Raw genomic sequence first — 56,469 nt, 5'->3', positions numbered from 1 at the left:
ATAATGACGGCGCCAATGCCCGCTCCTTCACTCCGGACGGCTTCTACCGCACCGGCGACATGGTGAAGCGGACGCCCGAGGGCTATCTCGTGGTGCAGGGCCGCGCCAGCGACCACATCAACCGCGCCGGCGAGAAGATCTCCGCCGAGGAGATCGAGGATCACCTGCTGGCGCATCCGAGCGTGTTCGATGCAGCCGTGGTGTCGCTGCCGGACGAGTTCCTCGGCGAGCGCAGCTGCGCCTTCGTCATCGCGCAGGGTGACAAGCCGAAGGCGGCGGCGCTGAAGGCGTTCATGCGCACGCGCGGGCTGGCCGACTTCAAGGTACCCGACCAGATCGTCTTCGTGCCGGCCTTCGAGACCACGGCGGTGGGCAAGGTCAGCCGCAAGGAACTGCGTGCCGCGCTGCGCCGGCAGTTCCTCGCCGAACAATCGGCCGTGTCGCCGGGAGAATGACTATGTCCGACAAACCCGGATTGCCGCGTATCGCCTCTTATGCGCTGCCGACGCCGGCCGAGCTGCCGGCCTCGCGGGCGCCGTGGATGCTCGCCCGCGAGCGGGCCGCGCTGCTCATCCACGACATGCAGGGCTATTTCGTCGCCGCCTTCGCCGCCGGCGAGGCACCGATCGCACCGGCCATCGCCAACATCGCCGCGTTGGCCGCCGCCGCCCGCGCCGCCGGGGTGCCGGTATTCTACACGGCGCAGGACGGCAACCAGGACCGGCGCGACCGCGGCCTGCAGGCCGATCTCTGGGGGCCGGGCATGAGTTCGGCGCCGGAACACCAGAAGGTCATCGCCGAGCTCACGCCCGGGCCGGACGACTTCGTACTGGTGAAGCACCGCTACAGTGCCTTCCAGCGCTCCAACCTGGAGACGCTGATGCGGGTGCGCGGCCGCGACCAGCTGATCGTCACCGGCATCTATGCCCATATCGGCTGCCAGCTCACCACCGCCGAGGCGTTCATGCGCGACATCGAGCCGTTCTTCGTCGCCGATGCGCTCGCCGATTTCTCGCGGGCGAAGCACGATGCGGCACTCGCCTATGTCGCGTCGACCTGCGGTGTCGTTGCTCCTGCCGCCGCGCTGATGGAGACGCTGCGATGATCGATCCTACAGAGATCCGCCGCCTCGCCGAGCCGCGCGAGTCGCTGACCATGGACGGCATGCGCCGCGACATCGCCGCGATGCTGCACGAGGACCCGTCCGAGATCGGCGAGGCCGACAGCCTGCTCGACCTCGGGCTCGATTCCATGCGGGCGATGAATCTCGTGCTGGGCTGGAGCGAGGGCGGTCTCGACCTCGAATTCTCCGAATTCGCCGAAGACCCGACGCTTGCCGGCTGGTGGACGATCGTCGCCCGGCAGCAGGCGCAGCGCGGCTGAACGCGATGGCCGTGTCGCCCGATAGTTCCGGCTGGCCGCTGACCGAGGCGCAGAGCGGCCTGTGGTACGCCCAGCGGCTCGATCCCGCCAATCCGCTGTTCAATACCGGCCAATACATCGAGCTCGTCGGCGCGCTCGATCTCGACGCCTTTCGGTCCGCCGTCACGACAGCGGTGGAGGAGGCCGAGGCGCTGGCGCTGCGCGTGGTCGATGCCGCCGAGGGACCCCGCCAGTTGCTGGAACCGTCGCGGCGGCCCCGGCTGGAGGTCGTCGACGTGTCCGGCGCAGCCGATCCGCTCGCCGCCGCCGAAGCCGACATCGCCCGCGACATGGCGACGCCGATCGATCCGACGCGAGACCCGCTCGCCGCCGAGCGGCTGTTCATGCTCGGGCCGCAGCGTTTCGTCTGGCAGCAGCGCATCCATCACCTCGCCATCGACGGCTACGGCATGATCCTGCTCACCCAGCGGGCGGCCGATCTCTATAATGCGCGCCGGCGCGGGACCACGGCCGGCCCGGCATTGCCGGGGCTCGATGTCGTGCTGGCCGAGGATGCCGCCTATCGCGGCTCGGACAAGCGCCAGGCCGATGCCGCCTATTGGCGCGAAACCTTCGCCGGCCAGCCGGAGGTCGTGAGCCTGGCGGCCGGCGCGCCGGTGAGCGCCTTCGGTTTCCATCGTCGGGCGGTGGAGATCGATGCCGCGACCATCGCCCGCCTGCATGGTCTGGCGCGGGAAAGCTCCATTCCCTGGCCGGACCTGCTCACCGCTTTCTGCGCCGCCTATGTGCAGCGCCACACCGGCACGCCGGAAGTGGTGCTCGGCGTGCCGCATATGGGCCGGCTCGGCAGCAAGGCGGCGCGGGTGCCGGCGATGCTGATGAACGTGCTGCCGCTCAGGGTGGCGCAGCAGCCGGGCGTCACGCGGGCGGATTTCCTCGCCTCGGTGGCGCGCAGCCTGATGAAGGCCCGCCGTCACGGCCGCTACCGCAGCGAGCAATTGCGCCGCGATCTCAAGCTGATCGGCCGCCAGCGACGCCTGCACGGACCGCTGGTCAATGTGCTGCCTTTCGATGAGACACCACGCTTCGAGGGGCTCCATGCCCGGCTTGAAGTGCTGAGCGCCGGGCCGGTGGATGACATCACCTTTACCTTCCGGGCCCATGGTGCCGGGGGGCTGCGGCTGGAGATCGATGCCAATCCCGATCTCTATTCCGCCGACGAGGCGCTCGCTCATGCGCGCCGGCTCGACGCTTTCATCGCCGGGGCGCTCGCCGCCGAGCGGCTCGACGAGGTGCCGACCGCCACGCCGGAGGAAGCGCGCCGTCATCTGGTGGAGATGAACGCCACCGCGCACGAGGTACCGGATGTCACACTCACGGCGCTAGTCGAGGCGGCGATGCGGCGTACGCCGGACGCGCCGGCGGTGCGCTTCGAGGGCGTCGAGCTCAGCTATGCCGAGCTTGAGCGGCGCAGTGCCGCGCTGGCCGGCGCCCTGACGGATGCTGGTGCCGGTCCGGACTCCCTCGTCGCGGTGGCGCTGCCGCGTTCGCTGGAACTGATCGTGGCGCTGGTGGCGGTGCTGCGGGCCGGCGCCGCCTATCTGCCGCTCGATCTCGCCCACCCCGACGAACGGCTTGCCCGCATCCTCGGCTCGGCCAAGCCGCGCGTGGTCCTCGCGCGCGAGGCCGATGCCGGCCGGCTGCGGCCATATGCGACGGTGCTTGTCCCCGAGGCGTGGCCGACCGAAATCGGCGCCGCGCCGCTGCGTGTGCCGGTGCCCGACGACGCGGCCTATGTGATCTACACCTCCGGCTCCACCGGCGAGCCGAAAGGCGTCGTGGTCGGGCATCGGGCCATCGTCAACCGCCTCGAATGGATGCGCGAGCACTACGGCATCGGGCCGGGCGAGCGTATCGTGCAGAAGACGCCGGCCACCTTCGATGTCTCGGTCTGGGAGTTCTTTCTTCCGCTGATCGCCGGGGCGGTGCTGGTGGTGGCGCCGCCCGAGGCGCATCGCGATCCGCTGGCGCTGGCGCGGCTGTTCCGCGCCGAGAAGGTGACGACCGCGCATTTCGTGCCGTCCATGCTCGCGGCCTTCCTCGCCGAGCCGATGGCTCGCGGCCTCGAACTGCGCCAGGTCTTCTGTTCCGGCGAAGAACTGCCGGCGGATCTGCGCGACCGCTTCCACCGCACGCTGAGCGCGGAGCTGCACAATCTCTATGGGCCGACCGAGGCGGCGGTCGATGTCAGCTACTGGCCGGCCGGGCCGGACGACCGCGCGCGGCCGGTGCCGATCGGCTTCCCGGTGTGGAACACCCGGCTCTATGTGCTCGACGAGGCGATGCGCCCGCAGCCGCCGGGCGTGCCGGGTCATCTGTTCCTCGCCGGCGTGCAGCTGGCGCATGGCTATCTCGGCCGGCCGGACCTCACCGCCGAGCGCTTCCTCGCCGATCCCTTCGTGCCCGGCGAGCGCATGTACCGCTCGGGCGATCTTGCCTATTACCGGCCGGACGGCGCGGTGGTGTTTCTCGGCCGGTCCGATCATCAGATCAAGATCCGCGGCCTGCGCGTCGAGCTCGGCGAGATCGAGGCGGCGATCATGCAGAGCGGGCTGGCCCGGCAATGCGCCGTCGTCGCCAGCCGCGATGCCGCCGGTACGCAGCGCATCGTCGCCTATGTGGTGGGCGTCGAGGATGTCGCGGTGCTGCGCGAGCGGCTGCCGGCGCGGCTGCCGGACTATATGGTGCCTTCCGCGCTGGTGGCGCTTGACGCGCTGCCGGTGACGGCGAACGGCAAGCTCGACCGTGCGGCCCTGCCGGCACCGGAATTCTCCGGCAGCGGCGGGCGTCCGCCGGAGACGCCCAGCGAGAAACGGGTGGCGGCGCTGTTCCGCGAGGTGCTGGGACTGGATGACGAGCCTGCCGCCGAGGACGATTTTTTCACGCTCGGCGGCGATTCCCTGCAGGCGGTGGCCTTGCTGCTGCGCCTGCGTGAAGCGGCGGGGCGCGATCCGGGCCTCGCGGCGCTGTTCGCCGCCCCGAGCGTTGCCGGCCTTGCGGGGGCCTTGGACGAACAGGGTGCGCGGGCCGATTTCGGCCTTGAGCCGCTGGTCCGCCTGACCGAGGGCGATCCGGCCTTGCCGCCGCTGTTCGCTATCCACCCGGCCGGCGGTCTGTCCTGGTGCTATGGCGGCCTCGCGCGGGCGCTGGCACCGCGGCGGAGCGTCTACGGGCTTCAGGCACCGGCCCTGTCGCCGGACAAACCGCTGCCGCCGAACCTCGAGACGCTCGCCGCCGACTATGCCCGGCGCATCCGGGCGTTGCGGTCGACAGGCCCCTATCATCTGCTCGGCTGGTCGGTCGGCGGCATCCTCGCGCAGGCGGTGGCGGTGGAGCTGCGCCGGCAGGGCGCCGAGGTCGGCGTCGTCGCGCTGCTCGACGCCTATCCGAGCGATTGCTGGCGCGCCGAGCCGGAGCCGGCACCCGATGCGGCGCTGAAGGCTCTACTGGCGATCGCCGGCCACGATCCCGACCGGCTGCCCGGGCTCGCGCTCAGCCGAGCCTCGGTGGTCGCCTTCCTGCGCGCCTCCGACAGTCCGCTCGGCACGCTGTCCGACACCGCCCTCGACGGGGTGGTGCGGGTGGTGGCCGGCAACAACCGGCTGGTGCGCGGGCATCACCATGCTCGCTACGACGGCCCGCTCACCTTCTTCCGCGCGGCGCTGGACCATGAAGGGCGCGACCTCACGCCGGCGAAATGGGCGGCCTATGCCGACCATATCGACGTCGTCGACATAGCGAGCCTGCACGCGCATCTCACCGGCCGCGAGGCAACCATGACCATCGCGCCGGCCCTCGGCGCCGCGCTGGAAGCCTGCGAACAATCAAGGAAAACATCATGCGCGACAATGGCCTGCGCGGACGCATCGCCCTCGTCACCGGAGCGGGCGGAGGCATAGGCCGGGCGGTGGTCCGGCTGCTGGTCGAGGAAGGCGCACGCGTCGTCGCCACCGACCATACGGCCGCGCTGCTGGCGCCGATCGCCGAGGAGTTCGGTGGCGCCGTGCGGACGGAGATCCTCGACATCCGCTCCACCGAGGCGGTGGAGGCGGTGGTGGCGCGCATCGAAGCGGAGGAGGGGCCGATCGATCTCGGCGCCAGCGTCGCCGGGGTGCTGTCCTGGCAGACGGTGGTGGATACCGACGACGCCGAATGGGACCGGGTGTTCGACATCAACAGCAAGGGAGTGTTCCGCCTCGGCCGGGCGCTCGCCCGCCGCATGCAGCCGCGCCGGCGCGGCGCGCTGGTGACGGTCGCTTCCAACGCCGCCGGGGTGCCGCGTCACGCCATGGCCGCCTATGCGGCCTCCAAGGCGGCGGCGGCGATGTTCACCCGCTGCCTCGGCATCGAGCTCGCCCCGCACGGCATTCGCTGCAACATCGTGGCGCCCGGCTCGACGCTGACGCCGATGCAGACCGGCATGTGGGCGGACGACAATGGCGCGGCGCAAGTCATTGCCGGCGCACCGGAAGTCTTCAAGGCCGGCATCCCGCTCGGCAAGCTGGCGACTCCGGAGGACGTGGCGGAGGCGGTGGTTTTCCTGCTCTCCGCCCGTGCCGGACACATCACCATGAGCGACCTCTATGTCGATGGTGGCGCGACGCTGCGGGCGTGAGGCTCAGCCGGCCGACGCCGGGTCGCCCTTCACGGCGTCGACCATCACCTGCACGAAGCCGTGCGAGCAGCGCTCGACCCGCGCCTCGACGCCGTAGACGCTGGCCAGCATCGCCGGGGTGATCGCCTGCGCCGGCGTGCCATCGGCAATGATATGTCCTTGAGATAGAACGATAATCCGGTCGCACCAGCGGGCGGCCAGCGCGATGTCGTGCAGCACCACCACAACGATGATGCCGCGCTCGCGCGCCACTTCGCCGACGAGCTTCATCACGGTGAGCTGGTGGCGGATGTCGAGGGCGCTGGTGGGCTCGTCGAGCAGCAGCACTCTCGGCTCGCGCACCAGGCACTGGGCGAGAGCGGCGAGCTGGCGCTGGCCGCCGGACAGTTCGTCGAGGCCGCGCATGGCGAGGTCGGCGATGCCGAGACGGCGCAGGACATCGAGTGATTCCCGTTTCGGATCAATGTCTTGTGTGAGTGCGGACGATTGCAGCGCGCTCAGCGTCGCCTCGAAGACCGAGAGCGCGACGCGCGGCGGCAGCGTCTGCGGCATGTAGGAGACCTCGCGCGCATAGCTGGCCGGATCGAGGCCGGACAGCTCGCGGCCGTCGAGGCGGATCGAGCCGCGCGCCGGAATCAGCCCTGCCAGCGACCGCAGCAGGGTGGTCTTGCCGGCGGCGTTCGGCCCGACCAGTGCGGTGACCGATGAGGCCGAAATCCCGTCCAAGTCCAGCTTGTCGATGATCCGGCGGGCGCCGTAGCCGACTGACAGGCCGGCAATGTCCAGTCCCGATGCCGCACTCATCCCAGATTGCCCCGACGGGAGAGGATGAGGGTCACGAAGAAGGGTATCCCGATAAGAGAAGTGATGATGCCGACCGGCAGCAGCGTGCCGGGCACGATGAGCTTGCTGCCGACCGAGGCGAGCGACATCAGCCCGGCGCCGGTCAGCACGCTCGCCGGCAGGTAGAAGCGGTGATCCTCGCCGACCAGCAGCCGGGCGATGTGCGGCGCCACCAGCCCGATGAAGCCGATGGTGCCGACAAAGGCGACGCTGGTGCCGGTGAGCACGCTGACCCGCAGCAGCGAGGCGAAGCGCAGCCGGCCGAGCGCGATGCCGAAGCTGCGCGCCCGATCCTCGCCGAGACGTAGCGCGGTCATCTGCCAGCTGTCCCGCAGCGCGAGTGGCACCAGTACCGCCAGCACGGCGGCGAGCACGCCGAGCTTGGCCCAGGTGGCGCGGGCGAGCGAGCCCATCGACCAGAATACCAGCTGCTGCAGGGCTTCCTGGCTGGCGACGAACTGCACCAGCGCCACCAGCGCGTTGAAGGTGAACACCATGGCGATGCCGAACAGCACCAGGGTTTCCACCCCGGTGCCGCGCAGCCGGGCCAGCGCCTGCAGCAGCAGCACCGAGCCGAAGGCGAACAGGAAGGCGAACAGCGGCAGGTTCCAGTTGCCGGGCAGGCCGGGGATGGCGAGGCCGAGCACGATGGACAAAGCGGCGCCGAAGGAGGCGGCCGAGGAGACGCCGAGCGTGAAGGGGCTGGCCAGCGGGTTGTTGAGGATGGTCTGCATCTCCGCCCCGGCGAGCGCCAGCGCGGCGCCGACCAGCACCGCCATCAGCGCCGCCGGCAGGCGTACCTCCCAGACGATGACCCGGATGCCGGGCTCGGCGGCGGCGGGATCGAGGAGGGTACGCAGCACCGCGCCGATCGACAGGCCGGAAGGGCCGGTGGCGATGTCCACCAGCATGCCGGCCGCCATGATGGCGAGCAGGCCGGCGAGGATGGCGAGCCGCCGGCGCTGGCGGCGGGCATAGGCATCGATCGGATCGGCGGCAATGAGATGGGGAGTGCGGGCGGCACCGGCCGGCAGGTCGGGAACGCTCTGGCCTAGCGGTGCCTGCGGCGACAATCCGGTCATCTCCGTCCCACTCGGCCTCGTTTGCGCGGCGTGTCGCAGACTTATCCGTCGCGTGGCCCGGCGAGCGGGGCTCTCGCGGTGGCACGCAGGGTTCAATGCCCGAGCCGTCCGTACCGGTCAAGTTTCTGATGTCGCTCAATAATTTAGAATCGTTTCAGTCTGTGGGGCGGCCGCTTGCATTGTCCGGCGAGTGGTTTAGATGCCGGGAGGAAATGGCAGGGGCGCGCGAGGCGGATGGAACCGGGCATCGTCATCGAGGGCAGCTGCTGGTTCGACCTCGCGCCGCGCGGCGGCGGGGCGCCCTATCGCATCTTCCTGGCGCTGCCGAAGGGGCCGGCGCCGCCGGCGGGCTTCCCGGTGCTGTATCTGCTCGACGCCAATGCCAGCTTCGCGACGCTGGTGGAGGCGCAGCGGCGCGGCGGCGAGCGCCCGGCCGGCACCGGCATCGGCCCGACGGTGCTGGTGGGCATCGGCCATGCGGCCGGCGGGCTCTATGATCGCGCGCGCCGGACCTTCGACTACACCGCCGGGCCGGGCCGCGAGATGCTCGCCGCCGCCGATGGGCGGGCGCCGGATACCCGGATGACCGGTGGGCGCGATGCCTTCCTCGCCTTCCTGCGCGACGAGCTGAAGCCGGCGGTGGCCGCGCGCGCGCCGGTGGATGGCGGGCGGCAGGTGCTGGTCGGCCACTCGCTGGCCGGCGGCTTCGTGCTCGACGTGTTCGGCCGCGACAGCGCGGCCTTCGCCGCCTATGTGGCGATCAGCCCGTCGATCTGGTGGGACGAGGCGCGGCTCACCGACGGCCTGTCGCATATCGATGGGGCGCCGCGGCTCTCCGTCATTGTCGGCGAGTGGGAGCAGGAACTGGCGCCCTGGCTGCGGGAGCGCCCCGGCGCGGCGGAGATCGCCGAGCGGCGGGCCCGCCGGGCGATGGTCGACCGGGCGGAGGCCTTCGCCATGCGGGCACGGGCGGCGCTGGGCGGACGCGGCGCCGCGCGCTTCGAGCGCCTCGCCGGCGAGGACCATGCCTCGGTGGTGGCGCCGGCGCTGACGCGGGCGTTGCGCTTCGCGCTGGCCGATGCCGATGGGTAAGGTGGCTCGCGCCACGGCGTGTTCGCCAAACTGTGATCGCCGCAGATGCCGTGTCGCCGTCGGTGCGCTGGAATTGCACGGGTTTCTGGTCGCGAAGGCGATTTCCCGGCGGCCAAAACGGCTTTAAGGAAGGCTCGCTTGTTCGCGGAGCCCGAGATGCCGAATCCCGATATGTCCAGCCTCGATGCCCCCGCTTCCTCCCGCCGCCCGCTGGCGCTCGCCCCGCTGATCATCGCGGCCGGCGCGGCGGCGACGCTCGCCGGCGCCTGGTTCTTCCAGCTGGTGATCGGGCTGGCGCCGTGCCCGCTCTGCCTGGAGCAGCGGCTGCCCTATTACGCCGCCGTGCCGCTGGGGCTGGCGGTGGCACTGGTGGCGCGGCAGGGGCATGCCGGGTTGGCGCGGTTCGGGCTGGCGCTGCTCGGCCTATTGATGCTGGTCGGCTTCGGGCTGGCGCTCTATCACGCCGGCGTCGAATGGCACTGGTGGCAGGGACCGACCGCCTGCTCGGGAGCCGCCCCGGCGGCGGGCTCGGCCAACCTGCTGCAGGACCTCCAGCAGGCGCGGGTGGTGCGCTGCGACGAGGCGCCGTGGCGCTTCCTCGGCCTGTCGCTCGCCGGCTGGAACGTGCTGATCGCCGCGACGCTGACGCTGGTGGCGGTGTGGGGCGTGCGCCGGCGCTGAGGGTGGGAGCGGCGAAGGCCGCTCGCCCCATCCCTCTCGTCGATCGGGAGAGGGAGCCTGTCGCGCAGGAGCGGCTGGCCTACGGGTCGAGCTCGGTATCCCAGTAGAGATAGTCGACCCAGCTCTCATGCAGGTAGTTGGGCGGGAAGTGCCGGCCGTTCTGGTGCAGGTCGAACACCGCCGGCTGGAACGGCTTCTGCCGCGGCAGCATCTTCGCCTCCGCCGGCATCAGGCTGCCCTTGCGCAGATTGCAGGGCGAGCAGGCGGCGACGACGTTCTCCCAGGTCGTCAGTCCACCGCGCGAGCGCGGGATGACGTGGTCGAAGGTGAGGTCGTCGCGCGAGTCGCAGTACTGGCAGGTGAAGCGGTCGCGCAGGAACACGTTGAAGCGGGTGAAAGCCGGCTGGCGCGCCGGGCGGATGAAGCTCTTGAGCGAGACGACGCTCGGCAGCCGCATCTGGAACTGGGCGCTGGAGACCTGCCGCTCGTAATATTCGACGATGTTCACCCGGTCGAGGAACACCGCCTTGATGGCGTCCTGCCATGACCAGACCGAGAGCGGGTAATAGCTCAACGGGCGGTAATCCGCGTTGAGCACGAGGGCCGGCCAGGCACCTGGGGACAAAGTCGCCGTCAAGCACTTGCTCCCTTACCGGAGCGACTCACGACGGCTGGGCGCCGTGGGACGCACGGCGATACTCTATATGTAGCGTGTCAGTCTTGTGAAGCACCGCGATGCGGCATCGCCTTCACGAATGCAGCCAGAGGGCCCGCCGCGCCGGCTCAGCCGAGCGATGGCAGGCGCTCGGCGAGGAAGGCGCCGCCGAGCAGCAGGCCCTCGCTATCGATGCCGTGGCCGAGCCCGCGCGCCAGATGCCCGCGCACCGGCACGCCGGCCGCCTTCAGGCTGGCGAGCGAGCGCGGCAGCGCCTGCGGCGGGATCACCTCGTCGGCGTCGCCATGGATGAGTAGCACCGGCGGGTGGCTGGCGATCACGGGGCCGGCGATCTCGCCCGCGCGGCCTTCCGGCGTCACATGCAGGCCGGAATAGCCGAGGATGCCGGCGAGCGGCTGCGGCCGGGCGAGGCCGACCTGCAGCGCCATCATCGTGCCCTGGCTGAAGCCGACCAGCGCGAGGCGGGACGGCGGCAGGCCGTGGCGGGCGAGCTCGGCGTCGAGGAAGCCGTCGAGCGCGGCATGGGCGGCCTGCACGCCGGCCCAGCGCTCGCGGTCGTTGCGCTCGACATAGGCGAACCATTGCCGGCCGACCGGGGCGATGCCGAGCGGCTCCGGCGCGTGCGGCGACACGAAGGCGGTGCGCGGCAGCTTCTCGCCCCACAATTCGCCGAGGTCGATCAGGTCGCGGCCATCGGCGCCGTAGCCGTGCAGCAGCACCACCAGCGAATCGGGCGCGCCGCCGGAGCGGGGGGCGAGGCGCGGGCCGTCGAGGAGCGGGGTCGCGAAGGGAGTGACCATGGCGGGGCTCAGTTGGTGTCGTCGCTGCCGTCGCTGGCATTGCCGGCGACCTTGGGGCTGGGGCTGTGGTTGAGCAGCGTGTCGATGCGGGTGCGCTCGCCGGAGAAATCGGCGAGGATCCTGCCGTCGAGCGCGCGGCCGCGCGGCAGGCGCACGCGCATCGGATCGACGAAGCGGCCGTTCACCAGCACCTCGTAATGCAGATGCGGGCCGGTGGAGAGACCGGAGGAGCCGAGATAGCCGATCAGCTGGCCCTGGCGCACCCGCACGCCCTCGCGGATGCCCTTGGCGAAGCCGGACTGGTGCGAATAGGTGGTCACATAACCGTTGGCGTGCTGGATCTCGGTATGGCGGCCATAGCCCGAGCTCCAGCCGGCCTTCCGGATGATGCCGTTGCCGGCGGCGTAGATCGGCGTGCCGACCCGGTCGGCCCAGTCGACGCCGGAATGCATGCGAGAGAAGCCGAGGATCGGGTGGCGGCGCATGCCGAAGCCGGAGCGCAGCGTGCCGCCGGCGATCGGCTTGCGGACCAGGAACTTCTTCGCGCTCTTGCCGGTCTCGTCATAGAAGTCGAGCAGGTTGTCGTCGGGGGTCTGGTAGCGGTAGTAGCGCCGCTCCTCGCCGCCGATGGTGAGCCCGGCATAGAGCACGCCGGCGGTCCCGCCGCCTTCCTCGGGATCGAACAGCACCTCGAAGCTGTCGCCCGAGCGCACCCGGCGCTGGAAGTCGACGTCGAAGGAATAGATGCGGATCAGGTTTTCGATGACCGGGCGCGGCACGTCGTGGCGCAGCGCGGTCTCCCAGATGCTCTCATAGAGGGTGATGCCGCCGCGCCCGCCGCCATCCTCGTCGGAATCGTCGGAGGGGAGGTCGGCGACCTCGACGTCGTTGGGCTCCTCCACCGGCAGGAAGGTGCCCATGTCGGACAGCGCGATGGTGCCCTCGTGGCCCTGGTCGCTGAACACCCCGACGCGCAGCGGCACCGTGGCGCCGCCCGACGGGTCGAGCAGCACCCGCAGCCGCAGGCCGGGGGTGAGCTGGCCGCGCAGTTCCGGGGTGGCGAAGGCCGCCGCCGCCGCCTTGGCGGACACCTCGGCGACGCCGAGATCCTTGAGGATGGAGGCGATGCTGTCGCCCTTCTTGGTGACGACGGCGCGCTCGGTCCATTCATTGCCGCCGGACGCCTCGCCGGACGCCTTGCCGAAGGCGCTCATATTGTCCGGGGCATTGGCGAGCGCGGTCGGATCGGCCGGGACGTTGGCGGGCGCGTAGCCGAGGGCGCCGCCGCCGAAGCTCGCCAGCGCCGGCATCGTCGCCTCGGCGAGCGGCATGCTGAACTCGGCGGTCTCGCGCACCTTCATCAGCACGTCTTCCATCGACAGCTCGGCCGCGAACTTGGTGGAAGGCGGCAGGCTGCCGAGGTCGCGCATCGTCAAAGTGAGCTCGCCGGTGGGCTCGGCCTGCGGCGTGTCGTCGTCCTGGTCGTCGGAAGAAGTGTCGGCGATCAGCTTGGCCGGGTTGAAGCGCGGCACGTCGGCCGATACCGAGGTGACCGACTGGGCGAGATTGGTGTTCACCCGCGTCACCGCGCGCACCTTGATCACCTCGCGGTCGCCGTCGCGGGTGGTGGTGGACAGGCGCAGCGTCTGGCGGGCGTTGAAGCTCTCGCTGATGATCGACATGCGGTCGCCCTTGCGGGCGACGTTGGACGGGCGCTCGCCGGCGGCCAGTGCGCCGCGCAGGGCGGAGCGCACCGTCTCGGGCGACTGGGCGAAGCGATAGACCTCGTTGTCGAGCGCGGCATAGACCGCGCCGCCCATCAGCGCAGCGCCGCAAATGCCGGTGAGCAGGGTGGCCATCAGCCAGCGTATGGAGATACGGCGGCGGTTGATCGGCTCCTCGGTGTCGCCGTCAACGCCCAGCGGAGGCTCGTCGCCGAGATCGAACGCCGCGCCGCGCCAGCGCCGCAGGCCGTTTGGTCCGAGCCGCGTCTCCAACAGATCCTATCCCCGTGTTCGCGGCGCTCCCTGGGCCGCCACTCAGAAATTCCGCGTCCGCTGGCCCGGACGTCGATGTCTCGTTGCCGCCGGATCGGCGGCGGGCCGGACGATGCCGCCCCGGCCGCGCAACGTCAACCCGACGCGACACTTAACCCGCGATGATGCCTCGACCCGAGGCGATGGCCCGAGGCGATTCTCGCCGACGCGTCAGCGTCGTGCAGGATGTAAATCGCCGTCTCGCGGCGAAACCAAGGCGAGGGGCCGCTTTCCTGCGCTCATTATGCGCCGGCGGGGCATTCCGTGCCGGCGTTCACGCCGTGCTGGAGGGTCATTCGGCGCTGGCGGCCTTGCGGCGCAGCGGCGAGGCCATCGGCAGCGGCACGCTGGCGAGCGTGGCGGCGGCAGGGGTGCTTGAGGCGGAGGTGCCCGAGGTGGGCTTGCCGGCCGCAGGCTTGCCGGGGCGCAGCGGCATCGGCTCGGCGGCGGCGAGGCGGCTGCCCGCCACGCCATTGACGGTGACGAGCACGCCGGCATCCGGCAGCGCTTCCGGCTGGGCCGGCGTGCCGTAGCGCTTGAAGAAGGCCCAGATCTCGTTCGGCGCGTCGAGGCCGCTGCGGCGCGGCCCGAGCAGCAGCGCGGCGAAGGCGTCGCCGGCATCGACCGACTGGGCGGGCGGCTGGTGGCCGCCGTCGATCTCGTAATAGGCGACCGTCGCGCCGCCGGCGCAGCTGTCGTAACGGACGATGCGGGCGCTCGGCAGCTGGCTGGCCTGCGAGGAGGCGCAGCGGTCGATGCGGGCGAACAGCTCGGCGCTGTCGCGGGCCGACATCAGCCGGGCGCCGGGTGTCGGGCGGCCGAACATCGGCACGATGGGATCGTAGGTGCCGTTCATCATCAGGATCGGCACCGGCTTCGACGGCCGGCAGGTTTCCGCATAGCCGACCGGCACCGTCATCATCATGGTGGCGAAGGCGGCAAAGGCGTCGGCATGCCGGCAGGCGACGAAGGCGGTGAGGAAGCCGCCATTGGAGAAGCCCATCAGATAGGCGCGGCCGGGATCGGCCAGCCCCTGGGCGACGAGCTCGTCGCGTACCGCCAGCACGAAGCCGGCATCGTCGCGGGCGTCGAGGATCGGCAGGAAGCCGGCGACCGAGGAGCGGCCGTCGTTCCAGATCAGGTTGATGCCCTTGGGATAGGCGACGACGAAGCCTTCGCGGTCGGCCACCGCGTCAAGATCGAGATAGCGCTGCATGATACCGGCCGGCTGCAACGCGCCGTGCAGCGCGATGACCAGCGGGCGCGGGCCGGGCGGCAGATTCTTCGGAACATGCAGGATGTAATCGCGCGTCGTGCCCTGGAACGCGATGGAACGCTGCTGCGCCTGCGCAGTCGCGAACGGCCCCAGCAGAGCCGGCGCCAGCAGCAGGGCCATGACGGCAACACAAAATCGGCCAAGTCCCGACAGTCGGGCAAAACACGCACGCCGCATGCCGGTCCTCGCTCACGCCACCATTCGGCGGTCATTGACGCCGCCATTCCGTCAATTAGATGGCAAAGATGGTTAATGGTCCATGACCGGCGCGATTGCCTCCTGACAAGAGCGTCCGGCATCGCTAGGTTGCCCTTGCTGCGACGCACCCAAAAACCTATAGACGTCGCCTTTGGAATGATTGCGAACTGCTATCGTTTCCGCTACGCACTCCGCATAGACTGAAGGACCTCGCAATGTCCGATATGCACGGCGCTGCCCGGCGGCCGCTTTCGCCGCATCTCCAGATTTACCGGCCGATGCTCACGATGATGATGTCCATCGTGCACCGAATTACCGGCGTGGCTCTCTATTTCGGCACCTTCCTGTTGGTCGTGTGGCTGGTGGCGGCGGCAAGCTCCCCCAGCACCTTTGCGACGGTGAACGCCGTCTATGGCAGCTGGATCGGCCTTGTCGTGCTGTTCGGCTTCAGCTGGGCGATGCTGCACCACATGCTGGGCGGCCTGCGCCATTTCATCTGGGACACCGGCCGCGGCTTCGGCCCCGAGGCGCGCGAACTGCTCGCCAAGCTGACCGTCGGCGGCTCGATCGCGCTGACCGTGCTGCTCTGGGTCGTCATCTTCGTGGTGAAGGGCTGAACTCATGAGCGGATCTTCCGAATTCCCGGGCTCCTCGCTGCGCACGGTGCGCCGCCGCGTCGCCGGCCTCGGCGCCGCGCATTCCGGCACCCATCATTTCTGGCTGCAGCGCGTGACCGCGCTCGCCAACGTGCCGCTGACCCTCGCGTTTCTCGCCGTGCTGGTCTGCGTCGCCGGCGAGCCTCCCGAGCGGGTGCTGGCCACCATCGGCCAGCCGATCGTGGCGATCATCCTCCTCCTCGCCATCGTCTCCATCACCACCCACATGCGGGCGGGCATGCAGGTGGTGATCGAGGACTATGTCCATAACGAGGGCGCCAAGGTGCTCGCTCTGGTCGGCAACACCTTCTTCTGCGCTGCCATGGGCTGCGCCGGGGTGTTCGCGATCCTCAAGATCAGCTTCGGAGGCTAGCTCCCATGGCCGAGACCCATTCCGCCAACGGTTCTGCCGCCAACGGTTCCGCCGACCCGAAGGCGGCCTATCTGAACGGCGCCTATCCGATCATCGACCACACCTATGACGTGGTGGTGGTGGGCGCCGGCGGCGCCGGCCTTCGCGCGGTGGTCGGCTGCTCGGAAGCCGGGCTGCGCACCGCCTGCGTCACCAAGGTGTTCCCGACCCGCTCGCACACCGTGGCGGCGCAGGGCGGCATCGCCGCCTCGCTCGGCAATATGGGCGTCGACGACTGGCGCTACCACATGTACGACACCGTGAAGGGGTCGGACTGGCTGGGCGACCAGGACGCCATCGAATATCTGGTGCGCCACGCGCCGGCTGCCGTCTACGAGCTGGAGCACTGGGGCGTGCCGTTCTCGCGCACCGAGGCCGGCAAGATCTACCAGCGCCCGTTCGGCGGCATGACCATCGACTACGGCAAGACCCCGGCGCAACGCACCTGCGCCGCCGCCGACCGTACCGGCCACGCCATCCTGCACACGCTGTACGGCGCGGCGCTGAAGCACTCGGCCGAGTTCTTCATCGAGTATTTCGCCCTCGACCTGATCATGGACGAGGACGGCCGCTGCCGCGGCATCGTCGCGCTGAAGATGGACGACGGCACCATCCACCGCTTCCGGGCGCAGACGGTGATCCTCGCCACCGGCGGCTATGGCCGCGCCTATTTCTCGGCGACCTCCGCCCATACCTGCACCGGCGACGGCAACGCCATGGTGCTGCGCGCCGGCCTGCCTCTGCAGGACATGGAGTTCGTGCAGTTCCACCCGACCGGCATCTACGGCTCGGGCTGCCTGATCACCGAGGGCGCGCGCGGCGAGGGCGGCTACCTCACCAATTCCGAGGGTGAGCGCTTCATGGAGCGCTACGCGCCTTCCGCCAAGGACCTCGCCTCGCGCGACGTCGTCTCGCGCTCCATGACCATGGAGATCCGCGAGGGCCGCGGCGTCGGCAAGAACAAGGACCACATCTTCCTGCACCTCGACCATCTCGACCCGGCGATCCTGCATGAGCGCCTGCCGGGCATCTCCGAGAGCGCGAAGATCTTCGCCGGTGTCGACGTGACCAAGGAGCCGATCCCGGTGCTGCCGACCGTCCATTACAACATGGGCGGCATCCCGACGAACTTCCACGGCGAGGTCGTCACCAAGAAGGACGGCAATCCGGACCATGTGGTGCCCGGCCTGATGGCGGTAGGCGAATGCGCCTGCGTGTCGATCCACGGCGCCAACCGGCTCGGCTCCAACTCGCTGACCGATCTCGTGGTGTTCGGCCGCGCCGCCGCGCTGCGCTGCGCCGAGCTGCTCACCCCCGGCGACAAGCAGCGCGAGCTGCCGGCCAACTCGGCCGAGCTCGCCCTGTCGCGGCTCGACCATTTCCGCAACGCTTCCGGCTCGACGCCGACCGCCGATCTGCGCCTTTCCATGCAGAAGGTGATGCAGAACAACTGCGCGGTCTACCGCACCGGCGAGGTGCTTCAGGAAGGCCGCAAGCTGATCGCCGACGTGTTCGCCGGCACCGACGACATCGAGGTCACCGACCGCTCGCTGGTGTGGAATTCCGATCTCATCGAGACGCTGGAATATGACAACCTGATCTGCCTCGCCTCGGTGACGATGGAAGGCGCGGCGGCGCGTACCGAGAGCCGCGGCGCCCATGCCCGCGAGGATTTCCCTGATCGCGACGACGCCAAGTGGATGAAGCACACGCTGGCCTTCGTCGATTTCGACACCCGCGCGGTGCGGCTCGACGACCGTCCGGTGCACACCTACACCATGTCGAACGACATCCAGTACATCGAGCCGCGCAAGCGGGTCTACTGAGCCAGCCTGCGGCAGCGGCCGCGCGAGATTACCGACAGGCCTGCGGCATCGGCCGCGGGAAAGGGATGAAGGCCAGATGGTCCAGCTCACGCTTCCGAAGAACTCGCAGCTCGTTCCCGGCACGGTGTGGCCGAAGCCGGAGGGCACCAACCGGCTGACCGAGTACCGCATCTATCGCTGGAACCCGGATGACGGCAAGAATCCGCATGTCGACACCTATTATGTCGACCGCGACGATTGCGGGCCGATGGTTCTCGACGGCCTCATCTACATCAAGAACAAGATCGACCCGACGCTGACCTTCCGCCGCTCCTGCCGCGAAGGCATCTGCGGCTCCTGCGCGATGAATATCGACGGCACCAACACGCTGGCCTGCCTGAAGAGCATGGACGACGTGACGGCGAAGTCGGTCAACATCTACCCGCTGCCGCACATGCCGGTGGTGAAGGACTTGGTGCCGGACCTCACCCAGTTCTACGCCCAGCACGCCTCGGTGGAGCCGTGGCTGCACACCAAGACCCCGGCGCCGGAGAAGGAATGGCCGCAGGGCCGCCAGGATCGCGAGAAGCTCGACGGGCTCTATGAGTGCATCCTGTGCGCCTGCTGCTCGACCTCCTGCCCGAGCTACTGGTGGAACGGCGACCGCTATCTCGGCCCGGCGGCGCTGCTGCAGGCCTATCGCTGGCTGATCGACAGTCGCGACGAGGCGACCGGCGAGCGGCTCGACGACCTCGAGGATCCGTTCCGGCTCTATCGCTGCCACACCATCATGAACTGCGCCAAGGCCTGCCCGAAGGGGCTGAACCCGGCCAAGGCGATCGCCGAGATCAAGAAGATGATGGTGGCCCGCCAGTTCTGACGGCGGCCTTCCTTCTCTTTTGAAACCTCGATATGGCCGGGCTCGTCCCGGCCATATGCGTTTGGGGGTCGGCCACTCATAGATCTCTCGCCTGCTGCCTCGCGGATGGCGTAGACAGGAGCGATGCCCCGCCCCGATCCCCGCCCCGTCTTCCGCTTCGCGCCGAGCCCGAATGGCCTGCTGCATCTCGGCCATGCGCGTTCGGCGCTGCTGAATGCCGAGATGGCGCGCGCGACGGGCGGGCGGCTGCTGCTGCGCATCGAGGATATCGACGCCACGCGCTGCCGGCCGGACTACGAGGCGGCGATCTACGAGGATCTCGCCTGGCTCGGGCTCGACTGGGAGCGGCCGGTGCGCCGGCAGTCCGAGCATATGGACGCCTACCGCGCCGCGCTGGCGCGGCTGGAGGCGATGGGCCTCATCTATGCCAGCTTCGAGAGCCGCGCCGACATTCGCCGCGCGGTCGCTGCCCGGCCGGGCTGGCCGAGCGACCCGGACGGAGCGCCGCTGTTTCCGTTTTCCCGCGCGGTGATGGACGAGGCGGAGCGAGGCGAGCGGCAGGCGGCGGGAGAGCCTTATGCGCTGCGGCTCGATATGGCGCGGGCAGTGGCGCTGGCGGGAGGCGGTCTCATCTGGCGCGAGGAGGGCGAGGCGGCGCCGGTGCCGGCCGACCCGGCGGCGTGGGGCGACGTCGTCATCGCCCGCAAGGAGACGCCGACCAGCTATCACCTCTCGGTGGTGGTCGACGACGCCATACAGGACGTCACCCATGTGGTGCGCGGCGCCGACCTGAGGGCGGCGACCTCGGTGCATCGCCTGCTGCAACGACTGTTGGAATTGTCCGAGCCGCTCTACCGCCACCATTCGCTGGTGCTCGATGGCGAGGGGCGCAAGCTCTCCAAGTCGATTGGCTCGGAAAGCCTGCGCGAGCTGCGCGCGCGCGGGATGAGCGCCGCCGAGGCGCGGCGGATGGCGCTCGGCTAAGATTCGGCGTGTCCCGCTGCGTCAAGCCGATGTCATCGGCGGCGGCTATGCCTTCGCCGTCACCCGCCGGGGAAGGGAAACCGTCCATGCTGCGTCCGATGTCGATCCGCCTGCCACTTGCCGCACTCGCGCTCTCGCTTTTTGTCGCGCCGCTGGCGGCGCAGGAAGTTAGCCGGCTCGCCGAAGTCGGCCCGCGCCCGTTCCATCTCGTCGACACGATGAAGGACGGCCCGCTGAAGGATCAGCTGGCGCAGTGCAAGGGGCCGTTCACCACCAAGAATTTCTCGATCTCGCATCGCGGCGCGCCGCTGCAGTTCCCCGAGCATACCCGCGAGGGCTATCTCGCCGCCGCACAGATGGGCGCCGGCGTCATCGAATGCGACGTCGCCTTCACCAAGGACCGCCAGCTGGTGTGCCGCCACGCCCAGTGCGACCTGCACACCACCACGGACATCCTCGCGCGGCCCGAGCTCGCCTCGAAGTGCTCGCAGGGCTTCCAGCCGGCCGACCCGGCGACCGGCCGCAAGGCAAGCGCCAAATGCTGCACCAGCGACCTGACGCTCGCCGAGTTCAAGTCGCTGAAGCCGAAGATGGACGCCGGCAACCCCGCCGCCACCACGGTGGCCGACTACATGAATTCCACGCCGCGCTGGCGCACCGACCTCTATGTCGACCGCGCGACGCTGATGTCGCACAAGGAATATGTCGAGCTGGTCAAGGCGCTCGGCCTGAAGTTCACCCCGGAGCTGAAGGCGCCGGAAGTGACGATGCCGTTCGAGGGCAGCTACACCCAGGCGAACTACGCCCAGCAGCTGATCGACGAGTACAAGGCGGCCGGCGTCGATCCGAAGGACGTCTATGCCCAGTCCTTCCAGCTCGACGACGTGCTGTACTGGCTGAAGAACGCCCCGGAATTCGGCGCGCAGGCGGTGTATCTCGACGGCCGTGACGAGACCGACACCGGCTTCGACAACATGAAGGCGGAGAGCTGGAAGCCCTCCATGCAGGAACTCGCCGACAAGGGGGTGAAGATCCTCGCCCCGCCGCTGTGGATGCTGGTGACGGCCAAGGACGGCAAGATCGTGCCTTCGCTCTACGCCGAGGAGGCCAAGAAGGCCGGGCTCGGGCTGATCTCCTGGTCGCTGGAGCGCTCCGGCCCGCTGAAGGATGGCGGCGGCTACTATTACCAGTCGATCAAGTCGGTGACCGACCGCGACGGCGACACGCTCGCCCTGCTCGACGTGCTCGCCCGCGACATCGGCGTGATCGGCGTGTTCTCCGACTGGCCGGCGACCACCACCTTCTATGCCAACTGCATGAAGCTGAACTGATCCGCAGCTGAACTGATCCGCAGCTGAACTGATTTCGCCGATCACCGCCCCCGCCGCACGGCGTCCGATCCGCCGGCGGCGGCCCTAAGGCCGGTTTCGAGGCGCTGGCCGACCGCTAGCCGACGCCGAGGATGAGGAACCACACCGAGACGGTGAACAGGCTGAGCGCGGTCGATAGCGACACCGCGCTCGCCGAGGCGGTGACGCCGACGCGGTAGCGCTGCGCCAGCAGATAGGCGTTGATGCCCGAGGGCATCGCCGCGAACACCACCGCGACATCGGCCCAGACCTTCGGCATGGGCAGCACCTGCACCAGCCCGAACACCAGCGCCGGATGCACGACGAGCTTCAGCGTGGTCATCACCACCGCCGGGGCGATGTCGCCGCGGATCGGGTAGCGGTGCAAGGCGAGGCCGAGCGAGACCAGCGCGCAGGGCGAGGCGGACGCGGCCAGCATGTCGATGGTCTGCTTCAGGAGGCCGCCCGGCGCGTAGCCGATCACCTTGGCGATGCCGCCGGCATAGATGCCGAGCAGGATCGGGTTGAAGGCCAGCTGGCGGCCAAGCTTCTTCAGTCCGGCGAGCGAGAGGCCGGAGGCGGCCCCTTCGGTGAGCACGGTCGCCACTACCATCATCACAGGCAGGTGGATGGCGATGAGCAGGAACAGCGGCACCGCGCCTTCCGGCCCGAAGGCGGTGAGGATGAGCGGCACGCCGACGAAGACCGTGTTGGCCTGGCCGGAGGTGAAGCCCTGGATCACCGCCTCGGTATGATCGCGGCCAAACAGTTTTCGCGCCGCGAGCATGCCGAGGGCGAACACCGTGAAGGCGCCGGTGAAATAGGCGATCCAGTAGCCCCAGGGCTGGCCCTCGGCCGGCAATTGCGCCTCGGCCAGCGTCTTGAAGATCAGCACCGGCACGGCCAGCCCGAACACATATTCGGACAGGCCCTCCGCCGCCTTCTCGCGCAGGAGGCCGCCCCGGCTGGCGACATAGCCGAGGCCGATCAGACCGAACACCGGCGCCACGAGGAAGGCGATGCCGCCCAGCTGGGCGCCGAGCTGTGCAAGCATGGATGCCTCAGGCCGCCGCTTCCGAGGAAGCGGGCGAGGAGGCGGGGGCGACGGCGGTGGAGACGAGGTGCGAGGAGCGCACCGGTACCATCACGTCGATGCGCGACCACAGCCGCTCGGCGACCTCGACCGGCGCGGTAAAGGCGATCTCCGCCCGCATCGCGCCGAGATTGGCCATGTCGATGACGCCGTCGACCGGGCCGTCCAGGCGCACCCGGGTGGGCTGCACGTCGTGCACGGCGAAGGGCTCGAGCAGGCGGAGCATGAGATTGGGATGGGCATCGGCCTCGACCACGAGGCGATGACGGAGAAGGGCGTAGGACATGGGAGCGAATCCGCGAATGACGAGAAAGGAGCTGGCGAGCGTCGGAACTCCCGGCCGATTGTATCGGCCCTCAGAGTTCAGGTGCCCCGGCCGATGAAATCGGCAGACAGGGTCAGGTATCCCGGCCGATAAAATCGGCCGGGCGACGAATTCGCCGTCCCGCGCGGATGCGCTCTCTCGTCACCAGGGTCGTCATGGTGGTGAAGCTAGGCGCCCGCCCTGCGCGCGTCAATATGACAAAGGTGGGGCGGGGGGCTGCGCGGGGTGCAGAGGCCGTGCGAATCAGGGAGCCGGGGCCGGGGAGAGCAGCTGGTAGCCGACGGGATCGTCCGGGCAGAGGCCGGCGCCGCATTCCAGCACGGTGGAGACGCCGTTGCCGAGCGTGAGCGCGGCCATCAGCACCAAGGCGGCGAGGGGGAGGGCACCGAGCGGGCCGTTCCCCGGTTCGGGCGCCTCGAACTGCCGGTCGAACAGCAGCAGCACGGCGCAGCCGGCGATGATGGCGACATAGAGCACCAGCGCCCAGGAATAGAAGTGCAGGCCGAGCAGCGCCTCGCCATAGGAGCCGGTGCCGGGCACGATGTGCAGCAGCACCTGCCGCACCGAGACGAGGGCGCCGGCCATCGCCGAGAGGATGGCGACGGCATAGTGGCTCGGCCGCGCGCCGAATCGCAGGTTCAGCGCGAGGCCGAGGCCGACGCCGCAGAAACCGACCCGCTGCAGGATGCAGAGCGGGCAGGGCAGTTCATGGCCGACGATCTGGTCGAAGAAGGCGACGAGCAGCACCAGCGCCACGGCGAGGAGGCCGAGCGCGTTGAGCAGTCGCGAGCGGGCGGGCGAAAGCAGGGCAGGGGCGGGGCTCATGGGCGGGGTTCCCTCGGCGCCTACAATGCGATGTTCAGAGCGTCGGTGGCGTGCAGGCGGAACAGCAGCGCCAGCAGCGTCATCGACAGCGCCCAGACCAGCATGGCCGCACCCCGGCGCCCGGCAAGGATGAGCGCCAAGCCGGCGAACAGGCCGAAAAACGGCAGGCTCATCATCGGCGGAGCGTCCTTGCGGCGCGGGAACGGGATGGCGGCGGGACCGGACGGGAACCGCGCATTCTGAACAGGAAATACCGCCCTTGTCACGACGCGCCGCGGCGGAATCCGCCCGGCCGCAGGACACCAGTCAGAGCGGCCGGTGAGGGGAAGCAGGCTGGGGAAGTTGGTCAAAGGCGGCCGGCCGACGAAAATCGATCAGAGGAAGCCGGTCAGAGGAAGCTCTGCGGGTCGATGTCGATCTCCACCTTCACATTGCCGCGCGGGCGCGGCGCCTTCGCCATCCAGTCGCGCAGATAGGCCGAGAGGTCGAAGGCGCGGGGCGAGCGCGCCAGCAGCCGCAGCCGGTGACGCCCGCGCAGCAGCGCGATCGGCGCTTCCGCCGGGCCGAGGATGCGCACGCCCTCGACGAGGGGTGCCGAGGCGGCGAGTGCCTGGGCGTGGCGCTGTGCCTCGTGCTGCTCGTTCGCCGAGACGACGAGGCCGCAGAAGCGGGCGAAGGGCGGCAGGTGCGCTTCCTCGCGCACCGCGATCTCGCGGTCGTAGAAGGCGGCGCGGTCGCCGGCGATCAGCGCCTGCATCACCGGGTGCTCCGGCATGAAGGTCTGCAGGAAGGCGCGGCCTTCGAGCTTGTGGCGGCCGGCGCGGCCGGCGACCTGGTGCAGCAGCTGGAAGGTGCGCTCGGCGGCGCGCGGATCGCCATGCCCCAGCCCGACATCGGCGTCGACCACGCCGACCAAAGCGAGGCCGGGGAAATTGTGCCCCTTCGCCACCAGCTGGGTGCCGACGACGACGTCGACCTCGCCGTCCTCGATCGCCTTCAGCTCGGCGCGCAGCCGCTCGACGCCGCCGGCGAGGTCGGAGGACAGCACCTGCACGCGCGCCGCCGGCATCAGCGCCTGGATTTCCTCATGCAGCCGCTCGACGCCCGGCCCGCAGGGGATGAGGGTGTTGGGCTCGTGGCAGGAAGGGCAGGCCTCCGGCACCGGGGTGGCATAGCCGCATTGATGGCATTCGAGCCGGCGGCGGAAGCGGTGCTCGACCAGCCAGGAGGAGCAGGACGGGCAGCGTATGCGGTGGCCGCAGGTGCGGCACAAGGTGAGCGGGGCATAGCCGCGCCGGTTGAGGAACAGCAGCGCCTGCCCGCCTGCCTCCACGGTACGGGTGATGTCCTCGACGAGGCGCGGGGCGATCCAGCGCCCCTTGGGCGGCCCCTCGCGGCGCATGTCGATGGGCTCCAGCCGGGGCACCTTGGTGCCGGCGAAGCGCTCGGGCAGCGCGAGGCGCAGATAGCGGCCGCGCCGCGCGTTCACTTCGGTCTCGATGGAGGGCGTCGCCGAGGCCAGCACCACCGGCGCGCCGGCGAGGCGGGCGCGCACCACCGCCATGTCGCGGGCGTGGTAATGAACGCCGTCCTCCTGCTTGTAGGCGGCGTCGTGCTCCTCGTCGACGATGACGAGGCCGAGATCGCGGTAGGGCAGGAACAGCGCCGAGCGAGCGCCGGCCACCACCGCGACCTCGCCGGAGGCGACGCCGGCAAACACCCGGCCGCGGCGCTTGCTGCCGACCGCCGAATGCCACTGCGCCGGGACGACGCCGAAGCGCTTGGCGAACCGGTCGAGAAAGGCCTGGGTGAGAGCGATTTCCGGCATCAGGATCAGCACCTGCCGGCCGTCGCGGATCGCCTGCGCCACGCCTTCGAAATAAGTCTCGGTCTTGCCCGATCCGGTGACGCCGTCGAGCAGGTGGACGCGAAACTCATGTGCCGCCACCGCCTCGCGCAGCACATCCGCCGCCGCCTTCTGGCCGGGCAGAAGCTCGGGCACCGCGTGGTCGGGGTCCGGCGGCTCGGCGGCAGGCTCGGGCGGCAGGGTGACGGTCTCCAGCACCCCCTCGTCGATCAGCCCGTCCACCACCGAGGGCGACACGCCGGCCTCGCGGGCGGCCTCGCTCTTCGGTCGCAGGAAGCCGTCGGCCAGCGCCTCGATGACCTTCTCGCGCGCGCCGGTGCGGCGCTCCGGGCGTTTATCGGTGAGGCGCACGCCGACCCGCTCGCGCTGCGGGCCGGCGGCCTCGTCATGGCGCAAGGCGAGGCGCAGCACCATGCCGGGCGGCGAGACGGTGTATTCCGCCATCCAGTCGATGAAGGCGATCATCTGTGCCGACAGCGGTGGGGCGGCATATTTGCGGATCACCGGCTTCAGCTTGCCCGGATCGACCGGTTTTTGCGGCGCGGCGGGATCGCGCGGCCAGACGCAGCCGAGAATATTGCGGGTGCCGAGCGGCACCACCACCACGTCGCCGGGGGCGAGCTCCATGCCCTCCGGCACGCGATAGGAATAGGCGGCGCCGATGGCCACCGGCAGCAGCACATCGACGGTCTCGGGCGCGGCCGCCTCGGCGAAGGGGAGAATCGGAGCTTTCATTAAGCTCAGATATGGCAGGATGAGCGCGGAACAGAAGGGGAAACGCGCAGATGGCGATGAGCGACGTCCAGAAGGCGGAGCGGGCGGAGATCGCGCTCCTCGCCGGCGCCACGCCGGACGTGGCGGCGGCATTGAAGGCCTGGCTGGCGCGGCTCGGCCATGAGCGGCGGCTCTCGGCCAAGACGCGCGAGGCCTATGCGCGCGACATGACCGGCTTCCTGCAGCATCTGGCACGGCATCTCGGCGCGACGCCCGACCTCGCCGCCTTCTCCGAGCTCGCCCCGCGCGATGTGCGGGCGGTGATCGCCGCCAAGCGGGCGGAAGGCATCGAGCCGCGCACCCAGATGCGCTTCCTCGCCGCCGCCCGCTCCTTCGGCCGGCATCTCGAACGCGAGGGGCTGGGCAAGGTGGGGGCGCTGACCGCGGTACGGGCGCCGAGTATCCCGCGTACCCTGCCGCGGCCGGTCTCGGTGGCCGATGCGAAGAAGCTCGCCGATCCGGATATCCGTGCCGGCGAGGCGCGCGAGGGCTGGGTGCTGATGCGCGACGCGGCGGTGCTCGCGCTGCTCTACGGCTCCGGCCTGCGCATCTCCGAGGCGCTGGGGCTGAAGCGGCGCGATATGCCGGCGCCGGGGACCGGCGACCACATCACCGTGACCGGCAAGGGCGGCAAGACCCGCATGGTGCCGGTGCTGCCGCATGTGCTGAAGGCCATCGACGCCTATGCGGCGGCCTGTCCGTTCGCGCTGGAACTCGGCGGGCCGCTGTTCGTCGGCGAGAAGGGTGGGCCGCTGTCGCCGCGCATCGTACAGCGGGTGGTGGAGCAGTTGCGCGGGGCGCTCGGCCTGCCGGACAGCGCGACGCCGCACGCGCTGCGCCATTCCTTCGCGACGCATCTTCTGGCGCGCGGCGGCGATCTGCGCTCGATCCAGGAACTGCTCGGCCACGCCTCGCTGTCCACCACGCAGATCTACGCCGCCGTCGACGCCTCGGCGCTGATGGCGAGCTGGCGGGCGGCGCATCCCCGGGCGCGGCTTGCCGACAGCAAGGAAGGCTAGAACAATCCCGGTGAGTTCCAGTTCAGCGGGATTACTATAAGCCTTTGTAACAACGCTTCTTCTTCACGCGTACCGGTCCCCGCTTCGCTCGAAAATGACCTGGCGGGCAAGGAGGGTTCGACATGACGCTGACGGTGCAGCCGATCCTGCCGATGATCGACCACATGTCGGTCGGGGTGAGCGACCTCGCCCGCTCGGTGGCGTTCTACGACGCGGTGCTGGCGCCGCTCGGCTATGTGCGGGTGCGCCACTACGATGCCTCGCAGGACCCGAATGGCGGCGCCGCCTGCTGGGGCCGGCCAGGGGAGGCGCCCTCGCCCGTCGGGCTGCCGGGGGCGGCGGCGTTCTGGATCCAGCGCCGCGCCGGTGTCGTGACGGCGCAGCCGGGCTGCCATTTCTGCTTCCTGGCGCCGGATCGCGACGCGGTGCGCGCCTTTCACGCCGCCGGGCTGACCCATGGCGGCGCCGATTTCGGCGCGCCGGGGCTGCGCGCGCATTATGGCGAAGGGTACTACGCCGCCTTCCTCACCGACCCCGATGGCTGGCGGATCGAAGCGGTGACCTACACGGCTGCGTGAGACCGGGCGGATTTGCCTGACTTTCGGTCACATGGCACCGGCGGCGCGCTTTTCATCACCTTCCGCATCGGTAAGACTGGGGCGTCCACACCAGAGGAGACCTGACATGAAGAAGATCGTGACGGCCCTGTGTGCGCTTTCCCTCACCGTGGCCGCCTCCGGGGTTGCGCTTGCCGACTGCTCGCCGGGCCATGCCTCGGCGCCGAAGCCGACCCAGACGCAGGGTACCTGAGACAACGATACCTGACCTCGGTAGCTGAGCTCGGGCACCTGAACTCGGGCACCTGGCCTGCGACGGTCCCCGCCAAAACGGAACGGCCCGGAGAGATGCTCTCCGGGCCGTTCTCGTTTCAGATGCGAGGCAGATCCTCACATGCCGTCCGCGCCGAGGCGCGGTCTCACATGTGGATGGCGCGCTTCTCCACCGCCATCGCCGCTTCCTTCACCGCCTCGGAGCGGGTGGGGTGGGCATGGCAGGTGCGGGCGAGATCCTCGGACGAACCGCCGAACTCCATCAGCACCGCGCATTCGTGGATCATCTCGCCGGCCTCGACACCGATGATGTGGGCGCCCAGCACCTTGTCGGTGGCGGCGTCGGCGAGGATCTTCACGAAGCCCTCGGTCTGGTCGTTGGCCTTGGCGCGGCCATTGGCGAGGAAGGGGAACTTGCCGACCTTGTAGTCGATGCCGGCCGCCTTCAGCTCCTCCTCGGTCTTGCCGACCGCGGCGACTTCCGGGGTGGTGTAGACCACGCCCGGAATGACGTCGTAATTCACATGCCCGGCCTGGCCGGCCAGCAGCTCGGCGATGGCGACGCCCTCGTCCTCCGCCTTGTGGGCCAGCATCGGGCCGGCAATGGCGTCGCCGATGGCGAAGATACCGGGCACGCTGGTGCGGAAATAATGGTCGGTGACCACGCGGCCGCGCTTGTCCTTCTCGACGCCGAGCGCCTCGAGGCCGAGGCCCTCGGTGTAGGCGACGCGGCCGATGGCGACCAGCACCACATCGGCTTCCAGGCTCTGCGCCTCGCCGCCGGCGGCCGGCTCGATGGAGACCTTCAGCGTCGCGCCGGAGGTGTCGACGCCGGTGACCTTGGCGCCGAGCTTGAAGCCGACGCCCTGCTTCTCAAGGATGCGCTGGAACGACTTGGCGACCTCGCCATCCATGCCGGGCAGGATGCGGTCGAGGAACTCGACCACGGTCACCTCGGCGCCGAGGCGGCGCCACACCGAGCCAAGCTCCAGCCCGATGACGCCGGCGCCGACCACGATCAGCTTGCCGGGCACCTTGTCGAGCGCGATGGCGCCGGTGGAGGAGACGATGCGCTGCTCGTCGATCTCGATGCCCGGCAGCTTGGCGACGTCCGAACCGGTGGCGATGACGATCGCCTTCGATTCCAGCGTCTGCTGGCCGCCATCGGCGAGGGCGACGTCGACCTTGCCGGGCGCCGGGATGCTGGCGGTGCCGTGATAGGTGTCGATCTTGTTCTTCTTCATCAGGAAGGCGACACCCTTGGTGTTGCCATCCACCGCCTTGTCCTTGAAGCCGAGCAGCGCCGGCAGGTCGAGCTTCGGCTTGTCGACCACGATGCCCATATTGGCGAAGGAGTGGCCGGCTTCCTCGAACAGCTCGGAGGCGTGCAGCAGCGCCTTGGAGGGGATGCAGCCGACATTCAGGCAGGTGCCGCCGAAGGTGGCGCGCTTCTCCACCACCGCGACCTTGAGGCCGAGCTGCGAGGCGCGGATGGCGCAGACATAGCCGCCCGGGCCGGTGCCGATGACGATCAGGTCGTAGGACATGGAGGTTTCCTTGAATGCCGAAAGTGATCAGCCGGCGCGTTGGGCGGCGAGACGCAGGCCGAGCAGCACGAAGGTCGCCCCGGTCACCCGGTTGAACCAGCGGCCGCACGCCGAAAAGCGCGCCCGCACGGCGGGATTGGTGAAGAACAGCGTGACGCCGACGAACCAGGCGATCAGCGCGCCCGCCATGCCGATACCATAGAGGAATGTGATCGCCGCCGGGATCTCGTGGCTGACCATCGCCGAGAACAGCGACAGGAAGAACAGCACCGGCTTCGGGTTCAGCGCGTTGGTGAGGAAGCCCATGCCGAAGCATTTCGGCAGCGAGACGCGGCGGGCCGCCTTCGCCTCACCGGCGAGCGCCACCTCGTCGAGATTGAACGGCTTCTCGAAGAAGGAGCGGATGCCGAGATAGACGAGATAGGCGACGCCGCACCATTTGATCAGCGCGAACAGCGCCAGCGACTGCGAGACGATGAGCCCGATGCCGAGAATGGTGTAGCTGATGTGGAAGAGCAGGGAGGCGCCGATGCCGAAGCTGGTGACCAGCGCCGCGCGACGGCCATGCACCACGCTCTGGCGCACGACGAGGGCGAAATCCGCCCCCGGCGCCACGATCACCACCGCGAACACGGCCATGATGGCCGCGAATTCGCCGAGATAGCTCAACGCCCCCTCCGCCCCGATTGGTTGCCGCCTCAGTTGGTTGCGATCACAGGTCCAGCACGAGGCGGGTCGGATCTTCCAGCGCTTCCTTGACGCGGACCAGGAAGGTCACCGCGCCCTTGCCGTCGACGATGCGGTGATCGTAGCTGAGCGCGAGATACATCATCGGGCGGATGACCACCTGGCCCTTGATCGCCACCGGGCGCTCCTCGATGCGGTGCATGCCGAGAATGCCCGACTGCGGCGCGTTGAGGATCGGGGTGGACATCAGCGAGCCGTAGATGCCGCCATTGGTGATGGTGAAGGTGCCGCCCTGCATGTCGTCGATGCCGAGCTTGCCGTCGCGGGCCTTGCGGCCATAGCCGGAGATCGCCTTCTCGATGCCGGCGATCGACAGCTCGTCGGCGTCGCGCACCACCGGCACGACGAGGCCCTTATCGGTGCCGACCGCGATGCCGATATTGTAGTAGTTCTTGTAGATCAGGTCCTGGCCGTCGATCTCGGCATTCACCTCCGGCACGTCCTTCAGCGCCTGGATGACCGCCTTGGTGAAGAAGCCCATGAAGCCGAGCTTCACGCCGTGCTTCTTCTCGAACACGTCCTTGTACTGCGCGCGCAGGCTCATCACCGCCGACATGTCGACGTCGTTGAAGGTGGTGAGCATCGCGGCGGTGCTCTGCGCGTCCTTCAGCCGCTTGGCGATGGTCTGGCGCAGCTTGGTCATCTTCACGCGCTCCTCGCGGACCGCGTCGACCGGCGCCGAGGGCGCGCGCACGACGACGGGAGCGGGAGCCGGAGCGGCGGCGGGCGGGGTGGCGATGGCCGCCAGCATGTCGCCCTTGGTCACGCGGCCATCCTTGCCGGAGCCGGCGAGCATGGCCGGGTTGATGCCGCTTTCGGTGGCGAGCTTGGCGACCGCCGGGCCGTTGGAGCCGGCGGCAGCGGCGGCCGGGGCCGCGGCGGGAGCCGGAGCAGCCGGAGCCGCCTTGGGCGCCTCGGCCTTGGCCGGGGCGGGAGCGGCAGCGGTGGGCGCGGCGGCCGCGCCCGAACCGGCGCCGATGGAGCCGAGCAGCGCGCCGACGCCGACGGTCTCGCCGTCCTTGGCGATGATCTCGGAGAGCACGCCGGCGGCGGGAGCCGGCACCTCGATCGTGACCTTGTCGGTCTCAAGCTCGACGATCGGCTCGTCGGCGGCGACGGCATCGCCAGCCTTCTTGAACCACTTGCCGATGGTCGCTTCGGTGACCGATTCGCCCAGCGTCGGAACGCGGATCTCGGTGGCCATGCTCGTTTTCCCTTACCTACCCTTAAGCCGACCGCGGGGCCGGCACTCCCTTCGGTTCGTCCGTGTCAGTCCAGCGCGCGATCAGTCCAAGGCATCCTGCAGGAAGGCCTTCAGCTGGGCGAGATGCTTGGACATCAGGCCGGTGGCGGTGGCCGCCGAGGCCGGCCGGCCGGCATAGCGCGGCCGCGACGAGGCCGAGCCGGTCTGTTCCAGCACCCATTCCAGATAAGGCTGCACGAAGGCCCAGGCGCCCTGGTTCTTCGGCTCTTCCTGACACCAGACGATCTCCGCGCCCTTGAAGCGCGACAGCTCCTGCACCAGCGTCTTGAGCGGGAACGGGAAGAGCTGCTCGACGCGCATCAGGTAGATGTCGTCGATGCCGCGCCGCTCGCGCTCCTCGAACAGGTCGTAATAGACCTTGCCCGAGCACAGCACGACGCGGCGGATCTTGTCGTCGCTCTTCAGCGTGATCGATTCCGGACCCTTCACCACGTGCTCGCTCTGGGCATCGTCCCACAGCACGCGGTGGAAGGTGGTGCCGGCGCCGAACTGGGCGAGCGAGGAGACGGCGCGCTTGTGGCGCAGCAGGCTCTTCGGCGTCATCAGGATCAGCGGCTTGCGGAAGTCGCGCTTCAGCTGCCGGCGCAGCGCGTGGAAATAGTTGGCCGGCGTCGTCAGGTTGGCGACCTGCATGTTGTCCTCGGCGCACATCTGCAGATAGCGCTCGAGACGGGCGGAGGAGTGCTCAGGACCCTGGCCCTCATAGCCGTGCGGCAGCAGGCAGACGAGGCCGGACATGCGCAGCCACTTGCGCTCGCCGGAGGAAAGGAACTGGTCGAACACCACCTGCGCGCCATTGGCGAAGTCGCCGAACTGCGCTTCCCACAGGGTGAGCGCGTTGGGCTCGGACAGCGAATAGCCGTACTCGAAGCCGAGCACCGCTTCTTCCGAGAGCATCGAGTTGATGACCTCGTAGCGGGCCTGGCCGTCCTTCAGGTGGTTGAACGGGGTATAGCGGTCCTCGTTCTCCTGGTCGATCAGCACCGAATGGCGCTGCGAGAAGGTGCCGCGCTCGCAATCCTGGCCGGACAGGCGCACCGGGTGGCCGTCGAGCTGCAGGGTGGTGAAGGCGAGGGCCTCGGCGGTCGACCAGTCGATGCCGGCGCCGTCCTCGACGATGGCCTTGCGGCGGGAATCGAGGAAACGCTGGATGGTGCGATGAAGGTGGAAACCCTCCGGCACCGTGGTGATCTTCGCGCCGATGTCCTTCAGCTCGTCGATGGCGACGCCGGTGTTGCCACGGCGCGGATCATCGGCGTCGGCGGCGGCCTTGAGGCCGGCCCAGCGGCCGTCGAGCCAGTCGGCCTTGTTCGGCTTGTAGGCCTGGCCGGCGTCGTATTCGGCGTCGAGCCGCGAGCGCCAGTCGGCCTTCATGCGGTCGAACTCGGCGGTGTCGACAACGCCCTCGGCCGCGAGCTTCTTCGAGTAGATCTCCAGCGTGCTCGGGTGCTGCTTGATCGCCTTGTACATCAGCGGCTGGGTGAAGGCGGGCTCGTCGCCTTCATTGTGGCCGAAGCGGCGGTAGCAGAACATGTCGATGACCACCGGCTTGCGGAAGCGCTGGCGGAACTCGATGGCGATCTTGGCGGCGAAGGTCACCGCTTCGGGGTCGTCGCCGTTCACGTGGAAGATCGGCGCCTCGATGGTCTTCGCCACATCCGACGGATAGGGCGAGGAGCGCGAGAAACGCGGATAGGTGGTGAAGCCGATCTGGTTGTTGATGATGAAGTGGATCGAGCCGCCGGTGCGGTGACCCTTCAGGCCGGACAGGCCGAAGCATTCGGCCACCACGCCCTGGCCGGCGAAGGCGGCGTCGCCGTGCAGCAGCAGCGGCAGCACCTGGGTGCGCTCGGTGTCGCCGAGCGCGTCCTGCTTGGCGCGGCACTTGCCGAGCACCACCGGGTCGACGATCTCGAGATGCGACGGGTTGGCGGTGAGCGACAGATGCACCTTGTTGCCGTCGAACTCGCGGTCCGAGGAGGCGCCGAGGTGGTACTTCACGTCGCCGGAGCCCTCGACCTCGTCGGGGGCCCAGGAGCCGCCCTTGAACTCGTGGAACAGCGCGCGGTGCGGCTTGCCCATCACCTGGGTCAGCGTGTTGAGGCGGCCGCGATGCGCCATGCCGAACACGATCTCGGTGACGCCGAGCTGGCCGCCACGCTTGATGATCTGCTCGAGCGCCGGGATCAGGCTCTCGCCGCCGTCAAGGCCGAAGCGCTTGGTGCCGGTGTAGCGCACGTCGAGGAACTTCTCGAAGCCCTCGGCCTCGACCAGCTTGTTGAGGATCGCCTTCTTGCCCTCGCGGGTGAAGGTGATCTCCTTGTCGACGCCCTCGATGCGCTCCTGGATCCACGCCTTCTCCTCGGGCGAGGAGATGTGCATGAACTCGACGCCGAGCGTCTGGCAGTAGGTGCGCTGGAGGATCGCCACCATCTGGCGGACGGTGGCGAATTCGAGGCCCAGCACGTGGTCGATGAAGATCGGCCGGTCGAGGTCGGCCTCGGTGGTGAAGCCGTAGGAGGCGGGGTCGAGCTCGGGAGCGGGATGCTCCGGCTCCAGACCCAGCGGGTCGAGCTTGGCGTGGAGATGGCCGCGCATGCGATAGGCGCGGATCATCATCAGCGCCTTGACCGAGTCGCGGGTGGCCTGCTGGACCTCGGCGGAGGAGAGCTCGACGCCGGCGACCTTGGCCTTCTCGACGGCCTTGGCCTCGACCTTCTTCGAGACGACCTTCTCGACTTCGATCCAGTTGCCATCGAGGGCGGAGACCAGCTCGCCATTGGCGTGCAGCGGCCAGTTGTCCCGCTTCCACGAGGCGCCGCGGGCGCTCTTCTCGACGTCGGCGGGTGAATCCTTCAGCGCCGCGAAGAAAGCCTGCCACTCGGGGTCGACCGAGGCGGGATCGGCTTCGTAGCTGGCGTAGAGCTGCTCGATCCAGGCCGCATTGGCGCCGTAGAGGAAGGAGGTGTTCAGGAAAGCTTCGTTCGAGTCCGCGCGCGACATTGTCGGCTCCTGAGGGACCGTCGTGGTCCGGTGGAGACGCTTTCTCACCCGTCGACCCCGCCGCCCGGTGGCAGAGGGCCCGCCCGATGCCCCGCTGGCGGGGACGAAAGCTGTGGTCTTCAGTCTATATAGGCTCGTCTTGACGTCATGAATGCCGCGAGATTGCGGCGCGGGCCTGCAAAAAACGCTGATCTCGCCCGATCTTGACCCAGCGCGACCGGCTCTGCGCACTCACATCGGCGGCCCGTTCGGGGCACAAGCAAGATAGGTACCGCGCTCCCCGGCGGCCAGACGGCGCCGGGGAGCGGATGTCGTTCACGCCGCGAGGCCGGGCGCGATCTTCTGGCACTCGGCGACCAGTTCCTTCACCGAGGCGACCGACTTGTCGAGCATGGCCTGCTCGCCAGCGTCGAGCGAGATCTCGACGACCTTCTCCACGCCGTTGGCGCCGATGATCACCGGCACGCCGAGATAGAGGTCGCTGAGCCCGTACTCGCCGGACAGGAAGGCGGCCGCCGGCAGCAGGCGCCGCTTGTCGCGCAGGTAGGAGGCGGCCATCTCGATGGCCGAGGCGGCCGGGGCGTAGAAGGCCGAGCCGGTCTTGAGCAGGTTGACGATCTCGCCGCCGCCCTTGCGGGTGCGCTCGACGATGGCGTCGACCTTTTCCTGGGTGGTCCAGCCCATCTTGACGAGGTCCGGCAGCGGGATGCCGGCGACGCCGGAATACCGCACCAGCGGCACCATGTCGTCGCCGTGGCCGCCGAGCACGAAGGCGGTGACGTCCTCGACCGAGACCTTGAACTCGTCGGCGAGGAAATAGCGGAAGCGCGCCGAATCAAGCACGCCGGCCATGCCGACCACCTTATTGGTGGGCAGGCCGGAGGCCTTCTGCAGCGCCCACACCATGGCGTCGAGCGGGTTGGTGATGCAGATCACGAAGGCGTCCGGGGCGTATTCCTTGATGCCCGCGCCGACCTGCTGCATGACCTTCAGATTGATGTCGAGAAGGTCTGAGCGGCTCATGCCGGGCTTGCGGGGCACGCCGGCGGTGACGATGATCACATCGGCGCCCGCGATCGCCTCGTAGCTGTTGGTGCCGGCATAGTTGGCATCGAAGCCGAGCACCGGGCTCGCTTCCGCGATATCGAGGCTCTTGCCCTGCGGAACACCTTCGACGACATCGAAGAGGACGATGTCCCCGAGCTCCTTGAGACCCGTGAGGAGGGCGAGCGTGCCCCCGATCTGACCGGCCCCGATCAGTGCAATCTTTGCTCGAGCCATGAGATTTCCTGACGATCCGTGGGAAAAGGCGGCGAAGTGCCGCGCCGGTTTCCGATAACGCTTCTAGCCGGAGGGTTCAAGCGAGGATGGCCGATAGTGTAAACATTGGCGTCTACGACTTTACGACGATGATCCTGGCATATGGCATGCCGAATACCTGCCCTCTGTTTTCCGCATAACTATCGCGTGATCGCGCGACGATCATCGCCCGCGGACAAGATGCGATGACGGATCGATGACGAACCGGTGACGCCCGGGCAGGGGGCAGGCAGAGACTTCGGCGACGATACGGAAGGGGCGGGGAAGAGGCCGCCGGGCGGCTCAGCGCCGGCGCTGGAGGACCTCTTCCATCAGCTCGATCTGGATCGACTGGATCTCGGCGAGGCGCTCCCACTGCCGGGTCAGCATGTGGTCGATCTTCTCATGCAGGTGACGGATCTCCAACTCGGCCTTGAGGTTCACCCGGTAGTCGTTCTCCGAGCGCTTGCGGTCCTTCGCCTCCTGCCGCTTCTGGCTCATCATGATGATCGGCGCCTGCAGGGCGGCGATGCAGGACAGCACGAGATTGAGCAGGATGAACGGGAAGGGGTCGAACGCCCCGGCCGCGAGCAGCACGGTGTTGACGATCATCCACACCACGAGGAGGCCGCAGAAGCCGATGATGAAGGTCCAGCTGCCGCCGAAGCTGGCGATGAGGTCGGCGGAGCGCTCGCCGAGCGTGCGGTTCTCGTCCAGCTCTTCCTCGACGTTCTCGGCGAGGGTTTCGTGGCGGGCGAGGCTCTCGATGACGTCGCGCTCGATCTGCGAGAGGTCGCCGCGCTCGGCCTGCAGCGTCTCGGCGATCATGCTGGACCGCTCGGCGGCAAGCGCCTCGCGGGAGATGAAGGCGTCGTCCGGTATGCCGGGATGGGCGGCGCGGATATGCGCCGCCAGCGCCGGGCGCAGCGTGTCCAGCCGCTCGCCGTCATGGTCGGTGACGATCTGGCCGGTAAGCGCGCAGTGATGCCGGATGCGGTGGCGTTCGCTGTCGGCGGGGGGATTCTGGTGCGTCATGCCTGGGTTCCTGCGTTCCGCTGTCCCGTCTGCCGCCCCGCCGTCCGCCGTCCCGCCGATCAGGTCTCGACGAGGCCGGTGGTGTCGCCGCTGGCCTGGGAATCGCCGCGCCCGTGCGGACGGGCGAGGTAGTCGGCCGAGCGCATCTCGTGCAGGCGCGAGACGGTGCGCGCCCATTCGAAGGCCTCGGCTCCCTGGGTGCCGCGATAGAGCTCCTCCGGCTCCGCCGCCGCCGAGGCGACCAGCTTGACGCCCTTGTCGTAGAGCTCGTCGATCAGGGTGATGAAGCGCTTGGCCTCGTTGCGGCGGTCCTGGTCCATCACCGGCACATGTTCGATGACCAGCGTGTGATAGGCGCGGGCGAGGCGCAGATAGTCGGAGGCGCCGAGCGGCTGCTCGCACAGATCGGCGAAGGAAAAGCGCGCCGCGCCGCCGCCGGCCTTCGGCACGCGCAGCGTGCGGCCGCCGGACACCACGGTGGCCGGGGCGCCGCCATCGGCGCCGGCGATGCGGTGCCAGATCTTCTCGACCTCGCGGTCGACCTCCGCCTGGGTGCCGTGCTCGCCGGCCACGTACCAGATGCGGGCGCCACCGAGTTTCTCCATGCGGTAATCGGTCGGAGAATCGATGCGCACCACGTCCATATGCGCCTCGATCAGCTTGATGAAGGGCAGGAACAGCGCGCGGTTGAGGCCGCCCTCGTAGAGATTCTCCGGGGCGACGTTGGAGGTGGCGACGATGACCACGCCGACGTCGAACAGCTTCTCGAACAGCCGGCCGAGGATCATCGCGTCGGCGATGTCGGTGACGTGGAATTCGTCGAAGCACAACAGCCACGCCTCCTCCGCCAGCGCCTTGGCGACGATGGCGATGGGGTCGGCATCCTTGAGCTTGCCGGACTTCATGTCGTTGCGGACCTGGAAGATGCGCGCATGCACATCAGCCATGAACTCATGGAAATGCACGCGGCGCTTGCGCTTCCGCACGGCGACGCATTCGTAGAACAGGTCGACCAGCATGGTCTTGCCGCGGCCGACCGAGCCGTGGATGTACAGGCCGCGCGGCGGGGGCTGCTGCACGTCGCGCTTGGCGAACAGCCAGCCCAGCGCCGAGGATTTGCGGGCGAGGCGCCGGGTGGCGATGCGCTGCTCCAGCGCTGCCAGGGCCGAGACCACCTTGGCCTGGCCGGCGTCGGGGGCGATGTCGCCGGCGGCCATGCGGGCGACGTAGCGCGCCGCGAGCACCGATCCGCCCGCTTCTGCCGCAAACTCCATCTCGCCGATCTCCAGAAATTTGTGCCGCGCACAACTAGCGAGCCGAAGGCGCCGCAGCAAGCAGGCGGGATGCCGCTTTGAACGAAGGTTCGGGGGCTTTCGTGCGCAGCTGCAATATCGGTGGTGAACGATGGGGAAGGGGAGGGCCAATCTGCAAAACGCCGGCAATGGCGGCCGGCTGCGTAACGCTACCGACTTGACCGGCGCGGGGCATGGTCACACAGTCCGCGAGGTTTTCGCAGGCAAGCAAGGCGGATGGTGCGACGACACCTCAGGCTCGCGCCCGCCGCATGCGAGCCATGCAGGGCTGCCGGTTGTGTCATGTTGCAGTGCGAATATGTATGTCGCGCCGCAATGTAGCGGTGGATGCGATGCCCGGAACACCGATGATCGATCAGCTCGAGCCCCGGAACACGGCCAGCGAGGCGCCGCCCTCGCGGGTTGACGCCGTCGCCGAAGGCGTGATCCGCAAGATCGTGCCCGCCGAGCGGCAGGAGTTCCTTGACCACCTGCTTCGCCTCGATCCGCTGAGCCGCTTCATGCGCTTCGGCGGCGTGGTGTCGGACGCCGCGCTCGCCCGTCATGCCGCCCGTGCGGTCGAGGGCGACAAGCTGCTGGTCGGCTATTTCCACGAGGGCGAACTGCGCGCCGTCGCCGAGCTGCATCCGCTGCCCAAGAAGCCCGGCAAGCCGGTCGCCGCCGAGGCGGCCTTCAGCGTCGAGCGCGACTGGCAGGGCAAGGGCATCGGCTCGGCGCTGATGCGCCAGCTGGTGCTGCTGGCGCAGAACCGCGGCATCGAGGACCTCGAAGTGGTGTTCCTGCCGCAGAACGGCCGGATGAAGAGCATCGCGCTGCGCCACGAGGCGGATTTCTCGCTCGACGAGACCGAGATGGTCGGCCACCTGCGTACGCCGCCGGCGACGCCGATGTCCTGGCTGCGCGAGATGATCGGCGACGTCTTCGCGGTGTTCTCCGCCGCGTTCGAATTGCAGGACCGCATGCTGCCGCGCCCGCATCGCGGCCACTGACGCCGCGGCGCGCCGGGCGCGCCCGCAGGCCGGTATCCGCTGGGTCGTCTTGATGCGATGCCTTGACTTGGCCGTGATCGGGCGAGAGACAGGGCCATCCTCATCGAATGCGCCCGGTTCATGGTCATCTCCCATCGCCTTGCTCCTGATGCCGCGATAGGCATTTTCCTGCGTGCCACGCTGGCGACGCTGCTGCTCGTCCTCGCTCTGGCCGGCGGCGCCTTCGCCCAGGCGACGCTCGACAACAAGACCGTGCATGACCGCCTGGAAGGGCAGCGGGCGGTGGTCGACAGCGTGGAGGCCGGGCTCGGGCGCGACGGCTTGCGCTCGCAGGATCTCGACGAATTGCGCGGGCGGCTCGACCCGGTGCGCGCCGATCTGACGGCGGCGATCGCGGTGCTCGAGCCGCTGCTGAGCGACCTCAACCATCGCATCCAGGAGCTGGGGCCGAAGCCGGCGGCCGACGCGCCGCCGGAAAACGCCTCCGTCACCGCCCAGCGCGACGATCTCACCGCGCAGGCCGCCGAGGTGGAAGGGCTGGCCAAACAGGTGCGGCTGCTTAACACCCGCGGCGATCAGCTGTCCGACCGCATCACCAGCCGCCGCCGCGCCCTGTTCACCGACCAGCTGCTGGCGCGCTCCTATTCCGTCCTCAATCCCGAATTGTGGCTGGCCTCGCTGAGCGCCATGGCGATGGAGGGGCGTGGCATCCGCTACCTTCTGAGCGACTGGCAGGCCTATGCGGCGAGCCGCATGCCGCTGTGGGGGCAGCTGCTGCTGGCGCTCGGCGTCGTCGGCATCGGCGTGCTGGCGGTGATGCTGCGCCGCCTGCTGGGCCGGCCGCTGCGCCGGCTGAACCGCGAGCGCGGCGAGGAGCCGCTGTCGCGCCTCAAGGCCTGCGTCGCCTCGATCGTGACCGCCCTCGTCGGCATCGTGCCGGCCATTCTCGCCACCTTCGCGGCGATTGCCCTGCTCGACGCCTTCGACGTGCTGCCGGCGCGGGTGAGCGAGGTGATGCAGGGCGTGATACTGGCGGTGATCGTGGTGGCCGCCGGGCGCGGCATGCTGCTCGCCGCGCTGGCGCCCGACGAATCCTGGCGGCGGGTGGTGCCGGTGAGCGACCAGATCGCGACCCTGCTCTACCGGCATATCGTCGGCGGCGTCTGGCTGCTCGGCCTGGTGGCCTTCCTCGGCAATCTGCACCGGGCGCTGGTGACGCCGGTGGCGCTCACCGTCAGCAACAATGCGCTGCTGGCGCTCGGCCTCGCGGTCATCGCCATCTCGACGGTACGGGCGCTGGCCGCCGACGATCCGGACGATGCGGCCGGCGACACGCCGGCGGCGGGGGAGCAACCGGAAAGCGTGCTCGCCGCAGCCTCCGCCACCGCGCTGCAATGGGCGCGTTTCCCGTTCTGGGTGCTGAACTTCGCCGTCCTCGGCGCGCTGCTCGCTGGCTATGTCAGCCTCGCCAGCTTCCTCGCCTCGCGCTCGCTGGTCGCCGTGGTGTTCGGGTTGTTCGTCTATGTGGTGGTGGCGCTGATCAACGCCTTCTTCATCGAAGGCATCGCCCAGGGCCACAAGGCCAAGATGGCGGCGCGCACGCTCGGTGTGCGCCCGGCGAGCCTCGAACTGATCGCCGTGCTGGTGGCGGGCGTGCTCAAGGTGGTGGTGGTGGTGTTCGCCATCATCATCGTGGTCGGCACCTGGGGGACCTCCACCGCCGATCTGCGCGACGTGGTCAGCCGCATCACCTTCGGCTTCACCATCGGCACCTCGACGGTGACGATCGGCGACATCCTCTACGCCGTGCTGTTCCTGATCGTCGGCATCCTGATCGCCCGTGCCATCCAGCGCTGGGTCTCGGTGTCGATCCTGCCGCGTACCGCCTTCGACCCCGGCCTGCAGAACTCCATCGCCACCATCATCGGCTATGTGATCTCGCTGGCGGTGATCGCCATGGCGATGGGGCAGATCGGCCTCAACCTGCAGAACATCGCGCTGGTCGCCGGTGCGCTTTCGGTCGGTATCGGTTTCGGCCTGCAATCGATCGTGTCGAACTTCGTCTCGGGACTGATCCTGCTGGCCGAGCGGCCGATCCGCGTCGGCGACACCATTTCGGTGAAGGGCGAGGAGGGCTATGTGCGCCGCATCTCGGTGCGCGCCACCGAGATCGAGACCTTCGACCGCGCCGCGGTGCTGATCCCCAATTCCGATCTCATCACCGGCCTCGTGAAGAACTACACCCACGCCAACACCACCGGGCGCATCATCCTGCAGATCAACGTCGCCTATGACGCCGACGCCGAGGAGGTGCGCGACCTGTTGATCGGCTGTGCCTGCGACCATCCCCAGGTGCTGCGCTCGCCGCCGCCGCGGGTGTTCCTCGTCAAGTTCGGCGATAGCTACCTGCAATTCGAGCTGCGCTGCGTGGTCGCCAATGTCGATTACGCGCTGACCGTGAAGAGCGACCTGCATTTCGCCGTGCTCGACCGCATGAAGCAGGCGCGCATCGGCATACCGTTCACGCCCTGGAGCATCTATCGCGGCGGATCGCTGGAAGCGCCCGATCCCACCGCCGGCGAGGACGGCTAGGGCGCCGCACGGCCGGGCGGCACGCCCGGCTGGAAAGAAAGATATTCGTTTTCAATCATTTGGCGTGGGCGTTCTTTCGCAAAGGTCTTTCAACCTTTGCGGCACATGCTCCGGCCCGCCTATTCGTGCCTCGCTTGCCGATTCGCGCTTTTCTCCTCCTGCCCCCGAGAGGCTTCCATGCCCGGTTTCCCCATTTCGCGCCGTGCGATCCCGCGTCTGGCGGCTGGCGCGCTGCTGCTGCCGCTGTTCCTCGCGGGCTGCGCCACGCCGCCGCCGGTGGCTACCGACCCGACCTTCTATGCCGACCTGTCCAAGGGCGGGCAGCTCGACCCGGAGGCGGCCGCCTCGCTGGTGAGCGACTATCGGCGCGGACGAGGACTGTCGGCGGTCGCCATCGACCCGGTGCTGATGCGGGTGGCGGAGCAGCAGGCCAGGGCGATGGCAGCCGCGGACGAGCTGTCGCATTCCGTCGGAGGGCGCGGTTTCGTGCAGCGGCTGAAATCGGCGGGCTGGACCGGGCTGACGGCCGTGGAGAATGTCGGCGCCGGCTATCACACGCTCGCCGAGGCGTTTTCCGGCTGGCGGGATTCGCCCTCGCACAACAAGAACATGCTGGCGCCGGGCATGACCAAGATGGGCATAGCCGCCATCGCGGTGCCGAGGAGCCGCTACCGCGTCTACTGGGCGATGGTGCTCGGCAAGCCGGATCCGAAGGTGGAGGCCGCCGCGCAGGCCGCCGCAGCGCCCGCGGCGAGCGCCCAGCCCGCCAACGCCCAGCCGGCCATGGGCACCACCACCGTCACCTTCGGCGGTGTCACGCTGCCGGGGCAATAGGCGGCCAGTGGGCGGCGCCTGGGACCCTTTCCAATCAGGTGAATGACCTGATCGATAAGAAAGGGCTCCAGATTCGACGAGCTGGAGCATGTTCTCGTCGCGAAGGCCTTTCAGCTTTCGCGGAATAGGCTCTAGCGCCGCATCGTCGCCGGGGCGAGCGGGTTGTCGGTGAGGGCCTTGCCGTCCGGCTGGTCCGGCGCCGGCAGGCCCATGAAGGCGTCGAACAGCCGGCGGATCACCGCCGGCTCGACATCGCGCACGATCATCACCAGACGCGTGCGGCGGTCGTCGTCCGGCCAGTCGGGCAGCTGACTCGGCGGATGCAGCACTTGCTGCACGCCGTGCAGCACCACCGGGCGCGCGGGATCCTCGGCGAGCGCGACGATGCCCTTGAGCCGCAGCAGCTTGTCGCCATGCATGCCGCGGACGAGTTCCAGGAACATGTCGAGCGCCGCCGCCGGCACCGCCGCCTCGGTGGCGACGGTGAAGGCGCGGATGCGGTCGTCATGCCGGTTGGCGTCGTGCGCGGATTGACCGCGCTGCGCCGCTTCCGCCGCCTCGATCGCCTCGTCGCGCAGCCAGCCCGCGACATCGGGGATCTTGCTTGACGGGTCGTAGAGGCCGGCCTCGAGCAGCGCCGCCGGCGTCGCCTCGCCCTTCGCCGCGTCGAGGCGGATGGCGCCGGGCGCGAGCCGGTCGAGCCGGGCGTTGAGGGCGGCGAAACCGGCCTGCCGCTCCGGCGTGTCGAGGAGGTCGGTCTTGGTGAGGATCAGCCGGTCGGCGATCGCCGCCTGCTTGACGGCTTCGGGATGGGCGTCGAGCGTCGCGAGCCCGTTCACCGCATCGATCACCGTCACCACCCCGTCGAGGCGGAAGCGCATGACCAGATAGGGGTGCATCATCAGCACGTGCAGGATCGGCGCCGGGTCGGCGAGGCCGGTGGTCTCGATCATCACCCGCCGGAAGGGGGGGATGACGCCATTGTCCATGCGGCGCAGCAGGTGCTCCAGCCCCTCGACGAGGTCGCCGCGCACCGTGCAGCACAGGCAGCCTGATGCGAGCAGCACGGTGGCGTCGTCGAAATGCTGCACCAGCAGATGATCGAGCCCGATCTCGCCGAACTCGTTGATGAGCACGGCGGTGTCCTTCAGGCCGGGATCGGCCAGCAGGCGGTTAAGCAGCGTGGTCTTGCCGGCGCCGAGAAAGCCGGTGAGCAGGGTGACCGGAATCGGCTCCGGCGGCCGGCGTGTCGGGTCGTTCATGATCGTGTCGGCGCTATTGCGCCGCCGTGGAAGCACCGGGCGCCGGCACCGGCGCGACGATGATGGTCGGCTGCGAGCCGGTCTGGGCCGCGGGCTTGGCCGCCGGTTTCGGCTTGGCGGTCGAGGCCGTCGGCTTGGGCGCGGGTTTGGCGGCAGGCTGGGCCGTGGGTTTGGCTGCCGGCTTCGGCGCCGGGGCGGTGTCGCCGGTCGGATCGGCCATCACCGTCGTCTCCGGCGTGCTCTTCGGCTTGGCGGCGGTCTTCGAGCCCGACTTCGAATCGGGCTTGGCCGGCGTCACGGGGATGGCGACCTGCTTGGCGCCGGTGACCTTCTTGCTGCCGGTGGCGGGCTTCTTCGGCGCCGGGGCCGGATAGGCGGCGGCGAGCGCCGCGGCATCGGGCGTCGGGCCGACGAACACTTCGACCGGCGGCATGGAAGGCGGCAGGTTCTGCAGCAGGCTGGCGCCGGTCACGTTGGCGCCGAGCGAAACCATGCCGGCGGCGGCGAAGCCGGCCGGCGCCGGGCCGCTGTCGTCATCGGCTTCCGAGGCGACGGTCTTGCGCTTGGCCCCGCAGACCTGGGCGCGCATGTCGGTCGGCGCGCCGCCCTGGTTGCGCAGCGAATCCACCGTCGGCGCGACGGCGCCGAAGATCTGCCAGGACTGGTTGAAGCCGCGCTCCAGCAACAGGGCGGCCTGTTCGGTGCGCTCCTTGCCGGAATTGGTGCCGAGCACGATGGCGATCAGCCGTTTGTCGCCGCGATGCGCGGTGGCGACGAGGTTGAAGCCGGAGGCGCAGATGAAGCCGGTCTTCATGCCGTCGGCACCGGGATAGCGGTCGATCAGCTTGTTGTAGCTGCGGATGACATTGTTGCCGACCTTCATCGCCGGGATGCGGAACAGCTGCTCGTGCTCGGGATATTCGAGCGCGATGGCGCGCACCAGCACGGCGAGGTCGCGGGCGGTGGTGACGTTGTTGGGATCGGGCAGCCCGTTCGGATTGGCGAAATGCGAGCCGGTCATGCCGAGGTCGCGCGCCGCCTCGTTCATCTCGTCGACGAAGGCCGGCAGCGAGCCGCTGACGCCCTCGGCGAGGACATAGGCCATGTCGTTGGCCGACTTGACGAGCATCATCTTCAGCGCGTTGTCGACGGTGAGCTTGGTGCCCGGCACGAAGCCCATCTTCGAGGGCGCCTGCGAGGCGGCCAGCGGCGAGACGGTGATCAGCGTGTTCTCGGTCAGCCGCCCGGCCTTCATGGCGCGGAAGGTGACATAGGCGGTCATCAGCTTGGTGATCGAGGCGGGGTACCAGGGCTTGGTGGCGTCCTCGGCCAGCAGCACCTTGCCGCTGTCCATATCGACCACCAGCGAGGGCGTGGCGCGCGCCGCGGTGGAGCCGGCCAGGGGCATGAGAGCGGCGAGCGCGCCGGCAAGCGCGAGAATGATGGCGCGGTTACGGGTGCGGCGGGAGGAGGGGTTCAGCACGCGACGCGATCCGTTCTTGCTGGAAGCGAATATTCGACGATCTCCCTTCCATACCGCGTCCGCCGTCCGGGATCAAAAGGCGTCGGGCCGGAAACCGGAAAATGACGCGTGTTTCCGGGCGGAAGGCCGGCCGCGACCGCACCGCTGCAAGACCGCATGTTGCCACGCAAACTTCATGGAAACCGCGCTAAGCTCTTGCGGATGAGTGATTCGATCCGCCGCCTTCACGAGTCCGTGTGTGCGGCGCGGAAGGGGCGGATGGCCTCGCCGCGTACCGCCAAGCTGTTTGCGCGCGGTCGCTCCTTCATCGCCAAGAAAGTGGCGGAGGAAGCGGTCGAGGTGGCGCTGGACGGTGTGGTCGGCGACGCGAACGGCGCGGTGCGCGAGAGCGCCGATCTTCTCTACAATCTCGTCGTGCTATGGGTCGAGCTCGGCATCGATCCCGACGATGTGTGGGCGGAAATGCGCCGGCGCGAGAAGATGCTGGGCATGGCGGAGAAGCTGCCCAAGGCGGGAAAGAAGGCCGGTGTGCCGGGTCCCGGCGCGCTGCCGGGCGCTCCCCTGCGGCACGGTGACAGCCTCGCGCATTCCGGCTATGCGGTGCCGGCCGATCTCTTCGCCGAGCTCGCCGCCGCGCCGGTCGTGGACGCAGCGGCGGAGACGGCTCCGGCTGGCGCCGCCCGCCTCGCCTCGTCGACGGGCTCGCGTCGCGGATCCCGCTGAAGCATCCGCCCTCGACCCGGCCCGCCGCCGGGCCTCCTTCCCCCTGGAGCCTCCATGCTGCGCCGCCTCTATCAATGGGTGATCGACCTTTCCGAACGTCCGTCGGCCGGCTGGGCGCTCGCCGGCGTGTCGGCGGCGGAGAGCTCGTTCTTTCCGGTACCGCCCGACCTCATGCTGGTGCCGATGTGCATCGCCCGGCCGGATCGGGCGTGGCGCTACGCCCTCATCTGCACCGTCGCCTCGGTGCTGGGCGGCCTCGTCGGCTATGCGATCGGGGCGCTGCTCTACGAGACGGTCGGCCTGTTCCTGATCCAGCTCTACGGCTATGGCGAGAAGGTCGACGCCTTCGCCAAGGCCTATGCCGAATACGGCCACTGGATCATCCTGATCAAGGGCGTGACGCCGATCCCCTACAAGGTGGTGACCATCACCTCGGGCTTCGCCCATTACAGCCTGTTCTGGTTCGTCGTGCTGTCGGTGATCACCCGCGGCGCGCGCTTCTTCCTGGTCGCCGGCCTGCTCTACTGGATCGGCCCCTCGGCCCGCACCTTCATCGAGGAGCGGCTGGGACTGGTGACCTTCCTTTTCGCGGTGGTCACCATCGGCGGCTTCATCATCGCGACCTATCTGTTCTGAGCCGGGACGGGCGACCGCCGCTCAAGGGAGTGCCGCTCAGTGCCCGCCCTTGCGGGCATGCACGCGGCTCTCCAGCACGGTCTTGGCGAACAGGGTCACCACGGCGAGGAGGGCCAGCAGCGAGGCCACCGCGAAGGAGGCCTGGAACTGGTACTCGTTGTAGAGGATCTCGACCTGCAGCGGGATGGTGTTGGTCTCGCCGCGCACATGGCCGGAGACCACCGACACCGCGCCGAACTCGCCCATGGCGCGGGCGTTGCAGAGCAGCACGCCATAGAGCAGCGCCCATTTCACATTGGGCAGGGTGACGCGTGAGAACACCCGCCAGCCGGAGGCGCCGAGCGTCACCGCCGCTTCTTCCTCCGTCGTGCCCTGCTCCTGCATCAGCGGGATCAGCTCGCGCGCCACGAAGGGGAAGGTGACGAAGATGGTGGCGAGCGCGATGCCCGGCCAAGCGAAGATGATCTTCCAGCCATTGTCGATCAGCCACGGGCCGAAATAACCCTGTGCGCCGAACATCAGCACGAAGACGAGGCCGGCTACCACCGGCGACACCGAGAAGGGCAGGTCGAGCAGGGTGATCAGGAAGCTCTTGCCGGGAAAGGAGAATTTCGTGATCGCCCAGGCCATGACAAGGCCCATCACCGTATTGGCGGCCACCGCGATGGCGGTGACGATGAGGGTCAGCTCGATGGCGGCGAGCGCGTCGGGCTCGACCAGGGCATTGGCATAGGCTTCCCAGCCCTTCACGAAGGCCTGCGCGAACACGTTGATCAGCGGCAGCACGATGAACAGGCCGATGAACAGCGTCGCCACCACGACCACCGTCCATTTGACGGCGGCGGGCTCGGAACGCACGGATTTGTCGCTCATGACGCCCTCCCGGTACGGGACTGCGACCAGCGCTGCAGGCCGTTGATCACGAAGAGCAGCGCAAAGGAGGCCACCAGCATGGTGGCGGCGATGGTGGTGGCGTCGGCGTAGCGGAACTCTTCCAGCCGGATGACGATCAGCAGCGGCGCGATCTCCGACACGTTGGGCAGGTTGCCGGCGATGAAGATCACCGAGCCATATTCGCCGACCGCGCGGGCGAAGGCGAGGGCGAAGCCGGTGAGGAAGGCCGGCAGTACGGTGGGCAGCACCACCTTGCGGATGGTGGTCCAGCGGCTGGCGCCGAGCGTGGCGGCAGCCTCCTCCAGCTCATGGTCGAAATCCTCCAGCACCGGCTGAACCGTGCGTACCACGAAGGGCAGGCCGATGAAGATCAGCGCCACCAGGATGCCGAGCGGGGTGAAGGAAACCTTGATGCCGAAGGGGGCGAGCAGGCTGCCGATCCAGCCATTCTCGGCATAGAGCGTGGTCAGCGCAATGCCGGCCACCGCGGTCGGCAGCGCGAAGGGGATGTCGACGAGCGCGTCGAGCAGCCGCCGGCCGGGGAAGTCGTAGCGCACCAGCGCCCACACCACGACGGCGCCGAGCACCAGGTTGATCGCGGCGGCGATGAGCGACAGGCCGAAGGAGATCTTCAGCGCGTTCAGCGTGCGGGCGGCGGTGAGGATGGTCCAGATGCGGTCCGGCGTCAGCTCGGCGGTCTTGAAGAACAGGCCGGCGAGCGGGATCAGCACGATCAGCGACAGCCACAGCAGGGTGAGGCCCATGGTCAGGCCGAAACCGGGGATCACGCCGTTGCTGCGGCGCGTTGGAGCCGTCTCGCCCAGTTCCGCTGCGCTCATCGTCGTCTCGGCCATGTCTGCGTTCCGCGGTCGCCATCATAAGAGCGGCGCCGGACCTGGCGAAAGGTCCGGCGCCCAGTTTCAGCACGGCGCGTCCGCCGGCCTCGGGAAGTCAGTTGGAGTAGATCTGGTCGAAGACGCCGCCATCGTCGAAGTGGGCCTTCTGCGCCTTGCGCCAGCCGCCGAAGATCGGGTCGTCGATGGTGACGAGCGAGACCTTGGGGAACACGTTCTCATACTGCTTGGCGATCTCGGGATCGCGGGGGCGGTAGAAATTCGCGGCGGCGAGCTTCTGGCCTTCCTTGCTGTAGAGCAGCTTCAGATAGGCCTCGGCGACGGCGCGGGTGCCCTTGCGGTCGACCACCTTGTCGACCACCGCGACCGGCGGCTCGGCGAGGATCGAGAGCGAGGGGACGACGATGTCGAACTTGTCGTCGCCGAATTCCTTCTTCGACAGGAACGCCTCGTTCTCCCAGGCGAGCAGCACGTCGCCGACGCCGCGCTCGGTGAAGGTGACGGTGGAGCCGCGCGCCCCGGTGTCGAGCACCGGCACGTTCTTGAACAGCGACGCGAGATAGGCCTTCGCCTTGTCTTCCGAGCCGTACTTCTTCAGCGCATAGGCCCAGCCGGCGAGATAGTTCCAGCGGGCGCCGCCGGAGGTCTTCGGGTTGGGGGTGATGACCTGCACGCCCGGCTTCACCAGATCGTCCCAGTCCTTGATGCCCTTGGGGTTGCCCTTGCGGACCAGGAACACGATGGTCGAGGTGTAGGGCGAGGAATTGTCCGGCAGGCGCTTCTGCCAGTCCTGGGCCAGGTAGCCCTTGTCGGCGATGGCGTCGATGTCATAGGCCAGCGCCAGGGTGACGACGTCGGCCTCGAGGCCGTCGATCACCGAGCGCGCCTGCTTGCCCGAGCCGCCATGCGAGGTCTTGAGCTCGACGGTCTTGCCGGTCTCGGCCTTGTAGGTCTCGGCGAACAGCTTGTTGAACTGCTGGTAGAGCTCGCGGGTCGGGTCATAGGACACGTTGAGCAGGGTGGCGTCGGCGGCGCGCACCGGCGCCGGCGCGGCGAGCGGGGCGATGAGCGCGGCGGCAAGGCCGGCCACGGCCAGAGACTTGAAATTGAAGAACATGTCGATCTCTCCGTCGCGGCGCCCGGCGCCGCGGAAAACCATCGAGCTCAGAGTTCCACAGCTGTCCCATGGGGTCAACTATAAAAATACAGAGTATATAGAAAATTAGATAAAATAACGTCCAATAGGTGTGATTTCCAGCGCGTCGCCCCGCATTCGCCTGCAACCTCAATGGGTTGGCGATCGCGAGGCGAGCTGCGGCGTAACGTCAGTGCGCCGAGATCAGCGTGTGAATTCCGCACTCGGTCTTGGCCTTGCCGCGCCAACGGCCGGCGCGGGCATCCTCGCCCGGGGCGACGCGGCTGGTGCAGGGCAGGCAGCCGACCGAGGGGAAGCCCTTGGCCTCCATCGGGTGCGGCGGCAGGGCGAAGCGCTTGTGGGCGGCTTCCACCTCCGCCCGCTCCAGGCTGGCGAGCGGGTTGAACTTCAGCCGCTCGCCGTCGCGCTCGGCCACCGCAATGGCGGCGCGGGTGGAGGCCTGGTAGCGCTTGCGCCCGTTCAGCCAGGCGTCGAAGCCCGACAGCGCGCGGGCCAGCGGCTCGACCTTGCGGATGCGGCAGCAGGCGTCCGGGTCGGAATACCAGAGGTCGTTGCCGGCATCGAGCGCCGCCAGCCGCTCGGCATCCGGATGGATGGAGCGGACATCGGTGAGGCCGAGCTGGGCCGTGAGCGTGTCGCGATAGGCGAGGGTCTCCTCGAACAGCCAGCCGGTGTCCAGGAACACCACCGGGATCGAGGGGTCCACCTCGGCGGCGAAGGCGAGCAGCACCGCCGATTCCGTGCCGAAGGAGGAGACCAGGCACAGCCGGTCGCGCCCGACGATGGTCTGGGCGGCGGCGATGATCTCGGTCGGCGAGCGGCCTTCGAGGGTGCGGGCGATCTCCTCCACCGCGTCGAGCGGAGTGGTGCCGGCGAGGGTTTCAGGCAGCAGGGTGGAGGTCATGCGGCCGCCCCCCGGTCCTTCGACCCGTTGTCGTCCGCGCGGGTCGCCGAGCGGCCGAGCCGGGCGCGCAACAGGCTTTTGCGCCCGTCGCCGGTCGGCTGGTAGAACACGGTGTAGCTGTGCATGGCCTCGTCGAAGGCCTGCGCGTCGGCCGGCTTGACCGGCACGATCTGGTCGAAGCCGGAGCGCGCCATGATGAGGAACTGGTCGCGCAGCACACCGCCGATGGCGCGCAGCGGTCCCTTCCAGCCGAGCCGCTCGCGCAGCAGGCGGGCCTGGCTGTAGGCGCGCCCGTCGCGGAAGGTCGGGAAGTTGAGCGCCACCAGCGCGAGCCGCGGCAGGTAGGGTGCGATCTCGGCGATCGGCTTGTTGTTCGGCCAGATGATGCCGACCTCGACATTGGCACTCTTCAGCGCCTCCTCTTCCTTGAGGAAGCGGTCGAGGGACAGCAGCAGCGGGGTGGAGGCGGGGAGGGTTTCATCCTCGTCGGCGACGCGGGTGAAGCGGTCCTCGACCAGCTTGCCGTTCTCAATGAGTGGCATAGACGCGCTCCTTGAAGGGTTCGACGCCGAGGCGATGAACGGTGTCGATGAACAGCTCCTTCGGCGAGGAGCGCAGTTCGAGATAGGCGTCGACGATGTCCTCGATCAGGCCCGGCACCTGATCGTAGGAAACCGCCGGCCCGAGCAGCGTGCCCAGCTGGGCATGCTCGTCGGCGCGGCCGCCGAGGGTGATCTGATAGAATTCCTGGCCGTTCTTCTCGACGCCGAGAATGCCGATATGGCCGACATGGTGATGGCCGCAGGCATTGATGCAGCCGGAAATGTTGACGTGCAGTCGGCCGATGCCGCGCGAGCGGTCGAGATCGGCGAAGCGCTTGGAGATCTCCTGCGCCACCGGAATGGCGCGGGCATTGGCCAGCGCGCAATAATCGAGGCCGGGGCAGGCGATGATGTCGCTGATGTGGTTGACGTTCGGCGTCGCCAGTTCGGCGGCGTCGAGCTGGCGCCACAGCTCCGGCAGGTCCTTCGTCGCCACGTTCGGCAGGCAGAGGTTCTGCTCGTGGCCGACGCGGATCTCGTGGAAGGCATAGGCATCGGCGAGGTCGGCGACCACGTCCATCTGGTCGGCGGTGGCGTCGCCGGGAGGCGCCCCCACGGGCTTCAGCGAGATGGTGACGATGGAATAACCCGGCACCTTATGCTTGTGCACCGAGTTGCGGTACCAGGTGGCGAAGCGTGGATCTTCCAGCGCCGCCTTCAGCTCGGCGGGCTCAGCCTCCAGCGCGGCGAAATCCGGATAGAGGAAGCGGGCGCGGATGTCGTCGATGATCTCGTCGGTGAGCTTCAGCGCGCCGTCGCGGATGTTCGCCCACTCGGCCTCGACCGCCTCGGCGAAGGCCTCGGCGCCGATCTCGTGCACCAGGATCTTGATGCGCGCCTTGTAGATGTTGTCGCGCCGCCCGAACTGATTGTACACGCGCATGATTGCTTCGATGTAGCTCAGCACGTGCCGCACCGGCAGGAACGGGCGGATCGACTTGCCGACGAAGGGCGTGCGGCCGAGACCGCCGCCGACCAGCACCTCGAAGCCGAGCTCGCCTTCCTCGTTGCGATGCAGGCGCAGGCCGACATCGTGCACCTTGGTGGCGGCGCGATCCTTCGGTGCGGCGGTGATGGCGATCTTGAACTTGCGCGGCAGGTAGGTGAACTCGGGGTGGAAGGTCGAGTACTGGCGCAGGATCTCCGCCCAGATGCGCGGGTCGTCGAATTCCTCGGGCGTGGCGCCGGCCCACTGGTCTGTGGTCACGTTGCGGATGCAGTTGCCCGAGGTCTGGATGCCGTGCACGCCGACCTCGGCGAGATCGGCCATCGCCTGCGGCAGGTCTTCCAGCTTGATCCAGTTGAACTGGATGTTCTGGCGGGTGGTGAAGTGGCCATAGCCGCGATCATAGACGCGCGCGACATGCGCCATGCGGCGCAGCTGGTCCGAGGACAGCGTGCCATAGGGGATGGCGATGCGCAGCATATAGGCGTGCAGCTGCAGATAGACGCCGTTCATCAGCCGCAGCGGCTTGAACTCGTCCTCGGAGAGGGCACCCGACAGGCGCCGCTCCACCTGGTCGCGGAAATCGGCGACCCGTTCGGCGAGGAAGGCGCGGTCGAATTCGTCATAGACGTACATGATCGGTGTCTTCTGCAGTCGCGGCTCGAAGGAACGGCGTTCAGGCCGCGGGAAGGGTGGAGGCGGGCGTAGCAGAGCCCGGCAGCGTGAAGGTGACGCCGTTGACGCGGATGCGCTCGCGCAGATTGCCGGGCAGCTTGCTGCCGTCCTCGCCGAAAACGACGGGAGCGACATAGGCTCCGACCGCGTCGGTGTCGCGCTTGTGGGCGCCTTCCAGCAGGGCGATGGCCTCCGGCGCGGTGGTGACGACGGCGGCATCGGCCAGCGCGGTCGACCAGTTGCCCTCGGCGGTGCGCCAGACCACCGCGCCGTCCGACAGACGGTTGGCGGTGACGGCGACCGGGCCGTTGACCTTCAGTTTCTGTTGTTGCGGCGCGGCCATTTCCGGCAAATCCCTGTGTTTTAGTCGTTCCAAATATATAACACGAAATCGTTTGTGCAAATTAGATAAATGCACAAAATTTCTGTGTGATATGGTATTTGATAAGATTTGTAGACTGTTAGGCGGCAATCACGCCTGTATATGGATCGGCAGGCCTTCGCCGTCACGCTCGGGAATGGCCGGAAAGCCGATGGCGTCGCCGCGCGCGATCCGGGCCGCCGTCCAGGCGGCGGCGCAGGCGTCGATGAGGTCGTCCTCGCCGACCTTGAGCTCGCGGGCGCGCAGCGTAGAGGTGAGGGCCTCGTCGAAGCCTTGCGCCGCAAGGAGCCGACGGCGCAGCGCCAGCCCCGGCCGATGCGGGGCGTTCTTCACCTTCTTGGGCAGGTCGAGCGCCGTCTCGCCGTTCATCGCCCAGAAGCTGACCTCCGGGTGGCATTCGTGGAGCCGGCCGGCGAGTTCCGGCCGCCCCCGCAGCAGCCGGTCGATCTCGGCGATCTTACGGAAGATGTGGAAGGCCTGTTTCGACACCGCGCGGGGCGGCTCGGAGGTTGCGCGGGCGACAGTGCAGGCATGCCGATAACGCTGGTCTTCCGGAATGCTGTCGTCGAGCGCGGCATAGACCGTCGCCCGCGAGGGCATGGAAAACACGCTCGATTGCCGCCCGCCGAGCTTGGGACGCACCAGCCGCTCCGGCGCCCGGCCGCCGGGACCGACGCGCTCCGGCAGGCCGATCGGCATGTCGATGGCGACGACCTGCGGTGGGTCCGGCCGGTCGAGCAGCGCCGCGAGATCGCCGATCCGCTCGGCCGACATGGCGCCGCCGGGCTCGACGATCACCGCGATCCACCCGCCGGAACCGTCCGGCAAGCGGGGGCAGCCATCGACGCCCGCCAGCCGGACCGCGCTCATATGATGTTCAGCTCGGCATGCGGGCGGTTGGCGAGGATGCGCTCATAGCCGAACACGTCGAGGTCGAGCGAGATCGACCTCCCGTGCGCGATCCATTCGGCGATGGCGCGCCCGGCGGCCGGCGCCTGCTGCAGACCGTGGCCGGAGAAGCCGTTCATGAAATAGAAATTGGCGACCTCCGGGTGCGGGCCGATCACCGCATTGTGGTCGAGCAGATTCATCTCGTAATGCCCGGCCCAGGCGCGCACCAGCTTCACCTCTTCCATCGCCGGGATGCGGGTGGCGAGGTTGGGCCAGGTGGTCTCCTCGAACAGCGGCCAGTCGACCTCGAAATCCTCGCCCGGATCGCGATCCTCTACCGGATCCGGCGCGCCGCAGATCTGGTAGGCGCCTTCCGGACGGATCCAGAAGCCGGTCGGATCGACCAGCAGCGGCAGGCGCGGCAGTTCGGTACGGCAGTGCAGGACGAAGATGCAGCGCTTGCGACCCTCGACCGGCAGCGCGATGCCGGCGAGGCCGGCGAGGCGCCCGGCGCGCGGGCCGGCGGCGTTGACGAGGCTGCCGCAGGCGATACGCCGCCCGTCGGCGAGCGTGACGCCGGCGATGCGTTCGCCGGTGCGCTCGATGCTCACCACCTCGCCGGTGATCAGCTGCGCGCCCTGCCGCTTGGCGGCGCGGCGGGCGCCGGCGAGGAAGGCGTGGGCATCGAACCAGCCTTCGCCGGAGCGGCCATAGGCGCCGGCGACCAGGCCCTCGACATTCAGCCAGGGAAAGGTGGCAGTGAGCTCGGCCGGATCGAGCAGGTCGATATCGGCGCCTTCCGCCTTCTGCACCCGGTGATTGGCCTCAAGGACGGGCAGTCCCTTCTCGGTGGCGAGGATGAGGTAGCCGCCTTCATAGAGGGAGACTTCGGTCTCGGGATCGCAGCGTTCCTTGATGGTGCGCAGGAAGTCGAGCCCGAATTGCGACATGCGGATGTTCTCGGCGATGGAGAACTGCTGGCGGATCGAGGCGGCCGACAGGGTGGTCGAGGACTGCGCAAAGCTCGGGTCGCGCTCGATCACCGCCACCGTGCCGGTGAAGGCCGGATCGAGGGTGAGGAAATAGGCGGCCATCGCGCCCATGATGGCGCCCCCGACGATGACGACGTCGTAATGCTCGTCCGCTCCGATAGCTGCGCTCATGTCCTTCGATCCGATAAAGCGTTGCGTGGTGGGTCGCTGTCGCGCACGAAAACTGCGGAGCCGCTGGCCGGCGGGGGTTGGTGCGCCGCCATCTGCCCGGATAGGCTGCTTTCCCGATCTTGCCAATTAGCCGAGCGAATCATGTCCACTTCCGTCCGTCCCCGCCGCAGCGTGCTCTATATGCCCGGCGCCAATGCCCGCGCGCTGGAAAAGGCGCGCAGCCTGCCTGCTGACGGCCTCATCATCGATCTGGAGGACGCGGTGGCGCCGGATGCCAAAGCGGCGGCGCGCCAGCAGGTGGCGGAGGCTCTCGCCGCGGGCGGCTATGGCCTGCGCGAGGTGGTGGTGCGGGTGAACGGCTTCGATACGCCGTGGTTCGAGGCGGATCTCGCCTGCTTCGCCGCGGCGGCCGCCGCCGGCGCCGGTCCCGACGCCGTGCTGATCCCGAAGATCGCCAGCGCCGAGACGCTGCGGGCGATCGGCACCCGGCTCGACGAACTCGGCGCGCCGGGCTCGCTGCGGGTCTGGGCGATGATCGAGACGCCGCAGGCGGTGCTGGACGTGGCGGCGATCGCTGCCGCCGCGCGTGATCCGGTAACGCGGCTCGCCGTGCTGGCGCTCGGCACCAACGACCTCTCCAAGGAGACCGGCGCGCGCATCGTGCCCGGGCGGGCGCCGATGCAGGCCTGGCTGTCGCTCTGCGTGCTGGCGGCGCGGGCGGCGCGGATCGAGGTGCTGGATGGCGTGTGGAACGACTTCCGCGATCTCGACGGCTTCTCGCGCGAATGCACGGAGGCGGCCGAAATGGGTTTCGACGGCAAGACGCTGATCCATCCGACGCAGCTCGAGCCCTGCAACGCCGCCTTCACCCCGCCGACGCACGAGGTGGCGGCGGCGCGGGCGCTGATCGCGGCCTTCGACCTGCCGGAGCATGCCGACAAGGGCGTGATCCAGATCGACGGGCGCATGTATGAACGCATGCATGCCGACATCGCCCGCAAGACAGTGGCGCTCGCCGAGGCGATCGCCGCGCGCCATTGAGATTTTCGAGACAGGATGAGACCGATGACCACCGAGACCGCCACGACCGGAACGACCTCCACCATGAAGCTCTACCGCTACCTCACCGGCCCGGACGACGTGTCGTTCTGCAAGCGGGTATCGGCGGCGCTGAACAAGGGCTGGCAGCTTTCCGGCAACCCGACGCTGACCTTCGACCCGGTAAAGGGCCGGGTCATTTGCGGCCAGGCGATCGTGAAGGAAGTCGCGGGCGAGTGGTCCGACGACGTCGTGCTCTCCGATCATTGAGTTTGCGGCCGTTTTTCAAGCTATCCACAGGGCTGTGGATAGGTCAGCGAGGCTAACTCACTGAAAGGTCAGCCTTTCTTCCCGAGCGGGGCCGTCGAAGCCGTTTTGTCGCCGGCCCGTCATTTTTCTGAAAACGAGGCTGTTGACACCCTGAGGGGCTCCCCCTATAACCCCGTTCATCGACGGGGCGCGCCGCTGACGCGGTGCTGACGCTCCTCTGGTTGATCCCGACAGAGACGAGGTCTTCGGACCGGCAGTCGCCGGAGGGAAAACTGTCGACGGCCTAAGGGTGCGAGCCCTTAGGTTGAGGGGTTCGGGTTCGAGTGGATAACTTGAAGTCGGACTTGACGGCCGAAAGGCCAGCGAATATAGAGCCGCTCCCGCCGACGATCAAGTCGGGCCGGTG

52 protein-coding genes (1 of these 52 only partly in view) are annotated in these 56,469 nt (G+C 68.8%); 23 read left to right on the top strand and 29 right to left on the bottom strand.

Annotation, left to right across the window (positions count from 1 at the left end):
* The 5 genes in view from KHC28_RS05505 to KHC28_RS05485 are tightly spaced (at most 11 nt apart) and all read left to right on the top strand, a layout consistent with a single transcriptional unit that may run on beyond the window.
* A protein-coding gene (locus tag KHC28_RS05505; protein WP_214007337.1) for a (2,3-dihydroxybenzoyl)adenylate synthase crosses the window boundary here: on the top strand, positions 1-455 show its 3' portion. Its footprint begins 1,183 nt before the window's first position; the window shows 455 of its 1,638 coding nt (coding positions 1,184-1,638); the start codon falls outside the window, past its left edge; its stop codon occupies positions 453-455.
* A 2-nt stretch (positions 456-457) separates the two neighbouring features.
* A complete protein-coding gene (locus tag KHC28_RS05500; RefSeq protein WP_214007336.1) occupies positions 458-1,105 on the top strand; it encodes an isochorismatase family protein in 648 nt (215 codons plus the stop codon).
* Positions 1,102-1,383 carry a phosphopantetheine-binding protein gene (locus KHC28_RS05495; protein WP_214007335.1) on the top strand — a complete coding sequence of 94 codons (282 nt, stop codon included), beginning with the start codon at positions 1,102-1,104 and terminating at the stop codon, positions 1,381-1,383. Before KHC28_RS05500 ends, KHC28_RS05495 begins: the two co-directional genes overlap by 4 nt.
* An 11-nt stretch (positions 1,384-1,394) precedes the next feature.
* A complete protein-coding gene (locus tag KHC28_RS05490; RefSeq protein ID WP_312893102.1) occupies positions 1,395-5,342 on the top strand; it encodes a non-ribosomal peptide synthetase in 3,948 nt (1,315 codons plus the stop codon).
* Positions 5,282-6,058 (top strand): 2,3-dihydro-2,3-dihydroxybenzoate dehydrogenase, encoded by a 777-nt coding sequence (locus KHC28_RS05485; protein ID WP_214007333.1) that lies wholly within the window; start codon positions 5,282-5,284, stop codon positions 6,056-6,058. Before KHC28_RS05490 ends, KHC28_RS05485 begins: the two co-directional genes overlap by 61 nt.
* Before the next feature lie 3 nt (positions 6,059-6,061).
* On the opposite strand, the gene KHC28_RS05480 is transcribed toward KHC28_RS05485, so the two are convergent.
* Positions 6,062-6,862: an ABC transporter ATP-binding protein gene (locus KHC28_RS05480; protein ID WP_214007332.1), complete on the bottom strand. Its 801-nt coding sequence runs from the start codon at positions 6,860-6,862 to the stop codon at positions 6,062-6,064.
* Positions 6,859-7,983 carry a FecCD family ABC transporter permease gene (locus tag KHC28_RS05475; protein WP_214007331.1) on the bottom strand — a complete coding sequence of 375 codons (1,125 nt, stop codon included), beginning with the start codon at positions 7,981-7,983 and terminating at the stop codon, positions 6,859-6,861. The genes KHC28_RS05480 and KHC28_RS05475 overlap by 4 nt, the downstream gene beginning before the upstream one ends.
* 234 nt (positions 7,984-8,217) lie before the next feature.
* Between KHC28_RS05475 and KHC28_RS05470 the strand changes: the two genes are divergently transcribed.
* A complete protein-coding gene (locus KHC28_RS05470; RefSeq protein ID WP_214007330.1) occupies positions 8,218-9,075 on the top strand; it encodes an alpha/beta hydrolase in 858 nt (285 codons plus the stop codon).
* Between the two features lie 156 nt (positions 9,076-9,231).
* The gene (locus tag KHC28_RS05465; RefSeq protein ID WP_246564363.1) at positions 9,232-9,756 is read left to right on the top strand and encodes a disulfide bond formation protein B; all 525 of its coding nucleotides are present in this window, start codon (positions 9,232-9,234) and stop codon (positions 9,754-9,756) included.
* A gap of 79 nt (positions 9,757-9,835) precedes the next feature.
* Here KHC28_RS05465 and KHC28_RS05460 read toward each other — a convergent pair whose 3' ends face one another.
* The 4 genes from KHC28_RS05460 to KHC28_RS05445 form a co-directional block, all read right to left on the bottom strand.
* Positions 9,836-10,393 carry an HNH endonuclease gene (locus tag KHC28_RS05460; protein WP_214007329.1) on the bottom strand — a complete coding sequence of 186 codons (558 nt, stop codon included), beginning with the start codon at positions 10,391-10,393 and terminating at the stop codon, positions 9,836-9,838.
* 146 nt (positions 10,394-10,539) lie between these two features.
* The gene (locus KHC28_RS05455; protein ID WP_214007328.1) at positions 10,540-11,232 is read right to left on the bottom strand and encodes an alpha/beta hydrolase; all 693 of its coding nucleotides are present in this window, start codon (positions 11,230-11,232) and stop codon (positions 10,540-10,542) included.
* Between the two features lie 8 nt (positions 11,233-11,240).
* Complete coding sequence (locus tag KHC28_RS05450) at positions 11,241-13,229, bottom strand: M23 family metallopeptidase (RefSeq protein WP_246564361.1); 1,989 nt, start codon at positions 13,227-13,229, stop codon at positions 11,241-11,243.
* A 331-nt stretch (positions 13,230-13,560) separates the two neighbouring features.
* A complete protein-coding gene (locus KHC28_RS05445) occupies positions 13,561-14,664 on the bottom strand; it encodes a CE1 family esterase (RefSeq protein WP_214007327.1) in 1,104 nt (367 codons plus the stop codon).
* A gap of 293 nt (positions 14,665-14,957) precedes the next feature.
* Here KHC28_RS05445 and sdhC point away from each other — a divergent pair, with 293 nt between their 5' ends.
* The 6 genes from sdhC (at position 14,958) to KHC28_RS05415 (ending at position 20,810) form a co-directional block, all read left to right on the top strand.
* Complete coding sequence (gene sdhC, locus KHC28_RS05440) at positions 14,958-15,359, top strand: succinate dehydrogenase, cytochrome b556 subunit (RefSeq protein WP_376772609.1); 402 nt, start codon at positions 14,958-14,960, stop codon at positions 15,357-15,359.
* A gap of 4 nt (positions 15,360-15,363) precedes the next feature.
* The gene (sdhD, locus tag KHC28_RS05435) at positions 15,364-15,771 is read left to right on the top strand and encodes a succinate dehydrogenase, hydrophobic membrane anchor protein (protein WP_214007326.1); all 408 of its coding nucleotides are present in this window, start codon (positions 15,364-15,366) and stop codon (positions 15,769-15,771) included.
* Positions 15,772-15,776: 5 nt separating this feature from the next.
* Complete coding sequence (gene sdhA / locus KHC28_RS05430; protein ID WP_214007325.1) at positions 15,777-17,636, top strand: succinate dehydrogenase flavoprotein subunit; 1,860 nt, start codon at positions 15,777-15,779, stop codon at positions 17,634-17,636.
* A gap of 76 nt (positions 17,637-17,712) precedes the next feature.
* The gene (locus tag KHC28_RS05425) at positions 17,713-18,495 is read left to right on the top strand and encodes a succinate dehydrogenase iron-sulfur subunit (RefSeq protein ID WP_214007324.1); all 783 of its coding nucleotides are present in this window, start codon (positions 17,713-17,715) and stop codon (positions 18,493-18,495) included.
* A 123-nt stretch (positions 18,496-18,618) separates the two neighbouring features.
* On the top strand, positions 18,619-19,479 hold the full coding sequence (gene gluQRS, locus KHC28_RS05420) for a tRNA glutamyl-Q(34) synthetase GluQRS (protein ID WP_214007323.1): 861 nt from the start codon (positions 18,619-18,621) through the stop codon (positions 19,477-19,479).
* A gap of 86 nt (positions 19,480-19,565) precedes the next feature.
* Complete coding sequence (locus tag KHC28_RS05415) at positions 19,566-20,810, top strand: glycerophosphodiester phosphodiesterase family protein (protein WP_214007322.1); 1,245 nt, start codon at positions 19,566-19,568, stop codon at positions 20,808-20,810.
* 115 nt (positions 20,811-20,925) lie between these two features.
* Here KHC28_RS05415 and KHC28_RS05410 read toward each other — a convergent pair whose 3' ends face one another.
* From KHC28_RS05410 to KHC28_RS05390, 5 genes are all read right to left on the bottom strand, one after another.
* Entirely contained in the window at positions 20,926-21,882 is a 957-nt protein-coding gene (locus KHC28_RS05410; protein WP_214007321.1) for an AEC family transporter, read from the bottom strand.
* Positions 21,883-21,889: 7 nt separating this feature from the next.
* Complete coding sequence (locus KHC28_RS05405) at positions 21,890-22,207, bottom strand: hypothetical protein (protein WP_214007320.1); 318 nt, start codon at positions 22,205-22,207, stop codon at positions 21,890-21,892.
* A gap of 282 nt (positions 22,208-22,489) precedes the next feature.
* Positions 22,490-23,071 carry a disulfide bond formation protein B gene (locus KHC28_RS05400; protein WP_214007319.1) on the bottom strand — a complete coding sequence of 194 codons (582 nt, stop codon included), beginning with the start codon at positions 23,069-23,071 and terminating at the stop codon, positions 22,490-22,492.
* Positions 23,072-23,091: 20 nt separating this feature from the next.
* A complete protein-coding gene (locus tag KHC28_RS05395) occupies positions 23,092-23,244 on the bottom strand; it encodes a DUF5993 family protein (protein ID WP_214007469.1) in 153 nt (50 codons plus the stop codon).
* A gap of 215 nt (positions 23,245-23,459) precedes the next feature.
* A complete protein-coding gene (locus tag KHC28_RS05390) occupies positions 23,460-25,673 on the bottom strand; it encodes a primosomal protein N' (RefSeq protein WP_214007318.1) in 2,214 nt (737 codons plus the stop codon).
* Between the two features lie 50 nt (positions 25,674-25,723).
* Between KHC28_RS05390 and KHC28_RS05385 the strand changes: the two genes are divergently transcribed.
* The 3 genes from KHC28_RS05385 to KHC28_RS27660 all read left to right on the top strand — a co-directional run bounded on the left by KHC28_RS05385 (position 25,724) and on the right by KHC28_RS27660 (position 27,541).
* Complete coding sequence (locus tag KHC28_RS05385; RefSeq protein WP_214007317.1) at positions 25,724-26,731, top strand: tyrosine recombinase XerC; 1,008 nt, start codon at positions 25,724-25,726, stop codon at positions 26,729-26,731.
* Between the two features lie 152 nt (positions 26,732-26,883).
* Positions 26,884-27,309 (top strand): VOC family protein, encoded by a 426-nt coding sequence (locus KHC28_RS05380; RefSeq protein ID WP_214007455.1) that lies wholly within the window; start codon positions 26,884-26,886, stop codon positions 27,307-27,309.
* 106 nt (positions 27,310-27,415) lie between these two features.
* The gene (locus tag KHC28_RS27660; protein WP_255608041.1) at positions 27,416-27,541 is read left to right on the top strand and encodes a hypothetical protein; all 126 of its coding nucleotides are present in this window, start codon (positions 27,416-27,418) and stop codon (positions 27,539-27,541) included.
* Positions 27,542-27,707: 166 nt separating this feature from the next.
* On the opposite strand, the gene lpdA is transcribed toward KHC28_RS27660, so the two are convergent.
* The 7 genes from lpdA to zapE all read right to left on the bottom strand — a co-directional run bounded on the left by lpdA (position 27,708) and on the right by zapE (position 37,730).
* Positions 27,708-29,108, bottom strand: a complete 1,401-nt coding sequence (lpdA, locus tag KHC28_RS05375; RefSeq protein ID WP_214007316.1) for a dihydrolipoyl dehydrogenase — start codon at positions 29,106-29,108, stop codon at positions 27,708-27,710.
* 27 nt (positions 29,109-29,135) lie between these two features.
* Positions 29,136-29,777: a LysE family transporter gene (locus tag KHC28_RS05370; protein ID WP_376772607.1), complete on the bottom strand. Its 642-nt coding sequence runs from the start codon at positions 29,775-29,777 to the stop codon at positions 29,136-29,138.
* A 43-nt stretch (positions 29,778-29,820) separates the two neighbouring features.
* On the bottom strand, positions 29,821-31,059 hold the full coding sequence (gene odhB / locus KHC28_RS05365; protein ID WP_214007315.1) for a 2-oxoglutarate dehydrogenase complex dihydrolipoyllysine-residue succinyltransferase: 1,239 nt from the start codon (positions 31,057-31,059) through the stop codon (positions 29,821-29,823).
* 81 nt (positions 31,060-31,140) lie between these two features.
* Positions 31,141-34,122 (bottom strand): 2-oxoglutarate dehydrogenase E1 component, encoded by a 2,982-nt coding sequence (locus KHC28_RS05360; protein WP_214007314.1) that lies wholly within the window; start codon positions 34,120-34,122, stop codon positions 31,141-31,143.
* A gap of 315 nt (positions 34,123-34,437) precedes the next feature.
* Entirely contained in the window at positions 34,438-35,403 is a 966-nt protein-coding gene (gene mdh, locus KHC28_RS05355) for a malate dehydrogenase (RefSeq protein WP_214007313.1), read from the bottom strand.
* Between the two features lie 321 nt (positions 35,404-35,724).
* Entirely contained in the window at positions 35,725-36,456 is a 732-nt protein-coding gene (locus KHC28_RS05350) for a DUF1003 domain-containing protein (RefSeq protein WP_214007312.1), read from the bottom strand.
* Between the two features lie 59 nt (positions 36,457-36,515).
* On the bottom strand, positions 36,516-37,730 hold the full coding sequence (gene zapE / locus KHC28_RS05345) for a cell division protein ZapE (protein WP_214007311.1): 1,215 nt from the start codon (positions 37,728-37,730) through the stop codon (positions 36,516-36,518).
* A gap of 386 nt (positions 37,731-38,116) precedes the next feature.
* Here zapE and KHC28_RS05340 point away from each other — a divergent pair, with 386 nt between their 5' ends.
* From KHC28_RS05340 to KHC28_RS05330, 3 genes are all read left to right on the top strand, one after another.
* Positions 38,117-38,758 carry a GNAT family N-acetyltransferase gene (locus KHC28_RS05340; protein ID WP_214007310.1) on the top strand — a complete coding sequence of 214 codons (642 nt, stop codon included), beginning with the start codon at positions 38,117-38,119 and terminating at the stop codon, positions 38,756-38,758.
* 120 nt (positions 38,759-38,878) lie between these two features.
* Positions 38,879-41,350, top strand: a complete 2,472-nt coding sequence (locus tag KHC28_RS05335; RefSeq protein ID WP_214007309.1) for a DUF3772 domain-containing protein — start codon at positions 38,879-38,881, stop codon at positions 41,348-41,350.
* 177 nt (positions 41,351-41,527) lie between these two features.
* Positions 41,528-42,184 (top strand): CAP domain-containing protein, encoded by a 657-nt coding sequence (locus tag KHC28_RS05330; RefSeq protein ID WP_214007308.1) that lies wholly within the window; start codon positions 41,528-41,530, stop codon positions 42,182-42,184.
* A gap of 131 nt (positions 42,185-42,315) precedes the next feature.
* On the opposite strand, the gene KHC28_RS05325 is transcribed toward KHC28_RS05330, so the two are convergent.
* Positions 42,316-43,446: a CobW family GTP-binding protein gene (locus KHC28_RS05325; protein WP_214007307.1), complete on the bottom strand. Its 1,131-nt coding sequence runs from the start codon at positions 43,444-43,446 to the stop codon at positions 42,316-42,318.
* A gap of 13 nt (positions 43,447-43,459) precedes the next feature.
* A complete protein-coding gene (locus KHC28_RS05320; RefSeq protein WP_312893097.1) occupies positions 43,460-44,929 on the bottom strand; it encodes a D-alanyl-D-alanine carboxypeptidase family protein in 1,470 nt (489 codons plus the stop codon).
* A 156-nt stretch (positions 44,930-45,085) separates the two neighbouring features.
* Between KHC28_RS05320 and hisE the strand changes: the two genes are divergently transcribed.
* Both hisE and KHC28_RS05310 read left to right on the top strand, forming a co-directional pair.
* A complete protein-coding gene (hisE, locus tag KHC28_RS05315; RefSeq protein ID WP_376772612.1) occupies positions 45,086-45,652 on the top strand; it encodes a phosphoribosyl-ATP diphosphatase in 567 nt (188 codons plus the stop codon).
* Positions 45,653-45,706: 54 nt separating this feature from the next.
* On the top strand, positions 45,707-46,288 hold the full coding sequence (locus KHC28_RS05310) for a YqaA family protein (protein WP_214007305.1): 582 nt from the start codon (positions 45,707-45,709) through the stop codon (positions 46,286-46,288).
* 36 nt (positions 46,289-46,324) lie between these two features.
* Here the strand turns inward: KHC28_RS05310 and cysW are convergent, their stop codons facing one another.
* The 9 genes from cysW to KHC28_RS05265 all read right to left on the bottom strand — a co-directional run bounded on the left by cysW (position 46,325) and on the right by KHC28_RS05265 (position 54,755).
* Positions 46,325-47,161, bottom strand: a complete 837-nt coding sequence (gene cysW, locus KHC28_RS05305) for a sulfate ABC transporter permease subunit CysW (RefSeq protein WP_214007304.1) — start codon at positions 47,159-47,161, stop codon at positions 46,325-46,327.
* Positions 47,158-48,021, bottom strand: a complete 864-nt coding sequence (gene cysT / locus KHC28_RS05300) for a sulfate ABC transporter permease subunit CysT (protein WP_214007452.1) — start codon at positions 48,019-48,021, stop codon at positions 47,158-47,160. Before cysT ends, cysW begins: the two co-directional genes overlap by 4 nt.
* A gap of 112 nt (positions 48,022-48,133) precedes the next feature.
* Positions 48,134-49,153 carry a sulfate ABC transporter substrate-binding protein gene (locus KHC28_RS05295; protein WP_214007303.1) on the bottom strand — a complete coding sequence of 340 codons (1,020 nt, stop codon included), beginning with the start codon at positions 49,151-49,153 and terminating at the stop codon, positions 48,134-48,136.
* A 208-nt stretch (positions 49,154-49,361) separates the two neighbouring features.
* A complete protein-coding gene (locus tag KHC28_RS05290; protein WP_214007302.1) occupies positions 49,362-50,096 on the bottom strand; it encodes a phosphoadenylyl-sulfate reductase in 735 nt (244 codons plus the stop codon).
* On the bottom strand, positions 50,093-50,638 hold the full coding sequence (locus KHC28_RS05285; protein ID WP_214007301.1) for a DUF934 domain-containing protein: 546 nt from the start codon (positions 50,636-50,638) through the stop codon (positions 50,093-50,095). The genes KHC28_RS05290 and KHC28_RS05285 overlap by 4 nt, the downstream gene beginning before the upstream one ends.
* Entirely contained in the window at positions 50,625-52,280 is a 1,656-nt protein-coding gene (locus tag KHC28_RS05280; RefSeq protein ID WP_214007300.1) for a nitrite/sulfite reductase, read from the bottom strand. Before KHC28_RS05280 ends, KHC28_RS05285 begins: the two co-directional genes overlap by 14 nt.
* A gap of 40 nt (positions 52,281-52,320) precedes the next feature.
* Positions 52,321-52,662, bottom strand: coding sequence for a DUF2849 domain-containing protein (locus KHC28_RS05275; RefSeq protein ID WP_214007299.1), 342 nt, complete (start codon positions 52,660-52,662; stop codon positions 52,321-52,323).
* Positions 52,663-52,791: 129 nt separating this feature from the next.
* A complete protein-coding gene (locus KHC28_RS05270; protein ID WP_214007298.1) occupies positions 52,792-53,571 on the bottom strand; it encodes a DUF429 domain-containing protein in 780 nt (259 codons plus the stop codon).
* Positions 53,568-54,755: an NAD(P)/FAD-dependent oxidoreductase gene (locus KHC28_RS05265; protein WP_214007297.1), complete on the bottom strand. Its 1,188-nt coding sequence runs from the start codon at positions 54,753-54,755 to the stop codon at positions 53,568-53,570. Before KHC28_RS05265 ends, KHC28_RS05270 begins: the two co-directional genes overlap by 4 nt.
* A gap of 141 nt (positions 54,756-54,896) precedes the next feature.
* Here KHC28_RS05265 and KHC28_RS05260 point away from each other — a divergent pair, with 141 nt between their 5' ends.
* Both KHC28_RS05260 and KHC28_RS05255 read left to right on the top strand, forming a co-directional pair.
* Positions 54,897-55,796: an HpcH/HpaI aldolase/citrate lyase family protein gene (locus tag KHC28_RS05260; protein ID WP_214007296.1), complete on the top strand. Its 900-nt coding sequence runs from the start codon at positions 54,897-54,899 to the stop codon at positions 55,794-55,796.
* Positions 55,797-55,859: 63 nt separating this feature from the next.
* Complete coding sequence (locus KHC28_RS05255; RefSeq protein WP_214007451.1) at positions 55,860-56,063, top strand: DUF1737 domain-containing protein; 204 nt, start codon at positions 55,860-55,862, stop codon at positions 56,061-56,063.
* Positions 56,064-56,469 lie beyond the last annotated feature (406 nt).

This window comes from Ancylobacter sonchi (genome assembly GCF_018390695.1).
GTDB classification, from domain to species: domain Bacteria; phylum Pseudomonadota; class Alphaproteobacteria; order Rhizobiales; family Xanthobacteraceae; genus Ancylobacter; species Ancylobacter sonchi.
The sequence above is the reverse complement of the archived record's forward strand: the minus strand, read 5'-3'. Positions and strand labels throughout refer to the sequence as shown.

Coding starts and splice junctions, on each gene's coding strand:
- KHC28_RS05480 (WP_214007332.1), bottom strand. CDS start 6,862: ATGAGTGCGGCATCGGGACTGGACATTGCCGGCCTGTCAGTCGGCTAC.
- KHC28_RS05310 (WP_214007305.1), top strand. CDS start 45,707: ATGCTGCGCCGCCTCTATCAATGGGTGATCGACCTTTCCGAACGTCCG.
- cysW (WP_214007304.1), bottom strand. CDS start 47,161: ATGAGCGACAAATCCGTGCGTTCCGAGCCCGCCGCCGTCAAATGGACG.
- KHC28_RS05500 (WP_214007336.1), top strand. CDS start 458: ATGTCCGACAAACCCGGATTGCCGCGTATCGCCTCTTATGCGCTGCCG.
- KHC28_RS05465 (WP_246564363.1), top strand. CDS start 9,232: ATGCCGAATCCCGATATGTCCAGCCTCGATGCCCCCGCTTCCTCCCGC.
- KHC28_RS05380 (WP_214007455.1), top strand. CDS start 26,884: ATGATCGACCACATGTCGGTCGGGGTGAGCGACCTCGCCCGCTCGGTG.
- KHC28_RS05470 (WP_214007330.1), top strand. CDS start 8,218: ATGGAACCGGGCATCGTCATCGAGGGCAGCTGCTGGTTCGACCTCGCG.
- mdh (WP_214007313.1), bottom strand. CDS start 35,403: ATGGCTCGAGCAAAGATTGCACTGATCGGGGCCGGTCAGATCGGGGGC.
- KHC28_RS05425 (WP_214007324.1), top strand. CDS start 17,713: ATGGTCCAGCTCACGCTTCCGAAGAACTCGCAGCTCGTTCCCGGCACG.
- KHC28_RS05455 (WP_214007328.1), bottom strand. CDS start 11,232: ATGGTCACTCCCTTCGCGACCCCGCTCCTCGACGGCCCGCGCCTCGCC.
- KHC28_RS05495 (WP_214007335.1), top strand. CDS start 1,102: ATGATCGATCCTACAGAGATCCGCCGCCTCGCCGAGCCGCGCGAGTCG.
- KHC28_RS05295 (WP_214007303.1), bottom strand. CDS start 49,153: ATGTTCTTCAATTTCAAGTCTCTGGCCGTGGCCGGCCTTGCCGCCGCG.
- KHC28_RS05415 (WP_214007322.1), top strand. CDS start 19,566: ATGCTGCGTCCGATGTCGATCCGCCTGCCACTTGCCGCACTCGCGCTC.
- KHC28_RS05285 (WP_214007301.1), bottom strand. CDS start 50,638: ATGCCACTCATTGAGAACGGCAAGCTGGTCGAGGACCGCTTCACCCGC.
- zapE (WP_214007311.1), bottom strand. CDS start 37,730: ATGGAGTTTGCGGCAGAAGCGGGCGGATCGGTGCTCGCGGCGCGCTAC.
- KHC28_RS05475 (WP_214007331.1), bottom strand. CDS start 7,983: ATGACCGGATTGTCGCCGCAGGCACCGCTAGGCCAGAGCGTTCCCGAC.
- KHC28_RS05265 (WP_214007297.1), bottom strand. CDS start 54,755: ATGAGCGCAGCTATCGGAGCGGACGAGCATTACGACGTCGTCATCGTC.
- cysT (WP_214007452.1), bottom strand. CDS start 48,021: ATGAGCGCAGCGGAACTGGGCGAGACGGCTCCAACGCGCCGCAGCAAC.
- KHC28_RS05400 (WP_214007319.1), bottom strand. CDS start 23,071: ATGAGCCCCGCCCCTGCCCTGCTTTCGCCCGCCCGCTCGCGACTGCTC.
- KHC28_RS05340 (WP_214007310.1), top strand. CDS start 38,117: ATGATCGATCAGCTCGAGCCCCGGAACACGGCCAGCGAGGCGCCGCCC.
- gluQRS (WP_214007323.1), top strand. CDS start 18,619: ATGCCCCGCCCCGATCCCCGCCCCGTCTTCCGCTTCGCGCCGAGCCCG.
- KHC28_RS05275 (WP_214007299.1), bottom strand. CDS start 52,662: ATGGCCGCGCCGCAACAACAGAAACTGAAGGTCAACGGCCCGGTCGCC.
- KHC28_RS05325 (WP_214007307.1), bottom strand. CDS start 43,446: ATGAACGACCCGACACGCCGGCCGCCGGAGCCGATTCCGGTCACCCTG.
- KHC28_RS05360 (WP_214007314.1), bottom strand. CDS start 34,122: ATGTCGCGCGCGGACTCGAACGAAGCTTTCCTGAACACCTCCTTCCTC.
- KHC28_RS05260 (WP_214007296.1), top strand. CDS start 54,897: ATGTCCACTTCCGTCCGTCCCCGCCGCAGCGTGCTCTATATGCCCGGC.
- sdhC (WP_376772609.1), top strand. CDS start 14,958: ATGTCCGATATGCACGGCGCTGCCCGGCGGCCGCTTTCGCCGCATCTC.
- KHC28_RS05290 (WP_214007302.1), bottom strand. CDS start 50,096: ATGACCTCCACCCTGCTGCCTGAAACCCTCGCCGGCACCACTCCGCTC.
- lpdA (WP_214007316.1), bottom strand. CDS start 29,108: ATGTCCTACGACCTGATCGTCATCGGCACCGGCCCGGGCGGCTATGTC.
- KHC28_RS05270 (WP_214007298.1), bottom strand. CDS start 53,571: ATGAGCGCGGTCCGGCTGGCGGGCGTCGATGGCTGCCCCCGCTTGCCG.
- KHC28_RS05445 (WP_214007327.1), bottom strand. CDS start 14,664: ATGGCCCTGCTGCTGGCGCCGGCTCTGCTGGGGCCGTTCGCGACTGCG.
- KHC28_RS05335 (WP_214007309.1), top strand. CDS start 38,879: ATGGTCATCTCCCATCGCCTTGCTCCTGATGCCGCGATAGGCATTTTC.
- KHC28_RS05350 (WP_214007312.1), bottom strand. CDS start 36,456: ATGACGCACCAGAATCCCCCCGCCGACAGCGAACGCCACCGCATCCGG.
- KHC28_RS05395 (WP_214007469.1), bottom strand. CDS start 23,244: ATGAGCCTGCCGTTTTTCGGCCTGTTCGCCGGCTTGGCGCTCATCCTT.
- KHC28_RS05390 (WP_214007318.1), bottom strand. CDS start 25,673: ATGAAAGCTCCGATTCTCCCCTTCGCCGAGGCGGCCGCGCCCGAGACC.
- KHC28_RS27660 (WP_255608041.1), top strand. CDS start 27,416: ATGAAGAAGATCGTGACGGCCCTGTGTGCGCTTTCCCTCACCGTGGCC.
- KHC28_RS05330 (WP_214007308.1), top strand. CDS start 41,528: ATGCCCGGTTTCCCCATTTCGCGCCGTGCGATCCCGCGTCTGGCGGCT.
- KHC28_RS05255 (WP_214007451.1), top strand. CDS start 55,860: ATGAAGCTCTACCGCTACCTCACCGGCCCGGACGACGTGTCGTTCTGC.
- KHC28_RS05280 (WP_214007300.1), bottom strand. CDS start 52,280: ATGTACGTCTATGACGAATTCGACCGCGCCTTCCTCGCCGAACGGGTC.
- KHC28_RS05410 (WP_214007321.1), bottom strand. CDS start 21,882: ATGCTTGCACAGCTCGGCGCCCAGCTGGGCGGCATCGCCTTCCTCGTG.
- odhB (WP_214007315.1), bottom strand. CDS start 31,059: ATGGCCACCGAGATCCGCGTTCCGACGCTGGGCGAATCGGTCACCGAA.
- KHC28_RS05405 (WP_214007320.1), bottom strand. CDS start 22,207: ATGTCCTACGCCCTTCTCCGTCATCGCCTCGTGGTCGAGGCCGATGCC.
- hisE (WP_376772612.1), top strand. CDS start 45,086: ATGTTGCCACGCAAACTTCATGGAAACCGCGCTAAGCTCTTGCGGATG.
- KHC28_RS05485 (WP_214007333.1), top strand. CDS start 5,282: ATGCGCGACAATGGCCTGCGCGGACGCATCGCCCTCGTCACCGGAGCG.
- KHC28_RS05385 (WP_214007317.1), top strand. CDS start 25,724: ATGGCGATGAGCGACGTCCAGAAGGCGGAGCGGGCGGAGATCGCGCTC.
- sdhA (WP_214007325.1), top strand. CDS start 15,777: ATGGCCGAGACCCATTCCGCCAACGGTTCTGCCGCCAACGGTTCCGCC.
- sdhD (WP_214007326.1), top strand. CDS start 15,364: ATGAGCGGATCTTCCGAATTCCCGGGCTCCTCGCTGCGCACGGTGCGC.